Below are 54,707 nucleotides of genomic sequence, written 5' to 3'. Positions count from 1 at the left end.
TTACGTGGAGGTGCGGAAAGGTTCCGGCATTCACGTCATCAGCAGCCAGCAACAGAACCGCGTGGTAACGTCCAGCCAGCTGGAGTTCGCTAATTTCGGCCCCTTCGAGTTATTGCAGGCGCGCCAGTTGATTGAAAGCAACGTGGCTGAGTTTGCCGCCACGCAGGTGACACGCCAGGATATCGTGGCATTGATGGCAATTCAGGAGAAAGCGCGTCAGGAAGATCATTCGCGCGATTCGGCGTGGGATATGGAGTTTCACGTGCGCATTGCGCAATCGACGCAGAACAGCGCCTTAGCAGCGATTGTCGAGAAGATGTGGCTGCACCGTCTGCACAATCCTTACTGGTTAAAGCTGCACGAACATATTGATGCCAAAAATATCACCAGCTGGTGTGACGATCACGACCAGATTCTCAAAGCCCTGATCCGCAAAGATCCCGCCGCCAGTAAGCTGGCAATGTGGCAACATCTGGAAAATACTAAGCAGATGCTGTTTAACGCCACCACCGATGATTTCGAATTTAACGTTGATCGTTACATGTTTGCTGAAAATCCGGTCATCCTGCCTGAAGGTAGCGAAAACCCACGCTGATCCTGCTTATTTTTCAGGCGTTTTGTTGCTGAAAAAGTCAGTTAGTCTGCAATAGTGTCAGCTCATGTAAAGCTCCTTTTGACCACCTGCGTCTAAAGGTAAAACTCCTGTGCGGCAGGCACTTTCCCCTGTCTGGATAACGTTATTTTTGTTACAGTTATCGCCCTTTTATTACCCTTTGCGACAGGGCTTTAAAAAGTCGCTGATTTAACAATCAATTCTGGAAGGATCCGGAAACTCCTGCTCAGGCTGCTTATCTAAAATGTATAACCAACGCCAGTCTGCGCCTAAGCCCCTCACGGGCACGTTTAACAATGATGTTCAGGAATGATTGATGGATATTTTGCAAGCATTGCTGCATGCCTTATGGCAGCAGGATTACGAAATGCTCTCCGACCCGACGTTGGTTTGGGCCATTTATGGCGTGTTGTTCATGATTCTGTTTCTGGAAAATGGATTGCTGCCCGCCGCCTTTCTGCCGGGCGATAGTTTACTGATTTTGGTCGGCGTTTTGATTGCTAAAGGCACCATGGGTTTCCCGCTGACGCTGCTGATTCTGACCACTGGCGCCAGCCTCGGCTGCTGGGTGAGCTACATTCAGGGTCGCTGGCTCGGTAATACGCCTACCGTGCAAAAATGGCTTTCACACTTGCCCGCGCAATATCATCAACGCGCCCACCGATTGTTCCATCGCCATGGCTTGTCTGCACTGCTGGTGGGTCGCTTTATTGCCTTCGTTCGCACCTTGCTCCCTACCATCGCCGGGCTTTCTGGCCTGAGTAATGCGCGCTTCCAGTTCTTCAACTGGGTAAGTGGCTTCCTGTGGGTGCTGATCCTTACCGTGCTGGGCTTCGCGCTGGGTAAAACGCCGATTTTCCGTCGTTACGAAGATGAGCTGATGTTGTGCCTGATGCTGCTGCCGCTGGTGCTGCTGGTGGTTGGCCTGGTCGGTTCTTTAGTGGTTATTTGGCGTAAACGTCAGTCTGCGCGTAGCGGGAATTCACAGTCATGATCACATTCCGTGGATTCCCAAGGCGTTTCCTGCCTTGGGCGCTGGGTGGCGCGTTGGCGCTGCTGGCGATCTGTTTCGTTCCGACCTTGATGCAGCATGAAACCGTGGTGCAGATCCGCGTCGCCAACAGCGGCACCAATCTGCCCGATGGTTTTTATCTTTATCAGCAACTTTCTGCGCAGGGCGTGCGTATCAAAAGTATTACGCCCTCCGGCGATGCGCTGGTGATTCATTTTGAGAATGAAGAACAGAGCCTGGCGGCGCAAAAAGTGTTGAAGCGCCTGTTGCCACAAGGCTTTGTCGTCGCCGCTGGCCCGCAGGCTTCGCAGCAATATCCTGACGCCAGTCGCCCAATTTTTAGCTAAATTTCACCGCCTGACGTTAAGCCAGGCGGTGAGCTAATCCTCGCTATCCCCGCGTCTTCTTTGAATTTTTTCGTCTGCTGTCTATCCTTAGAGATAGCGTAAGCCTAAGACATGCTGGGAAGCTTCTCCTGTCTGCTCTCGGGCAGGTCATCAACAATGGAAGGTCACAACCTGATGAAACATCAATTACTGCTAGGTGCTATTCTTTTTTCACTCTCGGGTTCGCTGCTGGCGGCTGAATCGCTCTGCCAACAAAAAGAGCAGGATATTCAACGCGAGATCGATATGGCAAAACAGCACGACAACCAGCGCCGCGTTACCGGGCTGGAGCGCGCGTTGACCGAAGTCCGCGCAGGCTGCACCGATGAGAAGCTGAAATCTGCACATAGCGAACGCATCGCTGAGCAGAAGCACAAAATCGCCGAACGTGAGCGTGAGCTGAAAGAAGAGCGTCAGGATGGCGACAAGGACAAAATTGAGAAGCGCGAACGTAAGCTGCTCGATGCGCAGCACGAACTGAAAAAGCTTGAAGCTGAACCTTATTAATCGGACTTAACTCAATGCTGTAAAAGGAGATTTCCATGGCTAAAGAAACAACATCTGAACATCTGCGCGCTGAATTGAAAAATCTGGCTGATACCCTGGAAGAAGTGCTGAGCAGCTCAGCAGATAAATCCAAAGGTGAGCTGGATAAACTGCGTCATAAAGCGCGCGGCGCTATTGAAAGCTCCCGTGAACGTCTTGGCGACTCCGGCGAACGTATTGCACAAACCACGCGTGAAGCAGCGGAAAAAGCGGACGAATACGTGCGCGACAATCCGTGGCACGGCGTGGGTATCGGTGCAGCGGTAGGTATTCTCATCGGCATTTTAATCTCACGGCGTTAATGATGAGTGATAGTCAGCAAAGCCACGGCCCCGGCAAAGGGGTCTTTAACATCGGTCAACGGGTAGTTACCACGCTGGTTAGCATGGTCGAGACGCGCGTCAGACTGGCAATTGTGGAACTGGAAGAGGAAAAGGCCAACCTGATTCAGATGCTGATGATGGTGGGCCTTACTATGCTGTTTACCGCTTTCGGTCTCATGAGCCTGATGGTGTTGATCATCTGGGCGGTGGACGCACAATATCGCCTGATGGCGATTGCCATCACTACGGCGGTGCTATTTGCTCTGGCGCTCATCTTCGGTTTGTGGACGTTATACAAATCGCGTCAGTCAACGTTGTTGCGCCATACGCGTAAAGAGCTGGATACCGATCGCAAACTGCTGGAGGAGCATCGCTCATGAGCCGCCGCGAACGTGAAGCTCGCATTCACGAACTGCTCAATCAGGTGCAGCAGCAGCGGCTTGACCTCAGCGCCGACAGCCGCGACTGGCTGACCAGCACCGCGCAGTACGATCGCGGCTGGTTAACCATCATTGGCATGCGTCGTTATCTGGCGATTGGCAGCAGTGCATTGGCCATTTGGTCGATTCGCAGCCCCAATCGTCTGCTGCGCTGGGCCAAGCGCGGTTTCGGCGTCTGGAGCACCTGGCGCATGATCAAATCGACTTTAAATACCCGCTAGCTTCTCTCTCTAAAACCGGATCGAATTGATTCGGTTTTACTCTCCTCAAATTTACTGAACAACATTGACAGTTTATCTCGCTTACAACTCTTTCAACCTGCGATTATCATCTCCCTCCATCAGCCCAGTGAACTGAAACAACCGGTTCAAGGGGATTCAAAACCCGCAGGCCAACAACCTGCAACAAAAACCTTGTTGGAGTAGATGATGAAAAAATTCGAAGACTCAGGCCTGCTGGTAGCACGCGTATTAATGACCATTCTGTTTATCACCGCAGGCTGGGGCAAAATCACCGGTTACGCCGGTACCGCACAATACATGCAGGCAATGGGCGTCCCAGGCTTCCTGCTGCCGCTGGTTATTCTGCTGGAGTTCGGTGGCGGCCTGGCGATTCTGTTCGGTTTCCTGACGCGCTTTACCGCCCTGTTCACCGCTGGCTTTACTCTGCTGACCGCGTTCCTGTTCCACAGCAACTTCGCGGAAGGTGTTAACCAGCTGATGTTCATGAAAAACCTCTCCATCGCCGGTGGCTTCCTGGTGTTGGGTCTGGTAGGTCCAGGCGCTTACAGCATTGACCGACTGATTCGTCAGCGCGTTCAGCCAGCAACCGCACGCTAAGCAGCACAAGCGTTAGAGAACACATATACTGAATTGCAGGGGCGGGGATTTTCCTCGCCCCTTTTTATTATGGAGGGCTTATGGGACAGCTGATTGACGGTGTCTGGCATGATACCTGGTACGATACGAAGTCAACCGGTGGCCGCTTCAAGCGCACAGAAGCCGTCTGGCGTAACTGGGTTACCGCCGATGGTAGCGCCGGTCCAACCGGCAAAGCGGGCTTCGCCGCTGAGCGTGGTCGCTATCATCTTTACGTCTCGCTTGCCTGCCCGTGGGCGCATCGCACGCTGTTAATGCTTAAACTCAAGGGATTGGAGGAGATGATTTCAGTTTCGGTGGTGCATCCGCTGATGCTGGAGAACGGCTGGACCTTTGACGCCAGCTTCCCTGACGCCACCGGCGATGCGTTGTATCAAAAAGAGTTTCTCTATCAAATCTATCTGCACGCCGATGCGCACTATTCCGGCCGTGTGACCGTGCCAGTGCTGTGGGATAAAACCCAGCAAACCATCGTCAGTAATGAATCTGCCGACATCATGCGCATGCTTAACAGCGCTTTTGATGCGCAAGGTGCCCGCGCGGGTGACTATTATCCGGCGCAGCTACGCGACAAAATTGATGAAGTGAACAGCTGGGTTTACGACACGGTCAACAATGGCGTGTATAAAAGCGGTTTTGCCACTTCGCAGGCGGCGTACGATGAATCGGTAACGGCGCTGTTCCATTCGTTAGCGCGTCTCGAACAGATTCTTGGCCAACACCGCTATCTCACTGGCAACCAACTTACCGAAGCCGATTTGCGCTTGTGGACCACACTGGTGCGCTTCGATCCGGTCTACGTCACCCACTTTAAGTGCGATCGTCACCGCATCAGTGATTACCGTAATCTGAGCGGCTTCCTGCGCGATATCTATCAGATGCCAGGCATCGCTGACACGGTTAATTTGCCGCACATTCGCCATCACTACTACTGCAGCCACAAAACCATCAACCCAAGCGGCGTGATCTCGCTGGGTCCAGCCTTTGACTGGGATGAGCCACACGGCCGGGGTTGATGCTCTTACCCTCTCCCAACGTGGAGAGGGGACTTTAGGCAAACTTAATCAGCACCATACCGACCAACAACAATCCCACGCCCAGCCAGCCAACCCGACTCAGACGCTGGCCAAACAGAATCCAGCCTGCCGCCACGGTGGCGACCAATCCCAGCCCGCCCCATAACGCGTAGGCTACCGTCAAATCAATGCCTTTCACCGCCTGCGCCAGCGCACTGAACGCCGCCAGCACCGCCACCAGCGATAACACGCCAAACAGTGGACGGCGGAAACCGTTGGAGTATTTCAGGAAGATATTGGCGACGATCTCCAGGCCAATGGCCAGCGCCAGCCATGCGATATGCAGCCAGTTAAACGTTGCCATGGCGCAGCTCCTTGCGGCTCAGCGTACCGGATTTGATCAGGACGATGCCGAGGATCAGCGTCAGCAGGCCGGCTACTTTGATGGCGGATAAGGCTTCATCGAACAACAGCACGCTAAACAGCGTAATAAACAGAATGCCAATGCCTTCCCACATGGCATACGCCACGCCAAGGGCAATGCGCTTGATGGCGAAGGATAAACAAATATAAGAAAGTGCGATCATCACCAGCATAAAAATATAACCGGCGTTGCCACCGTTTACGCTGGCCCATTTCATTGAGACGGTGCCAATAATTTCCGCGGCGATCGCCAGCGCTAATAAAATCCAATACAGCATGATTTCTCTCCTGAACGAGAAATAAACGCCACCCACGCGAAAATAGGCGTGTTAGCAAAGTTAAATTAAAAAGTCAGAATAGGAGAGAACGGAACTAAAGCGCGAAGCGCCAGTGCTGATCGCAGATTGAGCAGTTTGATTCAGAGAGAGAGGAGGAGAGTGGAGCCTTATTTGACGCAAACATTTTGTCCATAAAATTACAACTTATCCACGTTGTTGCTTCTCGTCAGTGTGGATTAAATTTGTCCTCAGTAGTTAAACACGCGCTTATTCTGGCATAGCGGCAGTAATGTTTTCAGGGATTTTCATTTCTTTACGTGGAGGCGTTTAATTAAAAGTGTGTGTATCCCTCACCCTAACCCTCTCCCAGAGGGAGAGGGAACTGTTTATTGCGGTTTGAAAGATCGCTCGATCGGTCTCTTCTCCCGCCTGCGGGAGAAGTTTAGGCTGAGGACCAGCACGCACAAGCCCCAGAAAACACAAAACCCGCCGAAGCGGGTTTTGTGTTTAAAAAAGTCGAAACTGACCGATAAGCCGGGTTCTGTCGTGGACAGTCATTCATCTAGGCCAGCAATCGCTCACTGGCTCAAGCAGCCTACCCGGGTTCAGTACGGGCCGTACCTTGTGAACCCCTATTTGGCCTTGCTCCGGGTGGAGTTTACCGTGCCACGAACTGTTGCCAGCCGCGCGGTGCGCTCTTACCGCACCCTTTCACCCTTACCTGATCCCATTACTGGGCCATCGGCGGTTTGCTCTCTGTTGCACTGGTCGTAGGCTTGCGCCCCCCAGGCGTTACCTGGCACCCTGCCCTATGGAGCCCGGACTTTCCTCCCCTTTGCCCGTCTCCCCCCGAAAGAGGACGACGACAAAGCGGCGACTGTCTGGTCAGCTTCGGCGCGGGATAATAGGCGATTTGCCAGCGTTTGTCACGCCTCTTGCTGCTCCAGCGCGTACTTATAAAGCGCGTTCTTCTTCACCCCATGAATTTCCGCCGTCAGCGCAGCAGCTTTCTTCAGTGGCAGCTCTTTTTGCAGCAGCGCCAGCGTGCGCAACGCCTCCGCCGGCAGCGCTTCTTCATCCGCTTTATGGCCTTCAACAATCAGCACCATCTCGCCTTTACGACGATTTTCATCTTCCTGCACCCACGCCAGCAACTCGCCGACCGGTGCGCCTTGAATAGATTCCCACGTTTTGGTGATCTCACGCGCCAGCACCACGTAGCGCTCGCCGCCCCACACGCTGACCATATCCTGCAGGCTATCGATCAGGCGATGGGTCGATTCGTAGAAAATCAGCGTACGCGGCTCTTCACCCAGCGCGCGCAGCACATCGCAACGTCCTTTGCTTTTGGCCGGTAGAAACCCTTCGTAACAGAAACGATCGGACGGTAACCCCGCCGCGCTTAATGCTGTAATCGCCGCGCAGGCACCTGGCAACGGCACCACGCGCACACCAGCTTCACGGCAGCGACGTACCAAATGGTAGCCGGGATCGTTGATTAATGGCGTGCCGGCATCGGAGACCAGCGCGATGCTCTGGCCCTCTTGCAGCTTAGCTAACAGCACCTCAGCTTTCTGCTGTTCGTTGTGGTCGTGAAGTGCGAAGAGTCGCGCATTGATGGCGAAATGTTGTAGCAACAGCCCGGTATGACGTGTATCTTCCGCTGCGACTAGATCGACGCTTGAGAGCACCGTCAACGCTCGTTGAGTGATATCACCCAGGTTACCGATCGGGGTAGGAACGATATAGAGCGTGCTGGCAGAAATCTCTGCCCGATCGAGTTGTTTCATTGTTTCATCCGAATTGCCGATTTAATATTGAGCATCTTGAAAAAAACATCACTGGATACAGTATGCTTCCTTCAAAAGTCGTACGTCATAAAGCAGGACGCTTAGTACCTGTTCTTCTCGCTGGGCTGATTTTAGCCGCCTGTAGTGGTCAGGGACCGCAACAAACCTCTAACGTCAATATTCAGGGTCCTGCGACTGGCCGGTCTGACTATTATCTGCAGCAGGTGCAGCAAAGCAGCGATGATAGCAAGACCGACTGGCAATTACTTGCCATCCGTGCCCTGTTGAAGGAAGGAAAGTATCCGCAGGCGGCGAATCAGCTCAATCAATTGCCGCAGCAGTTAAGCGAAGTGCAACAGCAAGAACTGCTGCTGCTGCGCGCGCAGATGCAGATTGGGCAGCAGGATTACACCGGTGCGCAACAGCTGCTGGGCCAGCTGAAAAGCGGCGGCTTGTCGCAGGACCAGCAGGTGCGTTACTACGCGCTGCAAATCGCGGCGGCACAGAATCGCCCTTCACTCTCGCTGCTGCGTGCCTATATTGCGCAGGAGCCGCTGCTGAAAGGTGCCGATCACCAAAGCAATATCGATGCAACCTGGCAAGCGCTGACGCAGATGACCCAGGATCAGATCAACAGCCTGGTGATCAATGCTGATGAAAATACCCTGCAGGGCTGGCTCGATCTGCTGAATACCTGGCGCGCAAACAGCCAGGATCCACAAATGTTGAAAGCGGCGATTCAGGACTGGCAGACGCGTTATCCGCAGAACCCTGGCGCGAAGACACTGCCAACCCAGCTCAGCCAGGTGCAGAACTTCACCAAAGCGTCGACCAATACCATCGCGCTGCTGCTGCCGCTTAACGGCCAGGCGCAGGTGTTTGCCAATGCGATTCAGAAAGGCTTCACCGATGCGCGCAATGGCGTGCTCAATGCACCGGCGCCGGCACCGCAAGCCGCGCCAGCGCCTACGACAGCCGATGCCAGCGCACAGCCGACCGCGGACGCCAATAGCGTGGTCAGCCCCGCCGTTGCAGATAACACACCGCCGCAAACCGAGCAGTCGCAGCCAGCCGCACAACCCGCCGCCGCACAGGGCAACAGCAATGCGCAGGTGAAAGTGTATGACACCAGCAGCCAGCCGATTGCGCAGGTGATGCAGCAGGCGCAGCAAGATGGCGCCACGCTGGTGGTCGGCCCGCTTCTAAAAAATGACGTTGAAACCGTCGCCAATAGCAACACGCCGCTTAACGTGTTGGCCCTGAACGAGCCAGAACAGATCCAGAACCATCCGAATATTTGTTACTTTGCGCTTTCTCCTGAAGACGAAGCACGCGATGCCGCGCACCATATCTACGAGCAAGGCAAACGCCAGCCATTATTGCTGGTGCCGCGCAGCAGTTATGGCGACCGTATCAGCAAAGCGTTCGCGCAAGAGTGGCAAACGCTGGGTGGCTCAACCGTACTGCAGCAGCGTTTTGGCGGCGTCGGCGAACTCAAGCAAGGCATCAACAGCGGTGCGGGTATCGCGTTAAGCGGCACGCCGCTCAACGTTGAGCCCGCGCAATCGCAGAGCGTGGCGATTGCTGGCCTGACGATTCCTGCACCGCAAACCAGCGCACCGGTGCCAACGGCCGATGCCAGCAGCGGTAGCGTGGATGCGGTGTACATCGTCGCCAGCCAGGATGAGCTGCAGCTCATCAAGCCGATGATTGCGATGCGCACCAGCAGCCGCAACAACACCGCACTCTACGCCAGCTCACGCAGTGCGCAGGCGGGTGCAGGCCCGGACTTCCGCCTGGAGATGGATGGCCTGCAGTTCAGCGATATTCCGCTGCTGTCCGGTAGCAATCCGGGCTTAATGCAGCAGGCGGCGAAGTCGTTTAACAACGATTATTCGCTGGTTCGCCTCTACGCGATGGGCATTGATGCCTGGACGCTGGCGAATAACTTTAACCAGATGCGTCAGGTGCCTGGCTTTGCCATTGATGGCAACACCGGCAAGCTGAACGCCGACACGGATTGCGTGATCAACAGGAAGTTGGCATGGAACCAGTATCGTCAGGGACAGATCGTTCCGGTGCAGTAAACCGCCAGCGCATTGGCGCTGAGCAGGAACAACTGGCGCGTCGCTATCTGGAGCGCGCCGGGCTGCAGTGGTTTGCCAGCAATGTACGCTGTCGCAGCGGGGAAATTGACCTGATTATGCGCGACGCCGATTGCTGGGTATTTGTTGAAGTGCGCTATCGACGCGATGCGCGCTACGGCGGTGCCGCCGCCAGCGTAACGCGCCAGAAACAACAAAAGCTGCTGCGTGCCGCCGCGCTCTGGTTGCTGGCGCGTGGCGGCAGTTTTGATACGGTGAATTGCCGTTTTGACATCATTGCCATTACCGGGCGTGAGCTGGAGTGGCTGCCCGATGCCTTTAATGCCGATGGATAGAACCAGGTGGTCTTGTGCAGGACAGAATTAAAGCGTGTTTTACCGAAAGTATTCAGACCCAAATCGCCGCAGCCGAAGCGCTGCCCGATGCGATTTCCCGCGCCGCGATGACGCTGGTGCAGTCGCTGCTGAACGGTAACAAAATCCTTAGCTGCGGTAACGGTGCGTCGTCGGCGAATGCCCAACATTTTGCCGCCAGCATGATTAACCGTTTCGAGACAGAGCGCCCTAGCCTGCCTGCGCTGGCGCTGAGCGCTGATAATGTGATGCTGACGGCGATTGGTAACGATCGTCTGCACGATGAAATCTACGCCAAGCAGGTTCGAGCGCTTGGTCAGGCTGGTGATGTGCTGCTGGCCATTTCCACCCGTGGCAACACCCGCGATATCGTCAAAGCGGTTGAAGCTGCGGTTACCCGCGATATGACCATCGTTGCGTTAACCGGCCACGACGGCGGTGAGCTGGCGGGCCTGCTCGGTCCGCATGATGTGGAAATTCGCATTCCATCACATCGCAGTGCGCGCATTCAGGAAATGCATATGCTGACGCTGAACTGCCTGTGCGATTTGATTGATAACACTTTATTCCCACACCAGGAATGACTGAAGGAGCTCAAATGAAAGCATTGAACGCTGTCGCCATTCTCTTAACCGCCATGTTGCTGCAAGGTTGTGTTGCCGTGGTTGCCGGCGGCGCTGCCGTCGCCACCAAAACCGCCACTGACCCGCGCACCGTGGGCACGCAGGTCGATGACGGTACGCTGGAGCTGCGCGTCTCGAACGCACTGGCAAAAGATGAACAGATCAAAAACCAGGCCCGCGTGGTTGTCACCGCTTATCAGGGCAAAGTACTGCTAACCGGCCAGTCGCCAACCCCGGATCTGGCAAGCCGTGCCAAACAGATCGCCATGGGCGTTGATGGAGCCACCGAGGTGTATAACGAAATCCGTAATGGACAGAAAGTCAGCCTCGGCACCTCGTCATCGGATACCTGGATCACCACCAAAATCCGCTCGCAGCTGCTGGGCAGCGATCAGGTGAAATCCTCCAACGTGAAAGTGACCACCGAAAACGGTGAAGTGTTCCTGTTGGGACTGGTTACTGCAGAAGAAGCGAAGGCGGCGGCCGATGTTGCCAGCCGGGTGAGCGGCGTGAAGCACGTGACTACGGCCTTCACCATTCTCAAATAAGCGTTGCAGCAAAGCATCAGGGCGACTTCGGTCGCCCTTTTTTGTGCGTGAGGGTTAGGCGGGAAGGTCAATCACCAGCGCGCGCAGCGGCGTTCTGGCCTGCAGGCTAATCTGGTTCTCATCGCTGAGAAACGCGCCGTCGCCGCAGCCTAGCGGCTGCTGGTTGGCGCTGCTGGCCTGCACATCCAGCGAACCATGGATCGATTGCAGGTAAGCGCGCGGTCCGTGCAATTTCACCGTGTACTGCTCGCCCGGCGCTAGCGTCACCTGATGCACCCAAACCTGCTGGCGCAGCTGCAGGCTGCCCTGCGCGCCATCGGGCGAGGCGATCAGTACGCTGGTTTGTTGCGGCAGGTCGAGCTTCTGCAACAGCGGGTTTTCACGTTCCGGACAGGCCGCCAGCCACAGTTGCATGCGGGTTAACGGGCGATCTTTGCTGATGTTAATTTCACTGTAATTCACGCCCTGACGCGCAGAGAGCAGCATCGCCTCGCCTTCACGCGCCACCAGATGATTGCCTTCGCTGTCGCGATACTCGGCTTCACCTTGCAGCACCAGATTCAGCACATCGACCTGCGGATAACTGCGCGGCTGGAATGCGGCGCCCGGGGCCAGAATTTCCTGGTTGAGTACGCGCAGCGACGCGTAGCCCATTAATTTTGGATCGAAATAGTGGCCAAATGAGAAGCTGTAGCGCGCCTGCAACCAACCGAAATCGGCCTGGCCACATGCGGACGCGCAGCGGGTTGTCATCATGATAATCCTCCGACGCGCTGCGGTGAGAACCGACCGCAGGCTTGATGGGATTATGGTAAAAGTCTGGACGCCGGATTGTAAGCCAGTTAATCTGCCTGGCATGTTCAAATTTACTGACAGAGAATCGGCATGGCAAAAGACCGCGCGTTAACCCTTGAAGCTTTACGTGTGATGGATGCTATTGACCGTCGTGGCAGCTTTGCCGCTGCGGCCGATGAACTGGGTCGCGTCCCTTCCGCGCTGAGTTACACCATGCAGAAGCTGGAAGAAGAGCTGGATGTGGTGCTGTTTGACCGTTCCGGCCACCGCACCAAGTTCACCAACGTGGGCCGCATGCTGCTGGAACGGGGCCGCGTGCTGCTGGAGGCCGCCGATAAGCTCACCACCGATGCCGAAGCGCTGGCGCGCGGTTGGGAAACGCATCTCACCATTGTTGCCGAGGCGCTGGTGCCTTCCGAGCGTTTATTCCCGCTGGTTGAGAAGCTGTCAGAAAAAGCCAATACGCAAATTTCTCTCATCACGGAAGTATTAGCCGGTGCCTGGGAAAGGCTGGAACAGGGCCGCGCTGATATCGTGATTGCCCCGGATATGCACTTCCGCGCCTCAACCGAAATCAACACCCGCAAGCTGTACAGCACGATGAGCGTCTACGTTGCCAGCCCGGATCATCCCATTCATCAGGAAGCTGAGCCGCTGTCAGAAGTGACGCGCGTGAAGTATCGCGGCATCGCGGTGGCGGACACCGCGCGCGAGCGCCCAGTGCTGACGGTGCAGTTGCTGGATAAGCAGCAGCGTCTGACGGTAAGCAGCATGGATGATAAACGCCGCGCGCTGCTGGCCGGTTTGGGTGTGGCGACCATGCCGTATCCGATGGTGGAGCAGGATATCGCCGAAGGTCGTTTACGCGTGGTGAGCGCCGAGTATACGCGCGAAGTGGACATTATTATGGCGTGGCGCCGCGACAGCATGGGCGAAGCCAAAGCCTGGTGTCTGCGTGAGATTCCGAGGTTGCTGGCGAAGCGCGGGTAGATTGTGCGGGGTTTCCCCCTCCTCGGTCCTCCCCCATAAATGGGGGAGGAAGATGCTGCCACATGTTAGTGATGAAGCTGCATCTCCTTCCCCCGCTTGCGGGGGAAGGCCGGGATGGGGGACAGCACGCACAACCCTTACATCCGACTCAAACAATCGATCGCCACCGCTTTAAAACTGACAAAATCCGTGCAATCACGCAGCCGCGTCATCGCCCTTTCGCGCAGGAAGGTGACGAACAGATCGTAAATCGCCATCGCCTCTTCGTATTCACTCTTGCTGATCGCCAGCAGGAAAATCACCGACGCCGTCTCCTCGCCCCAGCTTACGCCATGCGGCGCCAGCACCGTGTAGACCACGGTTTTCTGCGCCAGCAGTCCGAGTGAATGCGGCAGCGCGATGCCTTCGCCGAGCAGGGTGCTGACAATCGCTTCGCGCTCCTCAACCGACGGATAGAAATCCGCATCGACAAAACCTTCGCTCTCCAGCTGATCGCACAGCAGGCGAAACAACTCTGACTGCGCCATCGGCTTATCCAGCACCATAAAGTGCTGCGCGTCGAAGTACTTCTCCAGCATGTACGGGCGCGTGCGATCCACTAGCACCAGCTTGCCGAGCTGCTCCAGCTGGAACTCGGTTGGGAATGGCGACATCACCGCAATCGGCTTATTCTTCTCGCTGAGCCGCGCGGTGGAGATCACGAAGTCTTCATCGATATGCTCGCACAGTTCATAGTCGCGCTGTGACAGCCGCGCCGTCACCACCAATTGCGGGTATTTGCGCAGCAGCAGCGCCTCAATCATGCGCAGCGTGGAGTTGCCGCTGTCGCACACCAGCAGCACCTGTGGATGGCGCTGATAGCCGACGTCGTAATGCCTCTCCAGCCCAACACCAATGTGCAGCACCAGAAAACCGATCTCGTTCTCACTGATAGTGTAAGGCGTGTATTTACCCCAGCTGGTAACTGCCGCCAGCGTCACATCGTAGGCCATTGGATAGTGCTGTTTGATGTTGCTCAGCAGCGGATTGGGGATATGGATTTGATAGCGCACCCGCGTGATCATGGTTTTGATATGGGTGAGCAGATCGGCGCGCAGCTGCTCATCATGCTGCAGCCGATAGCTGTAATGGGTGTTGATGTAATTCAGCAAGTAATCGACCAGCGCATCGGCGTCGTCAGCGTTAATGGTGCTCGGTGCCAGCGCCTGAATCTGGCGTGCGGCGATGTTGACCCGCAGCCAGTTCTCTTCCGCCTGTGAAATCGGTTTGCCGACCAGCGGACGCATCAGGTTAATCAGATCGTGCGCCGCCTCGCGCACTTCCTCGCCCACATCTTCCGCACCCGGATCGTTGAGCGGGAAACCTTCGCTGATGCGTCGTACCGCCACCGCGCAGTAGATTTGCAGATAGCGGTCGCCTTCATCGCTGAGGCGAATGGCGTGCTGAGCGAAGCACTGTTGCAGCAAAGGTTGGAGCTGCGCCAGAATGCCGCTGTGCAGCGCTTCCACCGTCAGCAGCGGGCTGTCCGGCGTCTCCTGATCGATCTGCCACAGCAGGTCGGTTAAGCAGGTGCGGATCGCCGCCTCGCTGCCAAACAGCTTCATGCCGTAATGCGGTTTAGTTTCGATATTGAGGTGATAGCGGCCCAGCCATTCGCGCACTTCTGCCATATCGCTTTGCAGCGTGGCGCGGCTGACAAACCACTCTTCGGACAGATCTTCCAGCTTGATCGAATACGCCGCCGTCAGAAAGCGCGTCAGCAGATAGCGCACGCGCTCCTGCGAGGTACGCGGCACGCGCAGTGGCGTCGCGCTCTCTTGCTGTAAGCGGCCAAAGCGCGCCGCATCGTCAATTTTGAGTTGATATCCCGCGCCGCGCGCCAGCACAAACTGCGCGCCATGCTGTTCCAGCAGCGCGTTCAGCGCGGTGATATCGGTGCGCACCGTGCGCGTTGAAACGGAAAAGCGACGTGCCAGCTCATCCTGCGGCAGCGTTTCATTTTGCAGCGCAGCGAAAAGCTGAGTCAGACGCTGGTTGGGAAATCTCACGGAGCCTCACCTGTTACTCATTTGTTACAGCAGTTTCTTGCACGTTGCCAGAAGCTGACGTACATCGTCAATGCGCGTGTCGCCGCTTGCGCTATCGATAATCGAACTGTAAACGTGCGGGATCACTTTGCTGACGCCCGCATCGAGCGCAATACGCACAATCTCTTCGAAGTTATTGAGATCGATACCGCCGGTGGGTTCCAGCCAGAAGTCGTGACGCGCGCAGGCTTCCGCCACCGCGCGATACTCATTTACCGCTTTCAGGCCGCCCATCGGAAAGTATTTCACCGAGCTGCCGCCCATGTCCTGCAACATGGCGATGGCGCTGTCGATCGGTACAATCGCGTCGGCGCTCTTCGAGCTGCGCGGTCCGGTGGAGATTTTCACCAGGCCCGGCGTGCCGGTCGGTGAAATCAAACCATTCACCACGGTTTGATTCTGGCCGAGCAGTGCACGGCTGGTCGCCACGCCGGTGAAGACCTGATTGACGTGCTGCGGTTGCAGCACCGCCGAGATCTCACTCACCATCGCCGACTGGTTGGGATCGCCCGCGCCCAAACCCACGGATAACGCATTGTCGATCAGCGCCGCATACTCGCGCATATCGGCAATGGCTTCTTCATTGCTGGCGTAGTTTTTTGACAGCACGCCCACCAGCACATGACCTTCAGCCGCCTGCCAGATCGCTTTGGCGTTCTGCTTCGAACCGGCCAGCACGTTAAGGCACAGGCGATCCTGATAGAAGTTCGGGTTCAGACTCATGCGCGTTTTCCTCCGCTGATCAACGCCTGAATAGCGCTAAAGATGATGTGCAGCTGATCGGCGCTAACGCTGCGCACATCGGCCTCGATAATGCCTTCGTTGGCTTTGTAGCCACGGAAATAGATGGCGATGTCGCCAGTTTTCAGCGCCTGCACCAGTTCGCCAGTCGGCCAGCCGGTGACCGCTTCATCAAACTTGATCTCGGCACGCGCAATATCGCGTCCGGCGGCATCCCACACCACGCGGGCGGTGACGCCGTTCAGCGTGTTGAGGTTGTCGATAAACGGCGTCATGTTGGCCACCATCTCGGCGCCGGTGGTTTTTGGCTGCACCAGATAGTTTTCAATCGCCTGCGTCAGGCCGAGAATGCCCTCTTTGCCGACTTTCATCGCGCGGCCAATGCCGTTGCTCTGGCGCTTCACCCACTCAACGTATTGCGTACGACCAATCACTAAGCCGCTGGTCGGCCCTTCAATCGCCTTGGCGCCGCTGTAAATCACCAGATCCGCGCCCATTTGGTAGTAACACTGCAAATCTTCTTCCGCTGCCGCATCAACGATCAGTGGAATGCCGTGCTTGCGCGCCACTACCGCTGCCTGCTCCACGCTAAGATGGCTTTTCTGCACGCAGTGGTGCGATTTGATGTACATCAGCGCCGCTGTGGTCGGCGTGATTGCCGCCGCCAACTGCTCTGGCGAACATTCATTGCTGTAACCGGCTTCGATCAAACGCCCGCCGCCCAGCGCCACCATCGTGCCAACCGGCGCGCCGAAGTTCACGTTGTGCCCTTTTGGCACCACGATATCGTACGGCACGCTGAGCGGTGCGGCGTGCAGGTTCTCCAGCAACCAGTCGTTATCTTTAACAATCACCGCCGCCACGCTCTGCGCAATGCCCGCTGAGGCGCACGACACCACCACCGCGCTCTCCACGTCCAGCAGTTTGGCGATGTAAGCGCCGGTCTTGTTGACCAGATCTTTCATCTCGAAATAGTGATTCAGACCATAGCTGACGGTATCCACCACATCCGCAGACGGCGTGGAGACGCCGAGAATGGTCATGCGGCCCGACGCGTTGATGACCTGTTTCAGGTCATATTTTTCATAAATCGAAGACATGATTCGCTTTCCCTTCATCAGTCAGATGCCAGTGACCGGCGATAACCACGGCCAGCGGCAGAATATGTTGTTCACCTAATACCCGTTCGCCTTCAGCATCAACGAACGGGCAGGCTTCCTCTTTGACGGTAAAAATGGTCAGGTCGGCGTCATAACCGGCGGTCAAGCGCCCTTTGCCCGCCAGACGCAGGCCAGCAGCGGCATTAACGGTGACGCACTCGACGATTTGCGGCAGAGTCATGCCAATGCTAAAGAATTTCGACATCACGTGCGCCAGGCTATGCACCGGGCCGTTGATGCGGTTACGACAGTAAATGTCGGAGCTGATGGTGTCGGGCAGAATGCCCTGCGCAATCGCCTGACGCGCCACCTCAAAACTGAAGCTGGCGCCGCCGTGGCCGATATCCAGCTTCACGCCGCGCGCGATGGCATTTTTCACCGCTGCTTTCAGTTCGCCCTGCGGTGACAAGATACGGTTCGGCTTGCCGTTAAAGCAGTGGGTAATGATGTCGCCGGAGGTCAGCAGATCGGCGATCTCTTCCAGCACGGGCGGATTGTTGCCAATGTGCACCATCAGCGGCAAGTTTCCGGCTGCCTGCTGAATCGCCTTGGCACGCACCAGCGGCTGAATGCCGTTCTCGCCCACCACGCTGCTGCTCATGCGCGCTTTCAGGCCAACGATAAAGTCGGGACGGCGTTTCACCGCTTGCACCACCGCATCGCCATCAATCTGCGCCATATCGGCCAGCTCGTTTTGCGTCACAATGCCGGTGCGTGAAATGTTGATCAGCGCGCGTACTTCGGTGGTAGCCGAACGCGTGAGCTGATAAAAGTCGTCGATGTCGTCAGCGCCGGTGCTGCCGGCATCCACCACCGTGGTGACGCCTTGCGCCATGCCAATGGTGTCGGCATCGTCGTGATAAATTGGGGATTGGGGATAACAGTGCACGTGGCTATCAATCCAGCCAGCGCTGACATAGTAACGTCCGGCGAGATCGCGTTCCTGCTGTGCCGGGCCGCTCACCTCGCCGACGGCGGCAATTTTGCCGTGCTGGATGGCAATATCCACCAGCTGTTCGTCGCACAGACGTGCGCGGCGCAGAATCAGATCAAACATGCTTACTCCTCACATACAAACGCTCATTTCGTAGCGGCGTGATTTATCGCGCAATAAATGGCGCCGCTACGGATATGTGCAGCCATATGGCCGCACATCAGTATCAGAGTGAGATTGGGAACATCGCACCCAACACCATCGCGCCCAAAATCGCGCCGCCGGTAATAGGCTTATTCCACAGGTAGAACAGCAGCGCCCCCACCAGCGAACCGAGACCAATAGGAATCGACGCCGCCATGGCAGAAAGGATAATCAGCGGCCCGAGGAAACGGCCCGATGCGTTACCCGCGCCCATCATCACGTCTGCGCCGTAGGTTGAGTCGCTCTGGTTGATGGTGAACTTACGCGCCAGGATGATCAGATAACCTATCGCTAAGCCCACCACCAAACCCGTAGCCAGCGATGCGGCAAAGTTGGCGACCGGGAACACAATGCCAGCACCGAGCAGCAGCGCAGGCACGCCGAGGCCGACGCCGGTCTGGATCGCGCCGCCAATATCGAGAATCCCCACTAGCGAACCTTCGATAATGCGTGCAAACAGGAAGCTGGCACCAAACGCCGCCACCGCGCCATACACGCCGGTTTCCATACCTGAGCGCAGCATCGAGACAAATGCCACTTCGTTAAACGCACCGATGCCGTACAGGTAATACATGTGCGTACCGGCAAATACGCCGGAGGAGAGCAGGCCAACAAAAATCGGGAAAGACCAGTCGGCGTACCAGAACCCTTTGTTTTCGTTCTCGTTCATGCTGATGGCTCCTTATTTGCCGCTGACGCTGTTGTGGATCATATCCAGCCAGCCCGGAATACCCAGCTGGAAGGATTGCAGCAGTTTCAGATCGAAACCGCGGAAGAAGCCGCTCAAGGCAAACAGCAGCACGATGGCAAACATCATCACCTTGGTGACTTTGTTCCAGCCGCTCTCTTCCACACCTTTACCGATCAGGATGCCCAGCACCAAACCCGGTACGGCGTTACCCATGATCAGCTGCGCCAGACCGCCAAAAATGGTGGCCCAGAAGCCGGATTTCTTACCGGCATCAATCGCTGCCAGCCAGAAGATCACTGGCATCACGGTATTCACCAGCAGGTTAGCCGCCGGCACCAGCACTTTTACTGCGGTAACCTGCAGCGCCGCCGGAACCGCAGACGCCGTGCTGTTAAGGAAGGCCACCACAATCATGCCGATGATGCCGCAGGCAATCGCCATGCGTTTCGGGTTGTGCAGCGTTTCCGCCACGTTGCGGTTTTTCACCATCAGTGCCGCCGCGCCCCAGTTCGGCAAAATGCGGTGATCGACGTCCTGCGTGAAGGAACCCGCTGCCACGGATGATGCCCAGGCGTTAAAGAAGAAGCCGAGACCAAAGGAGAAGTGCGATGCCGGATCGCCTTCACAGGAATTGAGTTCTCCCAAGGTACGGAACGCGCCCATACCTTGTGTGGTCGGTGCGTGGAACATGCGCGCTGCGCCCGCTCCCACCCCGACGCCAACCAATCCGCCAATGATTAACGACTTAAACAAAATGATTAAAAACATGTCGTCGTACCCTTGTTGTCGTTTTTATTAAGTCGCTATGAAATCCACCTTGTCGGTGTCGATCACAGTGACGCTAACGGTAATGTCCAGCTCAACGCTGTAATTCCGTCGCTCACGCGCGAGGAAGAAGAACAAGAATTTTTCCTTGCGCACGCTCTCCTGCGCGCGCAGCACCCGCACATCTATGGGTTCAATGCGCAACAGAATCTTTTGGCTGGTGCGCAGCACTTGCTGCTGCACCTTGCTGAGCGCATCGGCAAAGGCTTTTGCTTTACTGTCGCCTTTGCCCTGCACCGTTACCTGCGTCTCGTATTGCTGTTTCATACTTAGCTGCCGTGTTTTTTAGTCCAGGCCTGCACCAGACGCTCACCCAGCTCTTCTTTATCCATAAAGCCGAAGCCCAGCACAGTGGCACCTTCATTGATGGCGGTAACGCCTTCGTCAATCGAACGCATCCCGTGTTTGGCTTTGTAGCCATATTTGTTCTGCGCGGTAATCGCACCGGCACCGCCGCTGCCGCAGAAGGAGATACCGAAGTCGGCGTTTTCCGCTTTCATCACATCGCCCAGCTTCATGTCGGCTGCCACGCCTGGCACCACCACCGCACGACCACCGGCTTTCTCGATGCCCGCTGCTACTTTCTGACCTTTACCCAGACGATCGCCAATCACTACAGTTACCATGTTCAATTCCTCGCAATTTATGCTTCGTTCGATTTCGCCACTTCGATATGGACGGACAACAACCAGGCTTCCTCTTTTGGCAGATTGCCAAACAGATCCACCACCTGCTGCGCCAGCGCCATGGTTTCCGGCGAGATATCTTCAAACAGCTCAGCTTCTACTTCCGGTAGCGCTTCACCCGTTAAAGAGCGCGATGCCATCGCCCGGACATGCGAAGCCAGCATCTGCTGCTGCACGGCGTTGGCTTCGATGTGATGCGCGGCGTAGATCGCTGCAATTTGGCTTAACACCTTATCCGCCAGCGCCTGGATCGCTTCCGGCGTGCTCTGTTTCAGCGGGACAGCTTCACTCCTCACCTTGTTACTCCTGTTTACAGCGGACAATTACAGATATTTCTCGTTGATAAGAAAGTACGCTTTCCCCTTGAGGCTGTTGAGTCGCAACTTTTCCACCTCAAAGTGGAAATCCCGCGGGCGAGTGTGCGCCAGATCTCAGGACGCACGAAGTGTGCGAAAGCGGTCACAAAATGCGAGAAGTGATGGAGTTATGCGGATTAAACGGAGAGAAAGCAAAGAGGAATAAGGCCAGCCGCTGGGCTGGCCGGGTTATCAGCGGAATTTCTTATGGTTGGCGTTGCGAATATCTTCCAGTTTCATCGCTTCGGCCTTGGCTTCGTCCAGCTTGTTGGCTTGCGCCAGCTTATCGACCACATCTATCTGGGCAATCAGCGAATCCAGACCGGCGTGATAATCCTTGATCTGCGCGCTATCGGCCGCCTGACCTTCCAGTTTTTCCGGCGTGGATTGCTTAGCATCCGTTGCCGCCTGACGCATTTTGCCCAACGCGGTATGCATTTCCTGCGCGTCAGAAGTTTTCTTCACCACGCTCAGACCATCCTTGAGCGTATCCATATCTTTTTCTAAATCGGCTGCAAACACGCTAGCCGAGGAGAACAACAGCGATAACGACAACACTGCAATCACATGCTTATTACGCATTGGTATGTCCTTTTATTATTGTCGGGCCAAAAAAAAGCAGCCTTGCGGGCTGCTTTCAGAAAGCGATGACTCTTATTGTCCGGCGATTTTCATCTCCGGCAGCAGCACCGATCCGCATTGTATATTGCTGCGGGTTTCAATGTCGTTACCGACGGTTACCATATTGAGCCACATCTCCTTGAGGTTGCCGGCGATTGTGATCTCGCTCACAGGATATTGAATCTCACCGTTTTCCACCCAGAATCCGGATGCGCCGCGTGAATAGTCGCCGGTCATGCCGTTGATGCTGGAGCCCATCATCTCGGTTACCACTAAACCGGTGCCCATCTGCTTCAGCAGGTCGTCAAAGCTGTGGCCCTGACCGGCAATACGCCAGTTATGGATGCCGCCTGCGTGGCCGGTGCTCTGCAAGCCGAGCTTGCGCGCCGAGTAGCTGGTCAACAGCCAGTTCTGCAGCACGCCATCTTTAATGATGTCACGCGATTGGGTGCGCACGCCTTCGCTGTCGAACGGCGTGGATGCCAAGCCTTTCAGCAGGTGCGGATGCTCTTCAATGGTCAGCCACTCGGGCAGAATCTGCTTACCGAGCGAATCAAGCAGGAAGGTCGATTTGCGGTATACGCTGCTGCCGCTGATCATGCCCACCAGATGACCAAACAAACCGGTCGCCACTTCTGGCGCGAAGATCACCGGCGCTTTCATGGTCGAAAGCTTGCGCGGTGCCAGACGCGACAGCGTGCGGCGTGCGCACTCGGCGCCAACCCATTCCGGGCTTTTCAGATCGTCAAAAGCGCGGCCAATGGTATACGCGTAATCGCGCTCCATATTGCCGTCCTGCTCGGCAATCACACAGCTGGAGAGCGAATGGCGGCTGGAGCAGTAGCTCTGCAACATGCCGTGGCTGTTACCAAAGACTTTGATACCAACGTGGCTGTTGAAGCTGCCGCCTTCGGTGTTGGTGATGCGTTTGTCGGCCTGCAACGACGCTTGTTCCGCCTGAGCGGCCAGTTCGATAGCGCGATCGGCATCGATCTCCCACGGATGGTAGAGATCGAGATCCGGCGCGTCAAACGCCAGCAGATCGGGATCGGCCGGTGCGCCAAATGGATCCACCGAGGTGTAGCGCGCAATGTCGATCGCCGCCTGCACGGTGCGTTTGATCGCATCCGGGCTGAGATCGGTGGAGGAAGCGCTGCCTTTACGGTTTTGATGGTAGACGGTGATGCCGAGCGCACCATCGCTGTTGAATTCGACGTTTTCCACTTCGCCATAGCGGGTACTGACGCCGATGCCGGTGGTTTTCGTGACCGCCACTTCAGCGCCATCGGTGCTGGCTTTTGCCAGTTCCAACGCCTGCGCGACAGCCTGTTCCAACACTTTACGTTGTTCTGCAACCTGAGTAGATACGTTCATCGACCTGCCGTCTAATCTTAAGTATGAATTGTTTGAGTCTATCAGACTCAGAGAACAATTTCGCAGTCGCCCGATAAACTGGTAGGATTAGCCTCTTTTTTTTGGGAGCCAAGAGATGACCAAGCAGCCCGAAGACTGGCTCGACGATGTGCCGGATAATAATGACGAAGAAGATGAAGAGATTATCTGGGTCAGCAAAAGCGAAATTAAACGCGATGCCGAAGAGCTAAAACGCCTTGGTGCCGAGCTGGTTGAGCTGGGGAAAAATTCCCTCGACAAGATCCCACTCGACGAACAACTGCGCGACGCGATTGAACTGGCGCAGCGCATCAAGAAAGAAGGCCGTCGCCGTCAGCTGCAGCTGATCGGTAAGATGTTGCGTTCACGCGATGAAGATCCGATTCGCCAGGCACTGGATAAGCTGAAGAACCGCCACAACCAGCAGGTTGCGCTGTTCCATAAGCTGGAGATTTTGCGCGATCGTTTGATCGAGCAAGGTGATGACGCGGTCGCTGAAGTGTTTAACCTCTATCCGCACGCCGATCGTCAGCAACTGCGCAGCATGATCCGTAACGCGCAGAAAGAGAAAGCCGCGAATAAGCCGCCAAAATCTGCCCGCCTGATTTTCCAGTATCTGCGCGAGTTGGCAGAAGCGTAAGTTTTCTGCGGTTTTCCCCTCATCCCAACCTTCTCCCGCAAGCGGGAGAAGGGGCTGACCGAGCTCCACCTAAACATTCCCTCGCCCGCTTGCGGGAGAGGGCCAGGGTGAGGGGAAAACCCGCACCATCACCGCCCTAACCGCTCCAGCAGTTTCTGGTGAATACCACCAAATCCGCCGTTACTCATCACCAGAATCGAATCGCCTGGCTGGGCTTTCTTCGCCACCATTTCCACCAACGTATCGATATCCGCGCTCCACTGCGCTGGTTGAATGCACGCCTCAGCGACATCGGAAACCTGCCACGGAATATGGTGCGGCTGGAACAGGAACACTTCGTCTGCGCGGCCCAGCGATGGCGCTAACTCGTTCTTGCTCACCCCCATCTTCATGGTATTTGAGCGCGGCTCCAGCACCGCCAGAATGCGTGCGGTGCCGCCCACTTTGCTGCGCAGCGCCGCCAGCGTGGCGAGAATCGCGGTAGGATGGTGAGCGAAATCGTCGTACACCTTGATGGCGTTCACTTCACCGCGCAGTTCGAGACGACGACGCGCATTAATGAAGCTGCTCAGCGCTTCACCGGCATCTCCCGGTTTCACCCCAACATGACGCGCCGCTGCAATCGCCATCAGGCCATTGTGCATGTTGTGCTCGCCCACCAGCGCCCAGTTCACTTCGCCGACTTTCTCGCCGTCGAGCCAGATCTCCCAATGTGAAGAGTCCGGCGTCAACTTTTTCGCCTGCCAGTGACCGTTATCGCCCACCGTTTCCTGCTCGCTCCAGCAGCCCATCGCCATCACTTGCTTGATGTTGTTGTCGTGCTCCGGCAGCAGGATCTTACCCTGGCCCGGCACGATACGGATCAAATGATGGAACTGCTTCTGGATGGCGCGCAGATCGTCAAAGATATCCGCGTGATCGAATTCGAGGTTGTTGAGGATCAGCGTGCGCGGGCAGTAATGCACAAACTTGGAACGCTTGTCGAAGAACGCGCTGTCGTACTCATCCGCTTCGATGACGAAGAATGGACTTTTTCCTAATTTTGCCGAAACCTCGAAGTTTCCTGGCACACCACCGATGATAAAGCCGGGTTCCAGGCCGCAGGCCTCGAGAATCCACGCTGCCATGCCGGCTGTGGTGGTTTTGCCGTGGGTTCCCGCCACCGCCAGCACCCAACGATCGCGCAGGACGAAATCGTGCAGCCATTGCGGGCCGGAGAGGTAAGGAATGTTGCGTTCCAGTACCGCTTCGACACAAGGATTGCCGCGCGTCATCGCGTTACCAATGATCACCAGATCCGGTTGCGGATCGAGCTGGCTGGCATCGTAACCTTCAGTCAATTCAATGCTTTGCTGTTCCAGCAACGTGCTCATCGGCGGATAGACATTGGCGTCTGAGCCGGTCACTTCGTGTCCCAGCGAGCGCGCCAGCATCGCCAGTCCGCCCATGAAAGTGCCACAAATCCCGAGGATGTGAATACGCATAAAGAGATCCATTACTCAAAAGTTCGGCGCACAGTGTAACGCCGAGTTGAGAGGGAAGAAACGGATTAGGACTATGGTTTTTAAAGTTCAATCGGCTAAACTGCGCTCATACGTTGGTAGCTTGTTACAGCTGCTGCCACTCCATCGTAGATGCAGGGAATGTGTTATGAAAACGTTAGGCGAATTCATCGTCGAGAAGCAACACGACTTTCCACACGCCACAGGTGAACTGACGGCGCTGATTTCTTCCATTAAGCTTGGCGCTAAAATTATCCACCGCGACATCAACAAAGCGGGTCTGGTGGATATTCTGGGTGCCAGCGGCGTGGAAAACGTGCAGGGTGAGCAGCAGATGAAGCTTGATCTGTTTGCCAACGAAAAGCTGAAAGCCGCCCTGAAAGCACGCGGCGTGGTGGCCGGTATCGCGTCGGAAGAAGAAGACGAGTTCGTCATCTTTGAAGGCTCAGAGAATGGCAAATACGTTGTATTAATGGATCCGCTGGACGGTTCTTCAAACATCGACGTTAACGTTTCCGTCGGCACCATTTTCTCTATCTACCATCGCATCAGCGAGCCGGGCACGCCAATCACCGAAGCCGACTTCATGCAGCCGGGCAACAAGCAGGTTGCTGCGGGTTATGTGGTTTACGGTTCTTCGACCATGATGGTTTACACCACTGGCGTGGGCGTGCATGCGTTTACTTACGATCCGTCGCTCGGCGTATTCTGCCTGAGCCACGAGCGCATGACCTTCCCGGAGAAGGGTTACACCTACTCGATCAACGAAGGTAACTACATTCGCTTCCCGCAGGGTGTGAAGAAATACCTGAAGTTCTGCCAGGAAGAAGATATCGCCACCAAGCGCCCGTATACCTCGCGCTACATTGGTTCACTGGTGGCCGACTTCCACCGTAACCTGCTGAAAGGCGGCATCTATCTCTATCCAAGCACCGCCAGCCACCCGAAAGGCAAGCTGCGTCTGCTGTACGAATGCAACCCAATGGCCTTCCTGGCGGAGCAAGCGGGCGGTAAAGCCAGCGATGGTGCCAATCGCATCCTCGACATCCAGCCAGAAACGCTGCATCAGCGCTGCCCGTTCTTCTGCGGCAACGACGCAATGGTAGGCGACGTTGAACGCTTCATCCGTGAATATCCGGACGACCATTCAGCCTAAGTTTTTTCCCGCTGTGCAAAGCCCGCCTCCGTGCGGGCTTTTTTGTTGCTGCCTACGAAGGCAGAGCCGCGACTACGCGGAATTGCGCCATCGAATCCTGCAACTGCTGCGACTGCGCTTCCAGCGATTGGGTGGCAGCGCTGGCTTCTTCGACTAACGCGGCGTTCTGCTGCGCGGCTTCATCCATTTGCGTCACCGCCTGATTTACCTGCTCGATACCGCGACTCTGCTCTTCCGAAGCAATGGAGATCTCTTTCATCAGCGTAGTCACGCGCATCACTTCGCTGGAGATCTCATCCATGGTTTCACCGGCGCGCGTGGCCATATCGCTGCCCTCTTGCACCCGCGTCTGCGATTCTGCGATGAGCTCGCGGATCTCTTTGGCGGCGGTGGCGCTGCGACCAGCCAGCGTGCGCACTTCATTAGCGACCACGGCAAAACCACGCCCTTGTTCACCGGCACGCGCGGCTTCAACCGCAGCGTTCAGTGCCAGGATGTTGGTCTGGAAGGCAATGCCATCAATCACGCTGAGGATGTCGCCAATGCGATTGGCGCTTTGGGTGATCTCCTGCATCTTCTCCATCACGTAGCCGACCACTTCGGCACCGCGATCGGCACTGTCGGAGACATTGCTGGCGAGCTGATTGGCCTCTTTGGCGTTGCTGGCATTGAGACGCACGGTGGCGGTGAGCTGTTCCATGCTGGCCGCGGTTTGCTCCAGCGAAGCGGCGGACTCTTCGGTACGCTGCGAGAGATGCACGGTGCCCGCCGCTAACTCGCGGCTTCCTACGTCAATCTGCAAGCTGGCTTCGCGCACCTGACTGACCGAACTGCTGAGCGCCAGCTGCATATTCGCCAGCGCCTGATTGAGACGGCCTAATTCACTCTTTCCGGCTGCGGGCAGCGGCTGGGATAAATCGCCGGCCGCAATTTGCTCCAGATGCACAATCGCGCCATCAAGTGGACGCAGCAGCAGACGACGCAGCAGTTGCCAGGCAATGACGATCAGCAATAGCGTCAACGCCATCGCCACGCCAATCATGATTTTCATCTGCCACTCATTGTGTGCAGCTTGCGCCAGACGTGTAGCTGAGACTTCATCAGCATAAACGGCAAAATCATGCACGGCTTTCGCGTAGTTGCTTGCCAGCGTTGAGAGGTTGCCTTCCAAAACCTGGTAATATTCGTCGGTATACTGCTTTTGCAACGCATCCATCATCGGCACGATGGCGCCCTTATGATAGGAAGCGAACGAAGTAGCCACGGCATCGGCGAGGATTTTACCCTGAGCCGTTACCGTCCCGGCATCAATAAAGGCTTTCAGATGACGCTGGGAACTGGTGACATCCTCCTCAGCTTGTTTGGTGACGCTGGCGCCGTCCTCCAGTAATCCGATTTCGATTTTGCGCACGGCCAATGCGGCGCTGCCGCGCGCGCGCATGAGGTCGGCATTGCTTTGGTACAAACTGTTCAGTTCAATTCCCTGAATGCGGTTAATGGCATCCAGTGATTGATTGCCTGCGTTGATGGCAGAGATGCCCATCGCGCTGACTGCCAGCAGCAGCAGCGTCATAAAAGCCAAAAGCGTGAGTAATGCAGTACGAATTGATAGCTGTTTGAACATGATTATCCCCGTTTGCAAGAAAAGGCAGAAATCCGCTGGCCCTAAAACGGAAAGATTATCGGCAGTTGATCGCGGAAACTTTATCCATTGTTGATGGTCAACTGGCTGACGATCATCCAGACTTCATTTTTACTGAACTCTGCCCCAGCAAAATTTAAGGAATGAAACGATGAAAAAATGGCTCCCGATGGCGTGTTTGTTGGTCAGTGGTTTTGCGGCGGCGCAACAAAACCCTATCGATCAGCAGCTCGATCAGTGTCTGAATAAGGAATCCAGCACCGCCGGCATGTCTCAATGCTACGGCACCGCCAATAAAGCCTGGGATAAAGAGATGAACGCGCAGTACACCCAAGCGATGAAAAAATTAACCGGCGCACCTAAAGACAAATTGCGCAGCGCCCAGCGCGCGTGGCTGACCTATCGCGACAGTTGGCTGGATGCCAGCCGCAGCTATTTTGTTAGCAGCCAGGGCACGATGGCCGCGCTGTCAGTTGGTGCGCAGGGCGTCAGTCTGGTGCGTAATCAGGCGCTGATGTTGCAATCAATTAACAAAGGCAGTTGCGCCAACCCCGACGATTGTTGATTAATGTAAGCGTTTAATACGCTTAGCGCTGGCATCGGCCAGCGCGCCCATTAATCTGCAGGGAGAAACCATGGCTGCTTATGCCTCCACCATCATTCTTGTTTGCCTCGCCGTCCTCAGCTATTTCGTTCATAACAGCGCCGTTACCATCTCGATTCTGATCCTGCTGGCGATCAAGCTCACCCCGCTGTCGCAATTCTTTCCCTATGTGGAAAAACAGGGCATTCAGATTGGCATCATCATCCTCACCGTTGCGGTGATGGCGCCGCTGGCCAGCGGTACGCTGCCGGCTTCTTCGCTGTTGAAATCGTTCGCCAACTGGCAATCAATTATCGCGATTGTGGTGGGGGTTTTCGTTGCCTGGCTGGGCGGACGCGGCGTGAACTTTATGAGCGTGCAGCCGTCGGTGATTGGTGGGCTGTTGATTGGTACGGTGATTGGCGTGGCCTTCTTCCGTGGTGTGCCGGTTGGACCACTGATTGCGGCGGGGATCGTCTCGCTGTTTGTCACGGCGAAGTAGCGGGTTGGAGCATTCCGAAACGCCAAAAAGGGGGCATACTTTCAGAGTCAGTTGGCTATAATAGCCGTCACTCAACATATGACTAATGAAGGAAAGCCAGATGAGTTTGAACCAGGTGCCTGCAGGTAAAGAGTTGCCAGAAGATATCTACGTTGTCATTGAGATCCCGGCTAACGCCGATCCGATCAAATATGAAGTCGACAAAGAGTCTGGCGCCCTGTTTGTAGACCGTTTCATGTCTACCGCCATGTTCTATCCGTGCAACTACGGCTACATCAACCACACCCTGTCTCTGGATGGTGACCCGGTTGACGTGCTGGTGCCAACCCCTTATCCGCTGGTACCGGGCTCAGTGATCCGCTGCCGTCCCGTCGGCGTGCTGAAAATGACCGACGAGTCTGGCGAAGATGCCAAACTGGTAGCGGTGCCGCACACCAAGCTGAGCAAAGAGTACGATCACATCAAAGATGTGAACGACCTGCCAGAACTGCTGAAAGCGCAGATCACCCACTTCTTCGAGCACTACAAAGATCTGGAAAAAGGCAAATGGGTGAAGGTTGACGGCTGGGACAACGCAGAAGCGGCCAAAGCTGAAATCATCGCCTCTTACGAGCGCGCGCAGAAGAAGTAAGATTCTTTTCTGCCACGCATAAAAAAACACCGTCCAATGGACGGTGTTTTTATTTATGCCTCTGTTTCGCCATCTCGCCTTAACCAGTCACCGCTCGCGATATGCGTGCGACCCGCAACTGAACGCTGATAGACATACAGCCAGGCACTGCCGTAAGGCGTCTGAATAAGCTGGCGTTTGTATTCGCCATTTTTGGTGCGCAAGGCATCAAGTTCGCCGAGCGTGCTGGCGTCAATGCGATACACCTCGCAATAAACGCTGCCTTCTCCTTCCACCACGCCCGGATAGTGACCCAGATTGTAGAGATCAAACCCCACAATCTGATGGTCGCCGAGCCACTGCGCATTCGTCATCCAATGACTGTTTCCCTGTTTGCGCCGTAAACTGCCATAGACAATTATTCGCATTGCTAAAACTCAAACTGATAGAGCAGATCCAGTGCCTGATCGAGACCCGACACGGCTTCTAAATAGAGTTTGGGCATCAGGCGATAACGCAAGGTTAAGGTCGCCAGTGAATCAAATATGCCAACACCGTATTTTACTTGTAGACCCGGCAACACGTAACCACTCACCTGCACCTGCTGGCTATCGCCTACGCCAGCGGTATCAACCGCGAGATTACTGACACCGAAGGTCTCGCCGATTTTACCCACAACCTGACCACTTTGCGCAACCCCCAATCCCACCAGCGCGGAAGTTAATGCGTTGCTGTCGCCATCGCTGTTGAGTCCCTGACCACGTAACAGGTAAGAAAGCGCTTCCTGCTGTGACATCGCCGGATCGGAGAACACTTCCACTTTCGGCTCATCCGCCAGCCCGGTTACCCGTAATCCGGCGGTGACATCGTCTTCAGTGGCCTCAGGATTACGGATCGCCTCGAGATTAACGTAAGGCTGGTCCGGCGGTCCGGCGAATTGCAACTCACCTTTACGTACCAGCAGATCCTGACCATAAGCGTGGAAGCGGCCGGATGGGATGTTGATCTGGCCATTCAAGCCGAGGCCATTTTTATCCTGCACCAGTTTGAGATCGCCATTCAGCCTGGCTTTTAGGCCAAACGCCGAGAGCCGCACATCATTACCGACGTGGATCACCAGATTGCTGTTGATCGGGATTGCCGCTGTTTTCGGCTGAATCGGCTTAAGATTTTGATCCAGCATCACTTCATCAGAGGAGACGCCGGTGGCGCTTTCCGGCACTTCCTGCACGGTAATGCGCGCCCACGGAATATCCACTTTGCCGTCGAGGCTGAACGCGGCCGGCGTGGCTGCAAACACCAGATCCGGCGAGACATCCATGCGCACCATTGGCGGCACGGTAACGCGGATACGGCTACCTTGCGCCGCCACGCGCGCGCGCCAGTTATCCAGCTGGCTCCAGTCGGCGTTGCCGCTCAGGTTAAGATTGCCCTGCGCCGTCTGAATCATGCCGTTGAGCGTTGAGCTCATGCCGTTGAACACCATGTTGAGGTTGGCAGCGGTGAGATCGACCGGCATAAAGCTGCCGTCGACATCCACATCGCTCAGCCCCAACTGACCAAACACCTGCGGCTGCTGCAGCGTGCCGCCAAGACGCAGGTTGCTGTTCAGGTTGCCTTTGATCTTCTCGCCCTGCATCAGCGCCGGATTCAGCATTGCCAGCGAAATATTGCTGATGCCGATGTTGCCCGACAGCTGACGCCGATTCTCAGGATCGGCGATCTGCACATTGCCGCTCAGCTGGCCGTTGTTGACGATATGGATCAGCCAGTCAAGCTGTGCGCGACCGTTACGCAGCGCCGCATTCAGGTTCAGCGTGTCGAAGGCGATAGGCAAACTGTTGCCCTGCACGTCTTGCTCCACTTTCACGCCGCTGCCTTTCAGCGCTAAGGTGCCGGTTGGCAGCGCGCCGTCGGCGGTCCAGTTAACGCGCGCATCACCACTGAACACGCCGTTCAGTTTGGTGGCATCGGTGAGGAACGGTTTGATCATCGCCAGATCGAAGCGATTGAGCACCACATGCGCATGTCCGCTGGCACCGGCTTCAATCGGTTCCGGTACGCACAGCTGCGCGTTCGGGTTCTGCCAGCAGTGCGGCCCAATGGTGGCGGTCTGCTTGCTGTTGAGGTAATCAATCGCCATCGCCCGCGTCAGTCGCCATTCGCCTACCGGCGTGTCGAAACGCGTGTTGTTGAGATTGCCCTGCCAGCGCTGGGTTTTGCGATCAAAGCTGCCGTTCAGCGCCAGCTGACCGGAAACCGGTTCGCCCTGTACCTCGAGCTTCAGCTGATGCTGCTTTTCGTTGCCGTCGGCGTTCAGCGTTAACAGGTTCACTTTCAGCGCATCCTGCTGCAATTGTTCCACGCGCAGTTGCAGCTTACCGGCGATCTGATCGCTGGATTTCACATCGCCCTGCAACGCCACACGACGGATCTGCAGCTGCTGCCAGCGCAAACCAGTAGCCGTGAGATCGGCCAGCAGCTGCGGCGCTTGTAAGGTGCCGCGTGCTTTGATGGTGCCTTTGGCGACGCCGCCCAGGCCCGGCAGCGCGTTATCCAGCTTTGGCGCATCAATGCTGGCATCGAGATTGAGCGTGTCGCCCAGCTCGCCCTTCACGTCCAGATGGTTGCGACCCAGCGCAATGTTAAGGCCGGGCACTTTCCACTGGTTGTAGCTGTTGCCGGTCAACGTACCTTTGGCGCTCACCGCGTTCTGCTTAACATTTCCTTTCAGCTCCAGCTGCGGCACGCTGAGCTGCCAGGTTCCGCCGTACAAGCTGCCGCGCGTGGCAATTTTGCCCTCCAGCTTCGCTGGCCAATCCGGATACTGTTTGGCGGTGTTGATGCCCGAAAGCGTCAATTCGCTGCGCCAGCTGATGGCTTTGCTCCAGTCCACCAGCGCCGTCAGATCGATATTGCCCTGCAGCGCCGCCACGCGCAGCTTATCAAGATTGAACTGCTGCTCGTTGCCTTTGCCGTCCAGCGCAATGCTGGCAGGCGGCACGCCTTCGCCTTTCACCGCAGTGCGCAGCGACATCACGTAATCGGTGGCTTTGCCTTTGAACTGATAATCGAGATTATCCGCCTGATACTGCACCGCGCCGGTGAGCGGCCAGCGCAGCTGCGGGCTGGTGAGTTTTAGCGCCAGCGGCAAACCAGCGACCGCAGGCTGCGTGGTCGCATCCAGCTGCGCACGCACCGGACCGGAAAGATTCAGCCCCAGCTTCAGCTCGTCACGCATCGCGCCTGCAAGGTTCATTTTGATCTTCTCGCCCTTGATTGGGTCGAGATTGAGCGTGCCGTTCAGCGCAAAATTCACCGGCCAGTTATCGGCCAACGTTGCTTCACCGCTGGCGTTCACCTGCCCTTGCGGCGAATCGACATCAAAGGTTTCCAGCTGGAGATGACGATCGGCGGTTTTGGCTTTTAACAGCAGACGCGTGATTGAGATGTCGGTATCGCCGGTGATGCGCAGCTGTTCGCCCAACAGTTCCTGCACGGTGATATCCAGCGGCAGCTGGAAGTCCGGCATATCTGGTAACAGTGGCTTAGCGAATATCGCCTGCAGCGTTTCGCCCAGCGGCGGTTCATCCGGCTGCGGCTGATGCACTTTTGGCTGCACCACCTGCTCATCCACCACTTTGGCCGCTTTCGGCAGCGCGATCAGCAGGCTTTGGATATGGGTTGGCGTCAGCGTCAGTGCGCGATCCTGCCACTGCAGGCCGCTGGTGAAGTCGAGCAGGGAAATTGCGGTGTCATCCACTTTAACGTTGATGTTATGCAGCCCGACTTTGCTGAGCGTGATGGGATACGGCGTGCTGAGATTGGTGCTGCCGCTCTCCTCTTCCGGCGGCGGTGCGCTGGCCGGTGCCATTTTTTTGCTATCGACCACCACGCTGACATCCTGCAGCGCAATGTCATTGACACACACCGACGAATGCAGCAGGCAGTTGAGATTCAGCGCCAGGTGGAAACGTCCGGCATCCACGCTGACGCCCGGCATCTCATACTTCACGCCGCTTAGCGTCAGATCGCGCCAGCCACCTTCCACCTGTTTGATCGACAAACCTGGCACCCAGCGATCGGCGCCTTTCAGCAGCAGATGCAAACCCGGCGTGGTGCCCACCAGAAACGCGATGCTGCCCAACAGCAGCACCAGAAAAATACCGATGCCAATCAGGACCTTTTTCCACAGCTTCATAGTTCAGGCCCCAATCCTACATAAAATTGCAATCCATGCTCCTTGTCGTCGCCAATCGGCCGCGCGATATCAAACTTGATCGGCCCGACCGGAGAAGACCAGCGCACGCCGAAGCCGGCGCCGGTTTTCAGGTTGCTCTGCTTGATGTCGTTGACCGCTTCGCCGGAATCGACGAACACCGCGCCCCACCATTTGCCGGTCACGTTGTATTGATATTCAAGCGAGCCGGTGGCCATTTTCGAGGCGCCGGTCAGCTTGCCGTTATCATCACGTGGCGATACGTCTTTGTATTTGTAACCACGAATACTGCGATCGCCACCGGCGAAGAAGCGCAGATCCGGCGGCACTTTGTCGAAGTCGTTGGTTTCGATCCAGCCCACATTGCCGCGCGCCACAAAGCGATGCTTATCGGCGAGCGTGCGAATCCAGACGTTTTGCGCCTGCATGATGACGAAATCAACGTCCGAACCCCATGTGGTATCCGACACGTCCACCGAGTAGCGCTGCGAATCGCCCCACGTCGGCATCAGACCGCCGCGCGAACGGGTGCGGTTCAGGCTAACGCCCGGATAGAGCAGCATAGTGGTGTTGGTCACGCTGGCCTGGGTAAAGTGATCGAGGCTCCAGCGCAGGTTGATTGCCTTCTGCCAGCCGCTGCTGCTGTCCCAGTTTCGCGACATCGCCAGCGTGGTGGTATCGGCTTTGGTGTCGTTGAGATCGGTACGCTTCACACCGCCGGAGAAGGTGTAATACTGCTCCAGCGGACTTTTCAGCAGCGGGACTTTGTAGCTGAGATCGAGCTGCTGCTCCGGCGCAGAAACGTAGGCGCTGGCGGCCAGGCTGTGGCCGCTGCTGTTAATCCACGGTTTTTTCCACGTGCCTTTAATGCGCGGCCCGACATCGGTGGAGTAACCGACGCCGGTTTCAATGGTGTTTTCCACGCGTGGCGATACCACCGCATTCAGCGGCAGCACTTTGCTTTGACGACCTTTATCAAACTCAGGCGCGACCACCACCGAGTTGAACCAGCCGGTCGCCGACAAGCGGCGGTTAAGTTCGGCCAGATCGCGCGAGCTGTAGTAATCGCCCTTTTTGAACGGCACCAGATTTTGCAGATAGGCTTCGTCGATTTGCGAGCCCTGGAAACCGACATCACCGAAACGGTAGCGCGGGCCGCTATCGTAATTGATGTCCCAGAAGGCTTCGCGCCGTTCAACCGAAACGCCAAGCTGGCTTTGCTTAAAGTCACCGTCGAAGTAACCATTACGCAATGCCAGGCTGGAGAAGCCGTTTTTAAATTTGTCATAGGCGCCGTGATTCAGCTGTGTACCGACTTTCGGCGTGCCCTGTTTGACCCAGGCTTGGTAATCCTTGTCGGTGCGGGCTTCACCTTCGATCACAATGGTGCTGCCGCCGATCTTGACCGGTTCGCCGGGCTTAACGTGTGCGATCAATACCGGACGACCACCTTGCGGCGGTGCCGGGCGCGATTCAAAATTGATCTCCGGTTCGTAATAACCCAGCGCCCGCAGGCCTTCTTTGATCGCTTCCGCAACGCGCGCGCGGAAACGGCCGTCGTTCGACACCTCGTCACTGCCGATGGTGGACAAGCGTGCCCTGACGTTCTTTTGCAAATCCCCGCTAAGACCGTCCAGCTGCAAGCGCACTTTGGCTGCCTCAACGGCAGGTGCAGCAAGCAACAGGCTGGCCAAACAATAAATATGAAATCGTGGCACACGTACTCCTGTTAATAATGCCGGCCCCTATTCCGCAGGGGCGTTTATTCTCTGGAAGGGTATCACCAGCGCGCGTTTACCCATCAGCATAGCCGCTCTTTTCCCCCCACTGGCGCAAATTCAGCGACTAAGCCAAATTGTGACCTATTGTGGGTAAATGTGCTAAACGATACAACAACCAAGGCGATTCTTGAGCTCGCGAATGACGCTCACTCAGATTAATCCGACCCCCTGATGCGCGCCTATAGCGGCATGATAAGCGCTGCTGCTATAATCAGCGACCAGCAGGCCTCGCCTGCACCCTTTCTGCCCCGACGTTAACCTTATCTTGTCGAAATGGCGCAGACATTTTTGGCACGGATAGCCTGTTTGACTGGCAAGTACCGGACGTACGCCCATTCCCGCGCTGCCCAGGCCAAAAATGACAAGTGATTAACCCAACGGACCTTTTATGCTCGATAGCTTACTTGTCATTCTTTTACTGATCGTCATCAGTTCATTTTTCTCCCTTTCGGAGATCTCGCTGGCCGCCGCCCGTAAGATCAAACTGAAGCTGCTGGCTGACGAAGGCAATATCAATGCCCAGCGCGTGCTGAAGATGCAGGAACAACCTGGCATGTTCTTCACCGTAGTGCAGATTGGCCTGAATGCCGTGGCGATCCTCGGCGGTATCGTCGGCGATGCGGCGTTTTCGCCCGCCTTTAATAGCTTATTCAGCCGCATCATGGCACCCGAATTGGCTGAACAGCTCAGTTTTATCTGCTCCTTCACCATCGTGACCAGCCTGTTCATTCTGTTTGCTGACCTGACGCCAAAACGCGTCGGCATGATTGCACCGGAAGCCGTAGCGCTGCGCATTATCAACCCGATGCGCTTCTGCCTGGTGGTGCTGCGTCCGCTGGTGTGGCTGTTCAACGGCCTGGCGAACGTCTTCTTCCGTCTGTTCAAACTGCCGATGGTGCGTAAAGACGACATCACCTCCGACGATATCTATGCGGTGGTGGAAGCCGGTGCGCTGGCGGGCGTGCTGCGTAAGCAGGAACATGAGCTGATTGAGAACGTGTTTGAGCTGGAATCACGTACCGTGCCGTCATCAATGACCTCGCGCGAGAACGTGGTGTGGTTCGATTTACACGAAGATGAAACCACACTGAAAACCAAAATCGCCCAGCATCCGCACTCGAAATTCATCGTCTGCGATGGCGATATCGACCACATCGTCGGCTATGTCGATTCCAAAGAGCTACTGCTGCGTGTACTCGGCAATCAAAGCCTGACGCTGAACAGCGGCGTACAGATTCGTTCAGCGCTGATTGTGCCGGATACGCTGACGCTTTCTGAAGCGCTGGAGAGCTTCAAAACCGCTGGTGAAGACTTCGCGGTGATCATGAACGAATACGCGCTGGTGGTGGGCATCATTACGCTGAATGATGTGATGACCACGTTGATGGGCGATTTGGTGGGTCAAGGTCAGGAAGAGCAGATTGTCGCGCGCGATGAGAACTCATGGCTGGTCGAAGGCGGCACGCCAATTGATGACGTGATGCGCGTGCTGGATATCGATGATTTCCCGCAGTCTGGCAATTATGAAACCATCGGCGGCTTCATGATGTACATGCTGCGCAAGATTCCGAAGCGTACCGACTTTGTGAAGTTTTCCGGCTACAAGTTTGAAGTGGTGGATATTGATAGCTACCGTATCGACCAGCTGCTGGTTACGCGTATTGATGAACGCCCGCCGGTGCTGAATGTGAACAAAAATACGGTGGATGAATCTGAGTCGTCCCAGGATCGCAATTGATGGCGACAAGCCAACAACCGCACTAAAAACTGAGGGCGCCATCGGCGCCCTTTCTTATGCTTACTTAGTTGTACTCGGCTTGCAGCCGCAGCACCTGGCGATTGATTTCTGACATCACGCTAAGATGCTGTTTATCTTTGACACGCGGCAACATCACTTTGCCCTTATCAAACTCGAACGCGCCCACGTCCTTGATGTACAACCTTCCTCTAAATAGCGTTTTGACATATTTCGCAATTTGCAGCGGATTATAGCGCTGGAAGATCTTCATGCTGTTTAACTCCTAAAATGTTTAATACGCTCCGTCGTCACCAAATTTGGTACGAACCCGTGAAGCGCAAATGAGGCATAACTATAGAGCATCCTTTCTTAGCCGTGTTCCGAAAAGGTGAATTATTTACTGAATTGACACATCATTACAGAATACTCTGTTATCAGCCTCACTAAACCCAGTATAAACCTTCACTCATTATGGAATTGTGGCATAGGTTGCAAACCTGTTAACTCATTGCGACAGACGCATCATCCACGCCTAATATTGCAGGAACATGAACAACTGGTCGGATCACCAAGGAGAGTAATAAATGCGTTTGAGACACACTGTGATAGCACTGGCACTCTTGCTGCCGGGCCTGGCTGCGGCACATGCCTTCAAACTGGGTGAACGCGTGCCAGCCGTTGGCGTTAACGACAAAGGAGAGCTGGTTTATCAACAAGATGAAGATAAGTTTAGCTACAAATCCTGGAATAGCGCGCAGCTAAGCGGAAAAGTTCGCGTTATCCTGCATATTGCCGGGCGCTCTTCTGCTAAAGAGCAGAATGCGGCGTTAATTGAAGCCATCAAAGCTGCGCATCTGCCGCACGATCGTTATCAAACCACTACTATCGTCAATACCGACGATGCGATTCCGGGCACCGGCATGTTCGTGCGCAGCAGCCTTGAGAGCAATAAGCAGCAGTTCCCATGGTCGCAGTTTATCGTCGATAGCAACGGCAGCGCGCGTCAGGCCTGGCAGCTGGAGAAAGGCGGATCCGCGATTGTGGTGCTGGATAACACCGCACATGTGCGCTACGTCAAAGATGGTCCGCTGACGCAGGACGAAGTGCAGCAGGCGATGAAGTTAATTCACGAGTTGTTGCAGAAGTAAGTGGAGGTCGCCGTCAATGGCGACCCGATGAAATCTTAAAACAGCGAAACGCGGAAACCGGGATTAAGGAAAGATTCTCGCGGCGTGTAATCCAGCGTTTTCCCCTGCCAGTCATGCACATGCGCACCAGCCGCAATCGCCACCGCATGGCCTGCGCCGGTATCCCAGATGTTAGTGGGCCCGAAGCGCGGATAGAGTTGCGCGCTGCCTTCAGCTACCAGACAGAACTTCAGCGATGAACCAATCGCGGTGGTTTGATGCTCGCCGAGCTGGTGCAAATACTCCTGCAACTCGGTATCGCTCTCAAAATGCGAACGGCTAACCACCACTAATGGTGGACGCGCTTCACGCGCATGAATCTGCGTCTGCTGGCCGTTCTCTTCTTTCCAGGCTTTACCCTCAGCCGCCGAGTACATCACGCCCAGCACGGGCGCATAAACCACGCCCAATACCGGTTTGCCATTTTCGATCAGCGCAATGTTGACTGTAAACTCGCCGTTGCGCTTGATGAACTCTTTGGTGCCATCGAGCGGATCGACCAGCCAGTATTTCTGCCAGTGCTGACGCACGTCCCAGCTCGGGGGATCCTCTTCAGATAGCACCGGCACCCCCGGCGAAAGCGCCGTCAGACCTTGCACAATCACGCGATGCGCCGCGAGATCGGCCGCGGTAACGGGAGAATCATCCGACTTACGGGTCACGTCAACCGGCTCTGCGCCGTTATATACCTGCATAATGGCATCGCCCGCATCACGCGCCAGCTGACAAATTTTATCTAACATTCTTTACCTCTTTTCCGCTGATTCTGCCTGTCAGACACCAACCGCCAATCTGTCCTTATTTTAGCAGTTGTCATTCAACAGCCTGCGACTGTGCTGTCTGCTACGGCAATCTATTTGAATATCAATACCATAGTTCATCATCGGCGGCTATGGCGGGATGCTGAATGCGCTTTTAGCGCGGCCCGGCGGGAGATATTGGATGAAAGTCCGAGCTTCATCACAAATTGAAATGATAATTCGTCATGGTTTTACATTATTTTGAGAGGCCCATTGGACCGAACAAGGAGCAAGCGATGTTCAAAGCGAGCATGTCGTTATTGGCACTCTGTATAACTGCCGCCACGGTACAGGCTGCTACGGTGGATCTGCGCATTCTGGAAACCACCGATCTGCACAGCAATATGATGGATTTCGATTATTACAAAGATACGCCGACGGAGAAATTTGGCCTGGTACGCACCGCCACCTTAATTCAGCAGGCCCGCGCGCAAGCGAAGAACAGCGTGCTGGTCGATAACGGCGATATTATTCAGGGCAGTCCGCTGGGCGATTACATGGCGGCGAAAGGGCTAAAACCGGGCGAAGTTCATCCGGTATATAAAGCGATGAATACGCTGGATTACGCGGTCGGAAACCTCGGTAATCATGAGTTCAATTACGGTTTACCTTATCTGCAAAAAGCGCTGGCCGGCGCGCGTTTCCCTTACGTCAACGCCAACATTATCGATGAAAAGAGCGGAAAACCACTGTTTACGCCCTACTTAATCAAGGAAACCACCGTTACAGACCGTGACGGTAAGCCGCATACGATGAAAATTGGTTACATCGGCTTCGTTCCCCCGCAGATTATGGTTTGGGATCGCAACAATCTGCAGGGAAAAGTGCGGGTTGATGACATCACTGAAACAGCGAAGCGCTATGTGCCGGAAATGCGCGCAAAAGGTGCTGAAATAATCATCGCTATTCCGCACTCCGGTTTGAGCAGTGAACCCTATCATGCCATGGCCGAAAATTCGGTCTATTACCTCAGCCAGGTTGCTGGCATCAACGCCATCATGTTCGGTCACGCTCACGCGGTCTTCCCGAGCAAAGAGTTTGCGGCAATTAAAGGCGCTGATATCGCCCAAGGCACACTTAACGGTATTCCGGCGGTGATGCCCGGTATGTGGGGCGATCATCTGGGTGTGGTCGATCTGGTGCTGAATAACGAGGGCGGCAAATGGCAGGTTGCGCAGGGCAAAGCCGAGGCACGTCCAATTTATAACAGCGCGGCGAAAAAATCGCTGGCTGCCGAAGATGCCGATCTGGTGAAAGTGCTGGAGCAGGATCACCGCGCCACGCGCGATTTTGTTGCCAAACCGATCGGTAAATCCGCCGACGTGATGTACAGCTACTTGTCGCTGGTGCAGGACGATCCCACGGTGCAGATCGTTAACAACGCGCAGCGCGCTTACGTCGAGCACTTTATTCAGGGCGATCCTGATCTTGGCCGCTTGCCGGTGCTCTCCGCCGCCGCGCCGTTTAAAGCTGGCGGCCGCAAAAACGATCCCGCCAGCTATGTCGAAGTGGAGAAAGGTAACCTCACTTTCCGTAACGCCGCCGATCTCTATCTCTACCCCAATACGCTGGTGGTGATGAAAGTCAGCGGTGCACAGGTGAAAGAGTGGCTGGAGTGTTCAGCCGCGCAGTTTAATCAAATCGATCCGCACAGCAGCAAACCGCAAGCGCTGATTAACTGGGATTTCCGTACCTATAACTTCGATGTAATCGATGGCGTGCAGTATCAAATCGATGTCACGCAGCCGGCGCGCTATGACGCAGAGTGCTCGCTGATTAACAAGGGGGCTTCGCGCATTAAGGATCTCAGCTGGCAAGGCAAACCTATTGATCCTCAGGCCAGTTTCCTGGTCGCCACCAATAACTATCGCGCTTATGGCGGCAAGTTTGCCGGCACCGGCGATAAGTATGTCGCCTTCGCGTCGCCGGATGAGAATCGCTCGGTGGTTGCCGCCTATATCAGCAGCGAAACCAAAGTGCATGGCGAAGTGAAACCGCAGGCCGATCACAACTGGCGTTTAGCGCCGATTAACAGCACCACGCCGCTGGATATCCGTTTTGAAACCGCGCCTGGTGCGAAAGCGACGAAGTTTATCGAACAGCACGCCGATTACCCGATGAAAGCGGTGGGCAGCGACGAGATAGGTTTTGCGTTGTGGCAGGTGGATTTGCAGAAGAAATAGTTGTTATAAGCGGGTTGCCAGATGCGTAGCTGGCACCCTGCTCTGATGTAATACCGCCAAAATAATAATGCCTTTCTGGCCTGGCTGGTAATAAACCATGTGACTGACATAGGGAAAGCTGAGTACACCTTCTGCAACATCCAGCGCTCTGCTTTTTCCCAATGTCGGCATTTCTGCCAGCGTGCGTAACGTCTCCTGCAAACGCCTTAAATAGATTTTTGATTGCGCATCGCCCCAGTTCTGCATAGTGAACCGGCGAATATCGACAAGATCCTGCCGCGCTTCATCCGTAAGCTGATAATTAGCCATTTAACCCAGCAATTGGTCGAAAAAGGTTTCACCATCGGTCAGTTGTGCGTTGGCAATATCATTTCTGGCTCGGGCAATTTTTTCCTGCAGAAATTGCTGCTTCATGGCCTCTATCGCCTGATACTCCTCAGCGGAGATGACCACTGCTACCGGCTTTCCGTTACGGCTAATCTGGACCGGCTCACGCTGCGCTTTCAGCAGCATATCGCCAAATTGGGTTTTGGCTTCGTTGGCGGAAAGTGAATACATACCGCACCTTTCGTGTGAATCGTTCGATTCGCACATTATATGCGCTGATTAATTTAAAACCAGCTTGTTCTACAGATATAAAAAAACCGGCACGATCGCGTGCCGGTTTTGAGAATCAACTTGGCTACTTACAGAATTTCCAGCAGCTCAACTTCAAAGATCAGGGTGCTGAATGGCGGGATGGAAGCACCAGCACCGCGTTCGCCGTAAGCGAGGTTGTGTGGAATCGCCAGTTCCCACTTGGAACCGACTGGCATCAGCGTCAGCGCTTCGATCCAACCGGCGATTACGCCGCTAACCGGGAATTCTGCGGGTTCGCCACGCGCGACTGAGCTGTCGAATACGGTGCCATCGATCAGTTTGCCGGTGTAATGCACGCGCACACGATCCTGACGTGAAGGAATTGGACCTTCGCCCTGCGTGATGACGCTGAACTGCAGACCGGTTTCAGTGCTGCTAACGCCTTCGCGCTGTGCGTTCTGCTCAAGGAAAGTCTGACCTTCTGCCGCCATCGCTTCTACACGCTCACGACGCACGCCTTCAGCGCGCTCGTGCACTTCACGCAGTGCGCGATGTACCACGTCAACCGGGACGGCCGGTGAGTTCCCTTCCAGCGCGTCGCGCAGGCCGGCGAGCAGTGCTTCTGGCTGCAGACCCTGCAGTCCAGACTCTTGCAGCTGCTGGCCTACCTGTAAACCGATACCGTAACTTGCTTGTGATTCGACGCTGTCGAATGAAGGGGTCGTCATCTTGATTCCTTAATCCCGGAGAAAAATAGAACCGGCAGCATACCAGCGCGGGCGGCTGGCGTAAAATCTCACGCGCCGCAGATGACATTTCCCGGCGAAACGGAAACAATACAGCGGTCAAATTTTTCAATGCTGCCAGGCACTTCCTGTCAGCATTGCTCATACTATAGCTGTGGCGAGGTTTTCACCCGCCACCGTCGGAACAAGAGAGAATACATGGGCCAGATCGCCCCACGACGTCGCAGGACGCGCGCACCGCGTACTTTATTACCTTGGTTGCAACGTTGGCTGCCGCGCATTCCGCGCCAGGCCGCCAGCGAGGAGGATTCACGAATGGCTTCCGATCACCCTTCCCGCGTTCCCGCCGCACTACAGCGCGTCTGGCATTTGCTGGATGATGTGCGCTGGATGGATCCGCTACCCGCTTTGCATCGTCGCGGCATCGTCATTGCCCTGCTGGTGCTGCTGCTGGCGTTTCTCTGGCCGAGCAGCACGCCGCAATATCCGGTTGAGCGTCCGGCGGACACTGGCGCTAAAGAAGTGCCGATGCAGGCGGAGATTTACGACAATAATCAACAGCAAAACACGCCGGCGAAAACCGATTCGCAGGGCGAGTGGCGCACCTATAATGTGGCATCAGGCCAGACACTGGCACAGCTGTTCCGCGACAATAATTTGCCGGTGAATGATGTGTTTGCCATGGCGCGAGTCGAAGGTGATGGGCAGCCGCTGAGTGCGTTACAGAATGGTCAGCAGGTGAAGATTCGTCAGAACGCGCAAGGCGTGGTGACCGGTTTAACGGTGGATGGCAGCAACGGTCCGGTGCTGTTTACACGCCAGCCAGATGGCAGCTTTATCCGCGCTCAGTAAAACGCAGAAACAAAAACGCCGGCACATGGCCGGCGTTTTCGCATTACCGAGTATACTCGTCATAATCCAAGTTACAGATGCGTTGGCTACGCTCATTCACCCCTGTCACTTACCGAAGTAAGCTCAGGGGATTCATTCCCTTGCCGCCTTCCTGCACCTTGAATTATTTAGAGTAACAATTACTCAGCAACTACATTCACAACCAGTTTAGCGAAGACTTCGCTATGGATCTGGAAGTCAACTTCGTGCTCACCAGTGGTGCGCAGTACGCCTTCTGGAAGACGAACTTCGCTTTTAGCCACTTCAACGCCAGCTGCAGTTACTGCATCAGCGATGTCACGGGTACCGATGGAACCGAACAGCTTACCAGCGTCGCCTGATTTAGACGCGATGGTTACGTTGCCCAGTGCGTTGATTTTCTCTGCACGTGCGTTAGCAGCAGCCAGAACGTCAGCCAGTTTGGCTTCCAGTTCAGCGCGACGTGTTTCGAAGAACTCAACGTTTTTCTTGGTAGCAGGAACAGCTTTACCCTGTGGAACCAGGAAGTTACGAGCGTAGCCCGCTTTAACGTTAACCTGATCACCCAGGCTGCCCAGGTTTGCTACTTTATCAAGCAGAATAACTTGCATTACCTTATCCTCTTAAAGTCGTTAATGGACAACTACCGATTACTGATGACGATCAGTGTACGGAAGCAGGGACAGGTAGCGAGCGCGCTTGATGCAACGAGCGAGCTGGCGCTGGTATTTTGCACGAGTACCGGTAATACGGCTCGGGACAATTTTACCGCTTTCGGTAATGTAGTTTTTCAGTGTAGCGATATCTTTGTAATCAATCTCTACAACGCCTTCCGCGGTGAAACGGCAGAACTTGCGACGACGGAAATAACGTGCCATTTGGCTAGTCTCCAGAATCTATCAAATCAATCTGCTCGGCATGTAACACCATTCTGCTCTGACCATTGCGTGCCTGATGGCAGCTAATAAAGCCTTCGAGAGTGAGTTGCGTGCCGACCGTTATATGTTGAGTAATCACCTGATGGGTGCTGCCGCTGATAATCACCGGCATTTGACACCAGGCTTGCCGGTGGAAACCGGCTTCCTCTTGCACAGAACGATGCTCAAGCACGAACTGGCAATGAGGAATCCCTGACGGACTGACTTTTCGAACCGGCGTCTTGCACACAGTGCCAGACAGGCGCAGTCGATTTGCCGTCATGTCGGATTACTCTTCAGAATCCCCAGCATCTGAGTCATCAGCCGATTCGTTAGCAAAGTCTTCGCGGCGATCACGACGCTCATCTTTAGCTTTAACCATCGGAGATGCTTCAGTTACCGCGTGCTTAACGCGCATAACCATGCTGCGGATAACGGCGTCGTTGAAGCGGAAGTTAGTTTCCAGCTCGTCAATCACTTCCTGCGGCGCTTCTACGTTCATCAGAACATAGTGAGCTTTGTGCAGTTTGTTGATTGGGTAAGCCAGCTGACGGCGGCCCCAGTCTTCCAGACGGTGAATCGTGCCCTGTGCACCGGTGATAGCACCAGTGTAACGCTCGATCATACCTGGAACCTGTTCGCTCTGGTCAGGGTGGACCATAAATACGATTTCGTAATGACGCATCGATAGCTCCTTACGGATTATTCAGCCTCCTGTCAGGGTCAGCTGCGGCCCACGGAAGCAAGGAACGTTATAGGTTGCGAATCATTTAAAAAATGAAACACACCTCTGAATGCAGCTGAAAAATTGACGCGTAATCATACTGGCGTCCTTGCGGAAACTCAAGCGCACAATTCATCAAATGGCGACTATCGTGCCAGCTGATGCGGCTTTTCGTGCTAAGTGAAATGCATCAGTGAGTTAGAGAAGGTTTTATCAAATTCTCTGAAGAAGGCGTTCAAAGGGACGATCTGGCGGCAAATTGGTTAAGAACTACACTGTTTACAGGCGCAACGAATTCCGCTTTTCGCCGCGTCTGAGAGTGCAATCCCTGGAGTGAGGAGTCGATAATGAAAAAGATCATTTTCGCCACTTTACTGGGTCTCTTCCTGTCTACACCCGCTCTTGCCAGCTCCGCTGACTTCGCGCAGCAGATGAGAAGTCACAGCAGCAACGCGGCATCAGGCTATGTCTACGTCAATCGGCTGGATGCGCCTGCAAGCAGTAACCCAGTCAGTGCCAATACCAGCGCCGCCGAACGGTTGTCATCACAACTCTGATTCGGCAACCTAAACGGGCTGGCGCCAATCACGCCAACCCGCATTTTTATAAATGATGTTTAAAGAAACTGACCAGCGCCGTCAGGGCCGCTGGCGTGATTTTATGGCCGATGTTTTTTTCAGATAGCTTGGTCACATGGTGATCGAGTTCTGCCTCGCCTAAGGCTTTCTGTAAACGCGCCGTTTCAGCAAAGGGCACCACTTCATCCGCTTCGCCGTGCCACAACAGTAAAGGTCGATTCGCCAGTTTCTCCAGCTGTTCGCTGGGATCATACAGCGCCAGCGGTGCTAAACGCGCGGCAAAAGCCTCTTTCTGCTCTGGCGTGCGCGCCACCAGCGGCGGAAACAGCGTATGACTCAGCTGCATGAAATAGCCGGAACCCATCAAACACGCCACGCTGTGAATCTGTGGATAGCGTGCCATCGCGCCCAGCGCGGTCATGCCGCCCATCGAGGCGCCCGCCACGGCAAAACGTTCATCCGCAATCCAGTCGTTATCGCGCAGCGCCTTTTCCAGCAACGGCACTTCATCGATGTTCTGTTTAAGGACCTCCCAGAAGTGGGTCATCCGCGCGTCGGTATCGCCGTTGTAACGTGCGCCGTGCATGTCCGCATCGGGCATGATCACGCGGAAACCAGCCTGCGCCAGCGCCACGGCAAAGTAGCTGTAAACCTCTTTCGATGAGGTAAAACCGTGATAGAACAACACCGTCGGCAAGCGCGCCTGGCGCTGCCCGGCCGGTGATGCGTGGATACATTCAATGCCTGCCAGATTCTCCGTTGCCAACTCGATCATACCGCCTCCATTGAGAATGATTATCACTGGACTCAGTGTAAGTGCTGCCTGACAAAATGCGAGCCACTTCACATTAAGTTTGAATAATTTCTGCCCTAAACATTTAGCCCACTTTGCCGTTGATCTTGTACCCCTTCAATAATCTCAAAAGGTACTTTATGAAGCGTCTTTCTCTCAGCGCCATGGGTCTCGGAATCAAGCTGTCTGTATTGACGTCTTTGAGCGTGGCAATTGTGCTATTTACGCTGACCTTGACCCTGAGCCATAACGCGGCACGTCAGCTGGAGCAGCTGGCAACCGATGATATGCAGAATCAGGTGCAAGGCATTAATGAAATGGCCACCATGTTCAACGCCACGCTGTCGGAAGAGGTGGCAAATTACACCAAACTGTTCCAAAGCTTCCTGCCAAAACGTTTTAGTCGTGACGACAGCGAACGTGTGCAGGTAGGTGAATTCAGCACGCCAACGCTGCGAGCGGGATTGAAAACCCTCAACCTCGATCAGATCGCGGTAGATGATTTTCTCGATCGTACTGGTGCGGTATCCACCATCTTCGTGCGTGACGGCGAAGATTACATCCGCATCGCCACCTCGCTGAAAAAAGAGGATGGCAGCCGCGCGGTGGGCACCAAACTGGATCGCAGCAGCGCCGCCTGGCGCAGCGTCAATCAGGGCACGGTCTATCGCGGCCTGGCGACGCTGTTTGGCCATCGTTACATCACGCAGTATCAGCCGGTGCAGGATAGCAGCGGCGCGGTAATCGCTATTCTGTTCGTCGGGGTACAGATCGACGCGCAGTACGCGCTGATGCGTGACAAAGTGCTGGCGCGCCATCTTGGTGACAGCGGCACCTTCTCGGTGTTGAATGGGACGCCGGGCAGCAGCCAGGGCCAATATCTGTTTGATCGTCACGCTGAAGGCAAACTGCCGCGCTGGGATAACGCCACGCAGCAGCAATTGCTTAGCCAGCCGAAGGGATTAGTGGCGATTGAACTGGATGGCGAAACCAGACTGCTGGCGTGGCAGCAGTTGCCAGGCTGGAACTGGATTATCGCCGGTGAAGTGAGCCGTGCCAGCCTGCTGGCGCCAATCACGCACAGCCGTAACCTGTTTATGGCGATTGGCCTGGCGTTGGTGATCGCGTTTGCCATTGGTTTTATGTGGTACAGCCGCCGTGCCATCACACGTCCGCTGCAGCAGGTGATCCATCTGGCAGAACAGTACGCCGCTGGTAATCTGCAGGCACATCTCGACTCTTCACGTCGTGATGAGATTGGTCAGCTGGTCAGCGCGATCAACGGCATTGGCGATGGACTGGAGAAAGTCGTTAGTCAGGTACGTTCGGCGGCGCGGGAAATCAGCAGCGGCACCGATACCATCGCCGCCAGCAGCTCCAGCATCAGCGAGCAGATTGGCCGTCAGGCCAGCAGCGTGGAGGAAACCTCGGCCAGCATGGAGCAGTTTGGCGCCACCGTGGCACAAACCGCTGCCAACGTGCGACAGGCGATGGCGCTGGTCGGTGAAGCGGCTAATACCGTGAATCAAGGCGGCAGCACCGTGGCACGTTCGGTGGAAACCATGTCGGAGATTCGCGTGGCGTCGCAGAGCATCGCCGATATCACCCATGTGATTGAGTCGATCGCCTTCCAGACCAACATTCTGGCGCTTAATGCCGCGGTTGAAGCCGCTCGCGCCGGTGAACACGGTAAAGGCTTTGCGGTGGTCGCGGCGGAAGTGCGCGCGCTGGCACAGCGCAGTGCTACGGCAGCCAAAGAGATTGATGGATTGATTGCCAGCTCCATCGATAAAGTGGCGGCCGGCCATACGTTATCTGAGCAGACGCGCGATGCGATGAGCCATATCGTCAATCACATCGAGCAGGTTAAAACGCTGATGGGTGAGATCAATATTGCCGCGCAGGAACAGGCGGCGGGCATTGGTCAGGTGAATCTGGCGATGAATCACATCAGCCAGGCCACGCATCAAAGCAGCGATATGATTAACCAGTCAGAAACCACCGCCAATCATCTGAGTAAGAAAGGGCATCATCTGACGCAGCTGGTGAGCATTTTTCATTTGAAAGACTAAAAGCCACAGGAAGATGGCTTACACTTGAGCCATCTTCCTGCTTCAGGAGTTGCTATGCGTACTCTCTATTTGGCCTTAACGCTGCTGCTCAGCGGCTGCGCCGCTTTCACCACCACGCCACAAGCTCCGCCGCCGCCCACGCAGCACGCGCAGGAGATTTCACGCGCGCAGAGTATTGGCCTGCCGAAGCTCGGCACTATCACCACCACCACACGCGGCTCGCCGGATGATGCGCAGCGCGCTATTGCCGCGAAAGCCAACCAGGCGGGGGCGGTTTACTATCAAATTCTGATGCTGGATGAAACCACCCTTCCCAGCTTCTGGTACGCCACTGCCATTCTCTATGGCGCGCCGTCAACCGGCGCTGCAGAGCAACAGTAAGCGCGCGCAGAGATCGTCGCTTAATGCCCGTGTGCCGCGCAGATCAAGCTGCTGCTGACACCAGCCATCGGCCAGCGGCGGCTCTGCCACTTTCAGCAAAATCGCGGCACTCGCCAGCTGCAGTAATTCGCGCGTAATTTCGCGTGCCTGCCCTTCGCGCGGGTTCGCGAGCTGCAAGCGTAATTGCCGCCAGCGGCGATCAAAGTGACGATTACTGCCCTTCACCGCCTCAAACTCATCATGCAGCATGGTCATCACCTCGGCGTGACGTCCGAGCACCCGCAGGACATCCAGGCACATCACATTGCCGGCGCCTTCCCAGATGCTATTCACTGGCATCTCACGATAAAGACGCGGCAGCTCGCTCTCTTCGCAATAGCCAATGCCGCCCAACACTTCCATCGCTTCTGCCACAAAAGGCATGCCCGCCTGGCAGATCACATATTTGGCGGCGGGTGTGAACAGGCGTGCGTATAAGCGCTCATGTTCGCTGGCCGGTGTTGACCAGGCGCGCGCCAGCCGCAGCAGCAGTGCGGTTTGCCCTTCCAGCTGTAGCGCCTGTTGCGCCAGCACCGCGCGCATCAGTGGTTGATCGATAAGGTTCTTGCCCATCACCTGACGCTGCTGCGCATGATGCACGGCAATCGACAGCGCACGGCGCATCTGTCCGTGGCTGCCCAGCGCGCAGTCGAAGCGCGTCATGCCGCCCATCTTGAGGATCAGCCGCACACCTTCGCCCTCTTCGCCCATCAGCCAGCCGATAGCGTCCTGAAATTCCACCTCCGCACTGGCGTTGGAGCGATTGCCGAGCTTGTCTTTAAGGCGTTCGATGCGAATGGCGTTGCGCGTGCCGTCCGGCAGCAAGCGTGGCAGGAAGAAGCAACTCAATCCCTGTGACGTTTGCGCCAGAATCAGATGCGCATCGCTTTGCGGGACCCAGAAAAACCATTTATGGCCGGTGATGCGATACGCTTCGCCCGCCCCGCGCACGCCGAGCGGTTCGGCGCGTGTGGTGTTGCTCAACACATCGGTGCCGCCCTGTTTTTCCGTCATGCCCATGCCAATCAGCAGGCCGCGTTTCTTATTGCCCGGCAGATGATGCGCATCGTACCGATCGCTGAGCAGCGCTTCGCGCCAGTCAGCGTAGGGTTCAGGCAGATGATTTTGCAGCAGCGGAATGGCGGCGTGCGTCATCGTCACCGGACAGAGCGAGCCGGCTTCCACTTGGGCATGCAGGATAAATCGTGCGGCACGCGCCACCATCGCCTGTGGCTGAACGTCGGGCTGCCAGCTGAGATTGTGAATCCGACTGGCGCATAATCCCTGCATCAGCAGATGCCAGGCGGGATGAAAACGCACTTCGTCGAGGCGTTCACCGCGCGCGTTGTAGCGCAGCAGTTCAGGCGCTTCGACGTTAGCTAAGCGGCCTAGTTCAAGGGATTCGGCGCTGCCAAGTTGCAAGCCGACGGAAGCCAGCCATTCGCGATCCCAGCTGGCACCTTCGCGTGCAACGGCCTCGCACAGGGCGATATCGCGCGTGAACAGATTGCTGTTACTGAGTGGATGGGGCTGATTAAATACGGTGTGAGTGGTCCAAATCATATAACGTCCTCCTCATACTCATTTTTCAAGTATGAAGAGGATGTGCAGTTATGCCTGGCCTGGAAAATTTTTTGCGGCGGGGATCACGCCTGACGCTGACGAACGGCTTCGAACAAGCACACGCCGGTGGCAACTGACACGTTGAGTGACGAGACGCTGCCTGCCATTGGGATGCTGATCAGCTCATCGCAATGCTCACGCGTTAAACGACGCATACCTTCACCTTCCGCGCCCATCACCAGCGCCATTGGGCCGGTCATTTTGCTTTGGTAAACGGTGTGATCGGCTTCGCCTGCGGTACCAACCACCCAGACGTGGTATTCCTGCAGCAAGCGCAAGGTGCGCGCCAGGTTGGTGACGCGAATCAACGGCACGTTTTCCGCTGCGCCGCTGGCCACCTTCTTCGCGGTGGCATTCAACGGTGCTGCACGGTCTTTTGGCACGATGACCGCATGCACGCCCGCGGCATCCGCGCTACGCAGGCAAGCACCGAGGTTGTGCGGATCGGTAACGCCATCCAGCACCAGCAGGAACGGCTTCTCAAGGCTCTGCAGCAGATCCGGTAAATCACCCTCCTGATACTGCTTGCCTGGCTTCACGCGCGCCACGATGCCCTGATGCACGCCGCCTTCAACCTGGCTATCGAGCCATTGACGGTTCGCCACCTGCACCGGGATTCCCTGAGCTTCCAGTGCGAGGATCAGCGGCTGCAGGCGACGATCGTCGCGGCCTTTAAGGATAAAGACTTCCTGAAAACGCTGAGGATCGCGCTCCAGCAGCGCCTGCACGCTATGAATACCAAAAATTATTTCACTCATTACTTTGCTCAAGGTTGGATTTAGATCGTTGAATACGGAGATTCAGGTGCGCATGAATGCGCACCCTACAACGGTTTCGTCAGGTCGCCCTGCAAGGCGACCAAACTATCAGGCTTCGTCAGGCTGCTTCTTCGACGCGCGCTTAGACTTGGTGGCGGCGGCGATTTTACGGGTTTTCTCGGAGACTTTTTTGCCTTTTTTCTCGGTTTTAGCCGGTTTTTCAGCAACAGCAGGCTTTTTCTTTTCGCCGCGGAACGCTGAATCAGGTTCGAAAGTGCCCTTCTTGCCGGCATCACGACGACGCTTGGCTGGCGGCTTGCCGCCGCGTTTCTCACGCTCACGTTCGGTTTTGCCTTCGCCGCGCGGTACACGCTTGCTGGAGATCAGCGCGAAGTCGATTTTACGCTCGTCCATATGCACGGCTTCAACCCGCACTTCCACCGCATCGCCCAGACGATAAGTACGGCCGCCGGATTCACCAATCAGACGCTGACCCACCGCATCGAAGCGATAATAGTCGTTATCCAGCGAGGAGACGTGCACCAAACCATCGATAAACAGTTCGTTAAGACGTACGAAGAAACCAAAGCCGGTCACGCTGGAGATCACGCCGTTGAACACGTTGCCAACCTGATCCTGCATGAAGTCACACTTCAGCCAATCGGCAACATCGCGCGTGGCTTCATCAGCACGGCGCTCGGTCAGTGAACAGTGTTGGCCCAGCTGCAGCATCTGCTGCATGTCGTAGTGATAGCCGCCGGTCGGCGTGGTGATGCCGTCCACTTCGCCGCGCTCTTTTGCCAGCAGATATTTGATGGCGCGATGCAACAGCAAATCCGGATAGCGGCGAATCGGCGAGGTGAAGTGCGCATACGACGCCAGCGCCAGGCCGAAGTGACCCCGGTTCTCAGGATCGTAAACCGCCTGTTTCATCGAACGCAGCAGCATGGTTTGCAGCATTTCTGCGTCTGGGCGATCGGCCACTTGCTTCAGCAAGGCGGCATAATCGGTCGGGTGTGGCTTAGTGCCACCCGGCAGGCTTAAGCCCAGCTCGTTCAGTACGGTACGGAAGCTTTTGATGCTGTCTTCGCTTGGACGATCGTGATCGCGGAACAGCGCAGGCTCTTCATTTTTCTCAACAAAACGCGCTGAGGCGATGTTGGCGAGAATCATACACTCTTCAATCAGCTTATGCGCATCATTGCGTGAGGTGCGCTCAACGCGCTCAATGCGACGCTCGGCGTTGAAGATGAACTTGGGTTCATCGGTCTCAAACGAAATGCCGCCACGCTGCTCACGCGCGGTTTCCAGCACCTGATACATGTTGTGCAACTCGTGCAGATGGGGAACCTGCGCCGCGTATTGTTCACGCAGATCGGCATCACCTTGCAGAATGTTCCACACTTTGTTGTAGGTCAGTCGCGCATGGGAATTCATCACCGCTTCATAGTGTTTGAAACCGGTAAGTTTGCCGCTGGAGGAGATGGTCATCTCACACACCATGCACAAACGATCAACCTGCGGATTCAGCGAGCACAAGCCGTTGGAGAGAATCTCCGGCAGCATCGGGATAACCTGCGACGGGAAATAGACCGAGGTGCCGCGCTGATGCGCTTCATCGTCCAGCGGCGTGCCCGGACGCACGTAATAGCTGACGTCGGCAATCGCCACCCATAAACGCCAGCCGCCGCCGCGTTTCTTCTCGCAGAAAACCGCATCATCAAAGTCACGCGCATCTTCACCATCAATGGTGACCAGCGGCAACTTACGTAAATCAACACGTCCCAGCTTCGCTTCTTCCGGTACTTCTTCTTTCAGCTTAGCGATCTGCTTCTCAACTTCTTCCGGCCATGTGTGCGGGATTTCATGGGTGCGCACCGCCATATCGACCGCAAGGCTGGTGCCCATATCGTCACCCAGCAGCTCGGTCACTTTGCCGATCGCTTTGGTGCGACGCGTCGCACGTTGGGTGATTTCAACCACCACCACTGAACCCATACGCGCGTTAAGCGTTTCTTCTTGCGGGATCAGGATGTCGAAACTCAGGCGGCTGTCATCCGGCACCACAAAACCGGTACCTGCATCGGTAAAGTAGCGGCCGACGATCTGGCTGTTACGTGGCTCAAGCACGCGCACCACGCGCGCTTCACGACGACCTTTACGATCGGCGCTGCCTGGCTGCGCCAGAATCACGTCGCCGTGCAGGCAGAATTTCATCTGCTCAGCAGAGAGATAGAAATCATCTTTCTGACCTTCTACGCGCAGGAAGCCATAGCCATCGCGATGGCCAATCACTTTACCGCGAAGCAGATCAAGACGTTCTGGCAGGGCGTAACATTGACGGCGAGTAAACACCAGCTGGCCATCACGCTCCATGGCGCGCAGACGACGACGCAGCGCTTCCAGCTGCTCTTCGCTGGTGATATTCAATTCCTGCGCGATGTCATCGCGGCTGGTCGGCTTTTCGCGTTTTTCCAGCAGTGCCAGAATAAATTCGCGGCTTGGAATTGGGTTTTCGTATTTTTCAGCTTCTCTATCCTGATAAGGATCTTTTGACATTACGGTTCCTCCGATGTCATTTAATTTGGATTGCCACCGGCGGTTCGGACAATAAAAGTTGGTACAGCGAATCGTTATCTTTGACCAAATCGGCCAGCGTATACTTGTCCAGTTCCTTGAGGAATAGCTGGACCGCATCGTGCAATGCTTTACGCAAACGACAGGCTGGCGTGATCACACACTCGTCGCAGTTCACGAGCTGCAATGGCTCCATTCTTCGCACCACATCGCCAATGACGATTTTTTCCGGGTCCATGCCTAAACGAATTCCGCCGTTTTTACCGCGTGTTGCGGCGACAAAGCCAGCCCGGCTAAGTTGATTGATGATTTTAACCATATGGTTACGCGACACCCCGTAGGTATCGGTGACTTCGGTAATGTTGGTCTGCTTACCTTCCGGTAACGTCGCCATGTAAATCAGGGCACGCAGACCATAATCGGTAAAACTTGTTAGCTGCACATATACCTCAGTGAATCATCGAACGTTATGGTTATGCGCCGGTCGGCGTGATGTTTAAATATGATGATAAACCAGAGCGTGGTGGCCGGTGCGTTTTTTTCCGGCAAGTATCGATATTTGCAAGAAAAAATAGAGTGAGTGGAGTCAAAGATTAGAAATACAAAGGCCGGACAGAGTCCGGCCTGAGGAGATTATGCGTCGAACGGGTCGCGCAGAATCATGGTCTCACTGCGGTCTGGGCCGGTAGAA

Annotated in this window: 61 protein-coding genes and 1 other RNA gene (2 of these 62 cut by a window edge); 26 read left to right on the top strand and 36 right to left on the bottom strand. The window is 55.6% G+C overall.

Annotated features, from left to right (window positions below):
- From exuR to ACVLVH_RS16810, 9 genes are all read left to right on the top strand, one after another.
- Nucleotides 1-595, top strand: the 3' portion of a protein-coding gene (gene exuR / locus ACVLVH_RS16850) for a transcriptional regulator ExuR (protein WP_192412237.1). The gene continues 179 nt to the left of window position 1, outside the view; the window shows 595 of its 774 coding nt (coding positions 180-774); the start codon falls outside the window, past its left edge; it ends in the stop codon at nt 593-595.
- A 334-nt stretch (nt 596-929) separates the two neighbouring features.
- Complete coding sequence (locus tag ACVLVH_RS16845; RefSeq protein ID WP_101762908.1) at nt 930-1,607, top strand: DedA family protein; 678 nt, start codon at nt 930-932, stop codon at nt 1,605-1,607.
- Nucleotides 1,604-1,972 (top strand): EnvZ/OmpR regulon moderator MzrA, encoded by a 369-nt coding sequence (gene mzrA, locus ACVLVH_RS16840; RefSeq protein WP_101762907.1) that lies wholly within the window; start codon nt 1,604-1,606, stop codon nt 1,970-1,972. The genes ACVLVH_RS16845 and mzrA overlap by 4 nt, the downstream gene beginning before the upstream one ends.
- 174 nt (nt 1,973-2,146) lie before the next feature.
- Nucleotides 2,147-2,518 carry a DUF1090 domain-containing protein gene (locus tag ACVLVH_RS16835; RefSeq protein ID WP_146001298.1) on the top strand — a complete coding sequence of 124 codons (372 nt, stop codon included), beginning with the start codon at nt 2,147-2,149 and terminating at the stop codon, nt 2,516-2,518.
- A gap of 35 nt (nt 2,519-2,553) precedes the next feature.
- Nucleotides 2,554-2,859: an ElaB/YgaM/YqjD family protein gene (locus ACVLVH_RS16830; protein ID WP_007890363.1), complete on the top strand. Its 306-nt coding sequence runs from the start codon at nt 2,554-2,556 to the stop codon at nt 2,857-2,859.
- A gap of 2 nt (nt 2,860-2,861) precedes the next feature.
- The gene (locus tag ACVLVH_RS16825) at nt 2,862-3,260 is read left to right on the top strand and encodes a phage holin family protein (protein WP_192236531.1); all 399 of its coding nucleotides are present in this window, start codon (nt 2,862-2,864) and stop codon (nt 3,258-3,260) included.
- The gene (locus tag ACVLVH_RS16820) at nt 3,257-3,541 is read left to right on the top strand and encodes a YqjK-like family protein (protein ID WP_008103516.1); all 285 of its coding nucleotides are present in this window, start codon (nt 3,257-3,259) and stop codon (nt 3,539-3,541) included. Before ACVLVH_RS16825 ends, ACVLVH_RS16820 begins: the two co-directional genes overlap by 4 nt.
- A 207-nt stretch (nt 3,542-3,748) precedes the next feature.
- Nucleotides 3,749-4,159, top strand: coding sequence for a DoxX family protein (locus ACVLVH_RS16815; protein WP_008103518.1), 411 nt, complete (start codon nt 3,749-3,751; stop codon nt 4,157-4,159).
- Nucleotides 4,160-4,239: 80 nt separating this feature from the next.
- Nucleotides 4,240-5,214 (top strand): glutathione S-transferase family protein, encoded by a 975-nt coding sequence (locus ACVLVH_RS16810; protein ID WP_101762904.1) that lies wholly within the window; start codon nt 4,240-4,242, stop codon nt 5,212-5,214.
- A 34-nt stretch (nt 5,215-5,248) separates the two neighbouring features.
- Here ACVLVH_RS16810 and mdtI read toward each other — a convergent pair whose 3' ends face one another.
- The 4 genes from mdtI to rsmI all read right to left on the bottom strand — a co-directional run bounded on the left by mdtI (nt 5,249) and on the right by rsmI (nt 7,705).
- Entirely contained in the window at nt 5,249-5,578 is a 330-nt protein-coding gene (mdtI, locus tag ACVLVH_RS16805; RefSeq protein WP_101762903.1) for a multidrug/spermidine efflux SMR transporter subunit MdtI, read from the bottom strand.
- A complete protein-coding gene (mdtJ, locus tag ACVLVH_RS16800) occupies nt 5,565-5,915 on the bottom strand; it encodes a multidrug/spermidine efflux SMR transporter subunit MdtJ (RefSeq protein ID WP_101762902.1) in 351 nt (116 codons plus the stop codon). Before mdtJ ends, mdtI begins: the two co-directional genes overlap by 14 nt.
- A 514-nt stretch (nt 5,916-6,429) precedes the next feature.
- An RNA gene (rnpB, locus tag ACVLVH_RS16795) (RNase P RNA component class A) lies at nt 6,430-6,808 on the bottom strand.
- Between the two features lie 33 nt (nt 6,809-6,841).
- Nucleotides 6,842-7,705 (bottom strand): 16S rRNA (cytidine(1402)-2'-O)-methyltransferase, encoded by an 864-nt coding sequence (gene rsmI, locus ACVLVH_RS16790; RefSeq protein ID WP_101762901.1) that lies wholly within the window; start codon nt 7,703-7,705, stop codon nt 6,842-6,844.
- A 62-nt stretch (nt 7,706-7,767) separates the two neighbouring features.
- On the opposite strand from rsmI, the gene ACVLVH_RS16785 reads away from it, so the two are divergent.
- Genes ACVLVH_RS16785 through dolP form a run of 4 tightly spaced genes read left to right on the top strand, consistent with a single transcriptional unit; the run spans nt 7,768 to nt 11,334 of the window.
- Complete coding sequence (locus ACVLVH_RS16785) at nt 7,768-9,792, top strand: penicillin-binding protein activator (protein ID WP_498949808.1); 2,025 nt, start codon at nt 7,768-7,770, stop codon at nt 9,790-9,792.
- The gene (locus ACVLVH_RS16780) at nt 9,750-10,145 is read left to right on the top strand and encodes a YraN family protein (protein ID WP_008103534.1); all 396 of its coding nucleotides are present in this window, start codon (nt 9,750-9,752) and stop codon (nt 10,143-10,145) included. Before ACVLVH_RS16785 ends, ACVLVH_RS16780 begins: the two co-directional genes overlap by 43 nt.
- Before the next feature lie 14 nt (nt 10,146-10,159).
- A complete protein-coding gene (diaA, locus tag ACVLVH_RS16775; protein WP_007890352.1) occupies nt 10,160-10,747 on the top strand; it encodes a DnaA initiator-associating protein DiaA in 588 nt (195 codons plus the stop codon).
- Between the two features lie 14 nt (nt 10,748-10,761).
- Nucleotides 10,762-11,334, top strand: a complete 573-nt coding sequence (gene dolP / locus ACVLVH_RS16770; protein ID WP_101762899.1) for a division/outer membrane stress-associated lipid-binding lipoprotein — start codon at nt 10,762-10,764, stop codon at nt 11,332-11,334.
- 54 nt (nt 11,335-11,388) lie between these two features.
- Here the strand turns inward: dolP and ACVLVH_RS16765 are convergent, their stop codons facing one another.
- Nucleotides 11,389-12,090, bottom strand: a complete 702-nt coding sequence (locus ACVLVH_RS16765) for a pirin family protein (protein WP_110867406.1) — start codon at nt 12,088-12,090, stop codon at nt 11,389-11,391.
- A 129-nt stretch (nt 12,091-12,219) separates the two neighbouring features.
- Between ACVLVH_RS16765 and ACVLVH_RS16760 the strand changes: the two genes are divergently transcribed.
- On the top strand, nt 12,220-13,119 hold the full coding sequence (locus ACVLVH_RS16760; RefSeq protein ID WP_101762897.1) for a LysR family transcriptional regulator: 900 nt from the start codon (nt 12,220-12,222) through the stop codon (nt 13,117-13,119).
- A 137-nt stretch (nt 13,120-13,256) separates the two neighbouring features.
- Here the strand turns inward: ACVLVH_RS16760 and ACVLVH_RS16755 are convergent, their stop codons facing one another.
- From ACVLVH_RS16755 to pmbA, 11 genes are all read right to left on the bottom strand, one after another.
- A complete protein-coding gene (locus ACVLVH_RS16755; protein ID WP_498949805.1) occupies nt 13,257-15,167 on the bottom strand; it encodes a BglG family transcription antiterminator in 1,911 nt (636 codons plus the stop codon).
- 24 nt (nt 15,168-15,191) lie between these two features.
- On the bottom strand, nt 15,192-15,929 hold the full coding sequence (gene dagF / locus ACVLVH_RS16750) for a 2-dehydro-3-deoxy-phosphogluconate aldolase (RefSeq protein WP_222185352.1): 738 nt from the start codon (nt 15,927-15,929) through the stop codon (nt 15,192-15,194).
- Nucleotides 15,926-17,047 carry a DgaE family pyridoxal phosphate-dependent ammonia lyase gene (locus tag ACVLVH_RS16745; protein ID WP_312462995.1) on the bottom strand — a complete coding sequence of 374 codons (1,122 nt, stop codon included), beginning with the start codon at nt 17,045-17,047 and terminating at the stop codon, nt 15,926-15,928. The genes dagF and ACVLVH_RS16745 overlap by 4 nt, the downstream gene beginning before the upstream one ends.
- On the bottom strand, nt 17,031-18,164 hold the full coding sequence (locus ACVLVH_RS16740; RefSeq protein ID WP_137386586.1) for an amidohydrolase/deacetylase family metallohydrolase: 1,134 nt from the start codon (nt 18,162-18,164) through the stop codon (nt 17,031-17,033). Before ACVLVH_RS16740 ends, ACVLVH_RS16745 begins: the two co-directional genes overlap by 17 nt.
- A 103-nt stretch (nt 18,165-18,267) precedes the next feature.
- On the bottom strand, nt 18,268-18,915 hold the full coding sequence (locus tag ACVLVH_RS16735) for a DUF4310 family protein (RefSeq protein WP_064738408.1): 648 nt from the start codon (nt 18,913-18,915) through the stop codon (nt 18,268-18,270).
- A 12-nt stretch (nt 18,916-18,927) separates the two neighbouring features.
- Complete coding sequence (locus ACVLVH_RS16730; RefSeq protein ID WP_101762892.1) at nt 18,928-19,704, bottom strand: DUF4311 domain-containing protein; 777 nt, start codon at nt 19,702-19,704, stop codon at nt 18,928-18,930.
- 27 nt (nt 19,705-19,731) lie between these two features.
- Nucleotides 19,732-20,028, bottom strand: coding sequence for a DUF4312 family protein (locus tag ACVLVH_RS16725; RefSeq protein ID WP_137386587.1), 297 nt, complete (start codon nt 20,026-20,028; stop codon nt 19,732-19,734).
- A 2-nt stretch (nt 20,029-20,030) separates the two neighbouring features.
- Nucleotides 20,031-20,387, bottom strand: coding sequence for an SFCGS family glycine-rich protein (locus ACVLVH_RS16720; RefSeq protein ID WP_008103553.1), 357 nt, complete (start codon nt 20,385-20,387; stop codon nt 20,031-20,033).
- A 17-nt stretch (nt 20,388-20,404) separates the two neighbouring features.
- Nucleotides 20,405-20,743 carry a glycine dehydrogenase gene (locus ACVLVH_RS16715; protein ID WP_007892186.1) on the bottom strand — a complete coding sequence of 113 codons (339 nt, stop codon included), beginning with the start codon at nt 20,741-20,743 and terminating at the stop codon, nt 20,405-20,407.
- A 252-nt stretch (nt 20,744-20,995) separates the two neighbouring features.
- Complete coding sequence (cybC, locus tag ACVLVH_RS16710) at nt 20,996-21,385, bottom strand: cytochrome b562 (RefSeq protein ID WP_312463002.1); 390 nt, start codon at nt 21,383-21,385, stop codon at nt 20,996-20,998.
- A gap of 72 nt (nt 21,386-21,457) precedes the next feature.
- Nucleotides 21,458-22,798, bottom strand: coding sequence for a metalloprotease PmbA (gene pmbA / locus ACVLVH_RS16705; protein WP_192236155.1), 1,341 nt, complete (start codon nt 22,796-22,798; stop codon nt 21,458-21,460).
- Between the two features lie 115 nt (nt 22,799-22,913).
- Here pmbA and yjgA point away from each other — a divergent pair, with 115 nt between their 5' ends.
- Nucleotides 22,914-23,456, top strand: coding sequence for a ribosome biogenesis factor YjgA (gene yjgA / locus ACVLVH_RS16700; RefSeq protein WP_101762888.1), 543 nt, complete (start codon nt 22,914-22,916; stop codon nt 23,454-23,456).
- 128 nt (nt 23,457-23,584) lie between these two features.
- Here yjgA and mpl read toward each other — a convergent pair whose 3' ends face one another.
- The gene (gene mpl, locus ACVLVH_RS16695) at nt 23,585-24,940 is read right to left on the bottom strand and encodes a UDP-N-acetylmuramate:L-alanyl-gamma-D-glutamyl-meso-diaminopimelate ligase (RefSeq protein ID WP_277974144.1); all 1,356 of its coding nucleotides are present in this window, start codon (nt 24,938-24,940) and stop codon (nt 23,585-23,587) included.
- Between the two features lie 166 nt (nt 24,941-25,106).
- On the opposite strand from mpl, the gene fbp reads away from it, so the two are divergent.
- Nucleotides 25,107-26,114: a class 1 fructose-bisphosphatase gene (gene fbp, locus ACVLVH_RS16690; protein ID WP_008103565.1), complete on the top strand. Its 1,008-nt coding sequence runs from the start codon at nt 25,107-25,109 to the stop codon at nt 26,112-26,114.
- Nucleotides 26,115-26,166: 52 nt separating this feature from the next.
- Here fbp and ACVLVH_RS16685 read toward each other — a convergent pair whose 3' ends face one another.
- A complete protein-coding gene (locus ACVLVH_RS16685) occupies nt 26,167-27,738 on the bottom strand; it encodes a methyl-accepting chemotaxis protein (RefSeq protein ID WP_462062049.1) in 1,572 nt (523 codons plus the stop codon).
- Nucleotides 27,739-27,907: 169 nt separating this feature from the next.
- On the opposite strand from ACVLVH_RS16685, the gene ACVLVH_RS16680 reads away from it, so the two are divergent.
- The 3 genes from ACVLVH_RS16680 to ppa all read left to right on the top strand — a co-directional run bounded on the left by ACVLVH_RS16680 (nt 27,908) and on the right by ppa (nt 29,472).
- Nucleotides 27,908-28,321, top strand: coding sequence for a lysozyme inhibitor LprI family protein (locus ACVLVH_RS16680; protein ID WP_101762885.1), 414 nt, complete (start codon nt 27,908-27,910; stop codon nt 28,319-28,321).
- A 70-nt stretch (nt 28,322-28,391) separates the two neighbouring features.
- Entirely contained in the window at nt 28,392-28,841 is a 450-nt protein-coding gene (locus ACVLVH_RS16675) for a DUF441 domain-containing protein (RefSeq protein ID WP_008103576.1), read from the top strand.
- A 100-nt stretch (nt 28,842-28,941) separates the two neighbouring features.
- Entirely contained in the window at nt 28,942-29,472 is a 531-nt protein-coding gene (gene ppa, locus ACVLVH_RS16670) for an inorganic diphosphatase (RefSeq protein ID WP_007892166.1), read from the top strand.
- A gap of 53 nt (nt 29,473-29,525) precedes the next feature.
- Here the strand turns inward: ppa and ACVLVH_RS16665 are convergent, their stop codons facing one another.
- The 3 genes from ACVLVH_RS16665 to tamA are packed head-to-tail and all read right to left on the bottom strand — an operon-like array spanning nt 29,526 to nt 35,388.
- A complete protein-coding gene (locus tag ACVLVH_RS16665; RefSeq protein ID WP_101762883.1) occupies nt 29,526-29,879 on the bottom strand; it encodes a gamma-glutamylcyclotransferase family protein in 354 nt (117 codons plus the stop codon).
- A gap of 2 nt (nt 29,880-29,881) precedes the next feature.
- Entirely contained in the window at nt 29,882-33,652 is a 3,771-nt protein-coding gene (tamB, locus tag ACVLVH_RS16660; protein WP_498949796.1) for an autotransporter assembly complex protein TamB, read from the bottom strand.
- On the bottom strand, nt 33,649-35,388 hold the full coding sequence (tamA, locus tag ACVLVH_RS16655) for an autotransporter assembly complex protein TamA (protein WP_137386596.1): 1,740 nt from the start codon (nt 35,386-35,388) through the stop codon (nt 33,649-33,651). Before tamA ends, tamB begins: the two co-directional genes overlap by 4 nt.
- 451 nt (nt 35,389-35,839) lie before the next feature.
- Between tamA and paeA the strand changes: the two genes are divergently transcribed.
- Nucleotides 35,840-37,189, top strand: a complete 1,350-nt coding sequence (gene paeA, locus ACVLVH_RS16650; RefSeq protein ID WP_101762880.1) for a polyamine export protein PaeA — start codon at nt 35,840-35,842, stop codon at nt 37,187-37,189.
- 64 nt (nt 37,190-37,253) lie between these two features.
- Here paeA and ACVLVH_RS16645 read toward each other — a convergent pair whose 3' ends face one another.
- Complete coding sequence (locus ACVLVH_RS16645; RefSeq protein WP_007892150.1) at nt 37,254-37,460, bottom strand: DUF1107 domain-containing protein; 207 nt, start codon at nt 37,458-37,460, stop codon at nt 37,254-37,256.
- Nucleotides 37,461-37,773: 313 nt separating this feature from the next.
- Here ACVLVH_RS16645 and ACVLVH_RS16640 point away from each other — a divergent pair, with 313 nt between their 5' ends.
- Nucleotides 37,774-38,337, top strand: coding sequence for a YtfJ family protein (locus tag ACVLVH_RS16640; RefSeq protein ID WP_101762879.1), 564 nt, complete (start codon nt 37,774-37,776; stop codon nt 38,335-38,337).
- A 35-nt stretch (nt 38,338-38,372) separates the two neighbouring features.
- Here the strand turns inward: ACVLVH_RS16640 and cysQ are convergent, their stop codons facing one another.
- Nucleotides 38,373-39,119 (bottom strand): 3'(2'),5'-bisphosphate nucleotidase CysQ, encoded by a 747-nt coding sequence (gene cysQ / locus ACVLVH_RS16635; protein WP_101762878.1) that lies wholly within the window; start codon nt 39,117-39,119, stop codon nt 38,373-38,375.
- Between the two features lie 293 nt (nt 39,120-39,412).
- Here cysQ and ACVLVH_RS16630 point away from each other — a divergent pair, with 293 nt between their 5' ends.
- Nucleotides 39,413-41,359 (top strand): bifunctional 2',3'-cyclic-nucleotide 2'-phosphodiesterase/3'-nucleotidase, encoded by a 1,947-nt coding sequence (locus tag ACVLVH_RS16630; protein WP_498949793.1) that lies wholly within the window; start codon nt 39,413-39,415, stop codon nt 41,357-41,359.
- A gap of 3 nt (nt 41,360-41,362) precedes the next feature.
- On the opposite strand, the gene ACVLVH_RS16625 is transcribed toward ACVLVH_RS16630, so the two are convergent.
- The 3 genes from ACVLVH_RS16625 to bamJ all read right to left on the bottom strand — a co-directional run bounded on the left by ACVLVH_RS16625 (nt 41,363) and on the right by bamJ (nt 42,666).
- Nucleotides 41,363-41,668 (bottom strand): type II toxin-antitoxin system RelE/ParE family toxin, encoded by a 306-nt coding sequence (locus ACVLVH_RS16625; protein WP_192412249.1) that lies wholly within the window; start codon nt 41,666-41,668, stop codon nt 41,363-41,365.
- Nucleotides 41,669-41,917, bottom strand: a complete 249-nt coding sequence (locus ACVLVH_RS16620) for a type II toxin-antitoxin system Phd/YefM family antitoxin (protein ID WP_192412251.1) — start codon at nt 41,915-41,917, stop codon at nt 41,669-41,671.
- A gap of 128 nt (nt 41,918-42,045) precedes the next feature.
- Nucleotides 42,046-42,666 (bottom strand): BamJ family beta-barrel-assembly machinery protein, encoded by a 621-nt coding sequence (bamJ, locus tag ACVLVH_RS16615; protein ID WP_008103590.1) that lies wholly within the window; start codon nt 42,664-42,666, stop codon nt 42,046-42,048.
- Between the two features lie 216 nt (nt 42,667-42,882).
- Here bamJ and ACVLVH_RS16610 point away from each other — a divergent pair, with 216 nt between their 5' ends.
- The gene (locus tag ACVLVH_RS16610; RefSeq protein WP_158238609.1) at nt 42,883-43,536 is read left to right on the top strand and encodes a LysM-like peptidoglycan-binding domain-containing protein; all 654 of its coding nucleotides are present in this window, start codon (nt 42,883-42,885) and stop codon (nt 43,534-43,536) included.
- A 179-nt stretch (nt 43,537-43,715) separates the two neighbouring features.
- On the opposite strand, the gene rplI is transcribed toward ACVLVH_RS16610, so the two are convergent.
- The 4 genes from rplI to rpsF are packed head-to-tail and all read right to left on the bottom strand — an operon-like array spanning nt 43,716 to nt 45,156.
- A complete protein-coding gene (gene rplI, locus ACVLVH_RS16605; protein WP_008103594.1) occupies nt 43,716-44,165 on the bottom strand; it encodes a 50S ribosomal protein L9 in 450 nt (149 codons plus the stop codon).
- A 39-nt stretch (nt 44,166-44,204) separates the two neighbouring features.
- A complete protein-coding gene (gene rpsR / locus ACVLVH_RS16600; protein WP_002210155.1) occupies nt 44,205-44,432 on the bottom strand; it encodes a 30S ribosomal protein S18 in 228 nt (75 codons plus the stop codon).
- A gap of 4 nt (nt 44,433-44,436) precedes the next feature.
- Entirely contained in the window at nt 44,437-44,754 is a 318-nt protein-coding gene (priB, locus tag ACVLVH_RS16595; RefSeq protein ID WP_007892027.1) for a primosomal replication protein N, read from the bottom strand.
- A 6-nt stretch (nt 44,755-44,760) separates the two neighbouring features.
- Entirely contained in the window at nt 44,761-45,156 is a 396-nt protein-coding gene (gene rpsF, locus ACVLVH_RS16590) for a 30S ribosomal protein S6 (RefSeq protein ID WP_101762874.1), read from the bottom strand.
- 386 nt (nt 45,157-45,542) lie between these two features.
- Between rpsF and ACVLVH_RS16585 the strand changes: the two genes are divergently transcribed.
- A complete protein-coding gene (locus ACVLVH_RS16585; protein WP_192412255.1) occupies nt 45,543-45,752 on the top strand; it encodes a hypothetical protein in 210 nt (69 codons plus the stop codon).
- Nucleotides 45,753-45,798: 46 nt separating this feature from the next.
- Here the strand turns inward: ACVLVH_RS16585 and yjfP are convergent, their stop codons facing one another.
- Nucleotides 45,799-46,548 carry an esterase gene (gene yjfP, locus ACVLVH_RS16580; protein ID WP_498949786.1) on the bottom strand — a complete coding sequence of 250 codons (750 nt, stop codon included), beginning with the start codon at nt 46,546-46,548 and terminating at the stop codon, nt 45,799-45,801.
- A gap of 158 nt (nt 46,549-46,706) precedes the next feature.
- Here yjfP and ACVLVH_RS16575 point away from each other — a divergent pair, with 158 nt between their 5' ends.
- Nucleotides 46,707-48,638, top strand: a complete 1,932-nt coding sequence (locus tag ACVLVH_RS16575) for a methyl-accepting chemotaxis protein (RefSeq protein ID WP_192412257.1) — start codon at nt 46,707-46,709, stop codon at nt 48,636-48,638.
- A gap of 54 nt (nt 48,639-48,692) precedes the next feature.
- A complete protein-coding gene (bsmA, locus tag ACVLVH_RS16570; protein WP_498949784.1) occupies nt 48,693-49,019 on the top strand; it encodes a biofilm peroxide resistance protein BsmA in 327 nt (108 codons plus the stop codon).
- On the opposite strand, the gene ACVLVH_RS16565 is transcribed toward bsmA, so the two are convergent.
- From ACVLVH_RS16565 to ACVLVH_RS16545, 5 genes are all read right to left on the bottom strand, one after another.
- On the bottom strand, nt 48,993-50,621 hold the full coding sequence (locus tag ACVLVH_RS16565) for an isovaleryl-CoA dehydrogenase (RefSeq protein WP_498949782.1): 1,629 nt from the start codon (nt 50,619-50,621) through the stop codon (nt 48,993-48,995). The genes bsmA and ACVLVH_RS16565 overlap by 27 nt on opposite strands.
- An 83-nt stretch (nt 50,622-50,704) precedes the next feature.
- Nucleotides 50,705-51,439, bottom strand: coding sequence for a 23S rRNA (guanosine(2251)-2'-O)-methyltransferase RlmB (gene rlmB, locus ACVLVH_RS16560; protein ID WP_101762868.1), 735 nt, complete (start codon nt 51,437-51,439; stop codon nt 50,705-50,707).
- 108 nt (nt 51,440-51,547) lie between these two features.
- Nucleotides 51,548-53,998, bottom strand: a complete 2,451-nt coding sequence (gene rnr, locus ACVLVH_RS16555) for a ribonuclease R (RefSeq protein ID WP_192412261.1) — start codon at nt 53,996-53,998, stop codon at nt 51,548-51,550.
- Nucleotides 53,999-54,014: 16 nt separating this feature from the next.
- A complete protein-coding gene (nsrR, locus tag ACVLVH_RS16550) occupies nt 54,015-54,458 on the bottom strand; it encodes a nitric oxide-sensing transcriptional repressor NsrR (protein ID WP_008103609.1) in 444 nt (147 codons plus the stop codon).
- Nucleotides 54,459-54,649: 191 nt separating this feature from the next.
- On the bottom strand, nt 54,650-54,707 hold the final stretch of the coding sequence (locus tag ACVLVH_RS16545) for an adenylosuccinate synthase (protein ID WP_192412263.1). It continues 1,241 nt past the right edge of the window; the window shows 58 of its 1,299 coding nt (coding positions 1,242-1,299); its start codon lies beyond the right edge, outside the window — the gene reads right to left on this strand; the stop codon is at nt 54,650-54,652.

It is taken from the genome of Kluyvera sp. 1366 (assembly GCF_054823405.1).
This window is presented reverse-complemented; position numbering and strand designations above follow the sequence as displayed.

Bases quoted from the DNA above. Each gene is read 5' to 3' on its own strand.
- ACVLVH_RS16845 (WP_101762908.1), top strand. From the start codon at position 930: ATGGATATTTTGCAAGCATTGCTGCATGCCTTATGGCAGCAGGATTAC.
- mzrA (WP_101762907.1), top strand. From the start codon at position 1,604: ATGATCACATTCCGTGGATTCCCAAGGCGTTTCCTGCCTTGGGCGCTG.
- ACVLVH_RS16835 (WP_146001298.1), top strand. From the start codon at position 2,147: ATGAAACATCAATTACTGCTAGGTGCTATTCTTTTTTCACTCTCGGGT.
- ACVLVH_RS16830 (WP_007890363.1), top strand. From the start codon at position 2,554: ATGGCTAAAGAAACAACATCTGAACATCTGCGCGCTGAATTGAAAAAT.
- ACVLVH_RS16825 (WP_192236531.1), top strand. From the start codon at position 2,862: ATGAGTGATAGTCAGCAAAGCCACGGCCCCGGCAAAGGGGTCTTTAAC.
- ACVLVH_RS16820 (WP_008103516.1), top strand. From the start codon at position 3,257: ATGAGCCGCCGCGAACGTGAAGCTCGCATTCACGAACTGCTCAATCAG.
- ACVLVH_RS16815 (WP_008103518.1), top strand. From the start codon at position 3,749: ATGAAAAAATTCGAAGACTCAGGCCTGCTGGTAGCACGCGTATTAATG.
- ACVLVH_RS16810 (WP_101762904.1), top strand. From the start codon at position 4,240: ATGGGACAGCTGATTGACGGTGTCTGGCATGATACCTGGTACGATACG.
- mdtI (WP_101762903.1), bottom strand. From the start codon at position 5,578: ATGGCAACGTTTAACTGGCTGCATATCGCATGGCTGGCGCTGGCCATT.
- mdtJ (WP_101762902.1), bottom strand. From the start codon at position 5,915: ATGCTGTATTGGATTTTATTAGCGCTGGCGATCGCCGCGGAAATTATT.
- rsmI (WP_101762901.1), bottom strand. From the start codon at position 7,705: ATGAAACAACTCGATCGGGCAGAGATTTCTGCCAGCACGCTCTATATC.
- ACVLVH_RS16785 (WP_498949808.1), top strand. From the start codon at position 7,768: ATGCTTCCTTCAAAAGTCGTACGTCATAAAGCAGGACGCTTAGTACCT.
- ACVLVH_RS16780 (WP_008103534.1), top strand. From the start codon at position 9,750: ATGGAACCAGTATCGTCAGGGACAGATCGTTCCGGTGCAGTAAACCGC.
- dolP (WP_101762899.1), top strand. From the start codon at position 10,762: ATGAAAGCATTGAACGCTGTCGCCATTCTCTTAACCGCCATGTTGCTG.
- ACVLVH_RS16765 (WP_110867406.1), bottom strand. From the start codon at position 12,090: ATGATGACAACCCGCTGCGCGTCCGCATGTGGCCAGGCCGATTTCGGT.
- ACVLVH_RS16760 (WP_101762897.1), top strand. From the start codon at position 12,220: ATGGCAAAAGACCGCGCGTTAACCCTTGAAGCTTTACGTGTGATGGAT.
- dagF (WP_222185352.1), bottom strand. From the start codon at position 15,929: ATGAGTCTGAACCCGAACTTCTATCAGGATCGCCTGTGCCTTAACGTG.
- ACVLVH_RS16745 (WP_312462995.1), bottom strand. From the start codon at position 17,047: ATGTCTTCGATTTATGAAAAATATGACCTGAAACAGGTCATCAACGCG.
- ACVLVH_RS16740 (WP_137386586.1), bottom strand. From the start codon at position 18,164: ATGTTTGATCTGATTCTGCGCCGCGCACGTCTGTGCGACGAACAGCTG.
- ACVLVH_RS16735 (WP_064738408.1), bottom strand. From the start codon at position 18,915: ATGAACGAGAACGAAAACAAAGGGTTCTGGTACGCCGACTGGTCTTTC.
- ACVLVH_RS16730 (WP_101762892.1), bottom strand. From the start codon at position 19,704: ATGTTTTTAATCATTTTGTTTAAGTCGTTAATCATTGGCGGATTGGTT.
- ACVLVH_RS16725 (WP_137386587.1), bottom strand. From the start codon at position 20,028: ATGAAACAGCAATACGAGACGCAGGTAACGGTGCAGGGCAAAGGCGAC.
- ACVLVH_RS16720 (WP_008103553.1), bottom strand. From the start codon at position 20,387: ATGGTAACTGTAGTGATTGGCGATCGTCTGGGTAAAGGTCAGAAAGTA.
- cybC (WP_312463002.1), bottom strand. From the start codon at position 21,385: ATGCGTAATAAGCATGTGATTGCAGTGTTGTCGTTATCGCTGTTGTTC.
- pmbA (WP_192236155.1), bottom strand. From the start codon at position 22,798: ATGAACGTATCTACTCAGGTTGCAGAACAACGTAAAGTGTTGGAACAG.
- yjgA (WP_101762888.1), top strand. From the start codon at position 22,914: ATGACCAAGCAGCCCGAAGACTGGCTCGACGATGTGCCGGATAATAAT.
- mpl (WP_277974144.1), bottom strand. From the start codon at position 24,940: ATGCGTATTCACATCCTCGGGATTTGTGGCACTTTCATGGGCGGACTG.
- fbp (WP_008103565.1), top strand. From the start codon at position 25,107: ATGAAAACGTTAGGCGAATTCATCGTCGAGAAGCAACACGACTTTCCA.
- ACVLVH_RS16685 (WP_462062049.1), bottom strand. From the start codon at position 27,738: ATGTTCAAACAGCTATCAATTCGTACTGCATTACTCACGCTTTTGGCT.
- ACVLVH_RS16680 (WP_101762885.1), top strand. From the start codon at position 27,908: ATGAAAAAATGGCTCCCGATGGCGTGTTTGTTGGTCAGTGGTTTTGCG.
- ACVLVH_RS16675 (WP_008103576.1), top strand. From the start codon at position 28,392: ATGGCTGCTTATGCCTCCACCATCATTCTTGTTTGCCTCGCCGTCCTC.
- ppa (WP_007892166.1), top strand. From the start codon at position 28,942: ATGAGTTTGAACCAGGTGCCTGCAGGTAAAGAGTTGCCAGAAGATATC.
- ACVLVH_RS16665 (WP_101762883.1), bottom strand. From the start codon at position 29,879: ATGCGAATAATTGTCTATGGCAGTTTACGGCGCAAACAGGGAAACAGT.
- tamB (WP_498949796.1), bottom strand. From the start codon at position 33,652: ATGAAGCTGTGGAAAAAGGTCCTGATTGGCATCGGTATTTTTCTGGTG.
- paeA (WP_101762880.1), top strand. From the start codon at position 35,840: ATGCTCGATAGCTTACTTGTCATTCTTTTACTGATCGTCATCAGTTCA.
- ACVLVH_RS16645 (WP_007892150.1), bottom strand. From the start codon at position 37,460: ATGAAGATCTTCCAGCGCTATAATCCGCTGCAAATTGCGAAATATGTC.
- ACVLVH_RS16640 (WP_101762879.1), top strand. From the start codon at position 37,774: ATGCGTTTGAGACACACTGTGATAGCACTGGCACTCTTGCTGCCGGGC.
- cysQ (WP_101762878.1), bottom strand. From the start codon at position 39,119: ATGTTAGATAAAATTTGTCAGCTGGCGCGTGATGCGGGCGATGCCATT.
- ACVLVH_RS16630 (WP_498949793.1), top strand. From the start codon at position 39,413: ATGTTCAAAGCGAGCATGTCGTTATTGGCACTCTGTATAACTGCCGCC.
- ACVLVH_RS16625 (WP_192412249.1), bottom strand. From the start codon at position 41,668: ATGGCTAATTATCAGCTTACGGATGAAGCGCGGCAGGATCTTGTCGAT.
- ACVLVH_RS16620 (WP_192412251.1), bottom strand. From the start codon at position 41,917: ATGTATTCACTTTCCGCCAACGAAGCCAAAACCCAATTTGGCGATATG.
- bamJ (WP_008103590.1), bottom strand. From the start codon at position 42,666: ATGACGACCCCTTCATTCGACAGCGTCGAATCACAAGCAAGTTACGGT.
- ACVLVH_RS16610 (WP_158238609.1), top strand. From the start codon at position 42,883: ATGGGCCAGATCGCCCCACGACGTCGCAGGACGCGCGCACCGCGTACT.
- rplI (WP_008103594.1), bottom strand. From the start codon at position 44,165: ATGCAAGTTATTCTGCTTGATAAAGTAGCAAACCTGGGCAGCCTGGGT.
- rpsR (WP_002210155.1), bottom strand. From the start codon at position 44,432: ATGGCACGTTATTTCCGTCGTCGCAAGTTCTGCCGTTTCACCGCGGAA.
- priB (WP_007892027.1), bottom strand. From the start codon at position 44,754: ATGACGGCAAATCGACTGCGCCTGTCTGGCACTGTGTGCAAGACGCCG.
- rpsF (WP_101762874.1), bottom strand. From the start codon at position 45,156: ATGCGTCATTACGAAATCGTATTTATGGTCCACCCTGACCAGAGCGAA.
- ACVLVH_RS16585 (WP_192412255.1), top strand. From the start codon at position 45,543: ATGAAAAAGATCATTTTCGCCACTTTACTGGGTCTCTTCCTGTCTACA.
- yjfP (WP_498949786.1), bottom strand. From the start codon at position 46,548: ATGATCGAGTTGGCAACGGAGAATCTGGCAGGCATTGAATGTATCCAC.
- ACVLVH_RS16575 (WP_192412257.1), top strand. From the start codon at position 46,707: ATGAAGCGTCTTTCTCTCAGCGCCATGGGTCTCGGAATCAAGCTGTCT.
- bsmA (WP_498949784.1), top strand. From the start codon at position 48,693: ATGCGTACTCTCTATTTGGCCTTAACGCTGCTGCTCAGCGGCTGCGCC.
- ACVLVH_RS16565 (WP_498949782.1), bottom strand. From the start codon at position 50,621: ATGATTTGGACCACTCACACCGTATTTAATCAGCCCCATCCACTCAGT.
- rlmB (WP_101762868.1), bottom strand. From the start codon at position 51,439: ATGAGTGAAATAATTTTTGGTATTCATAGCGTGCAGGCGCTGCTGGAG.
- rnr (WP_192412261.1), bottom strand. From the start codon at position 53,998: ATGTCAAAAGATCCTTATCAGGATAGAGAAGCTGAAAAATACGAAAAC.